This window comes from Mesorhizobium sp. M1338, assembly GCF_040318045.1.
GTDB lineage: Bacteria > Pseudomonadota > Alphaproteobacteria > Rhizobiales > Rhizobiaceae > Mesorhizobium.
In genome coordinates this window covers 1-55921 of sequence record NZ_JAMYLL010000023.1, presented here as the reverse complement: position 1 = coordinate 55921, position 55921 = coordinate 1, and the positions used below count along the sequence as shown (strand labels likewise).

Here is a 55921-nt window from a genome sequence, read left to right as displayed (position 1 = left end):
GGCGTTGCCGCCCGTCAGCGGCGGCGGCTGGTTCGTCACGTCGTCGGTCACGCCCAATCCTTCTATCGGCAGAAAGGCCCTTGTCGTCAGAAAGCCACGAATCCGAGGCCGTCGGCTAGGTATAGCCAAGCGTTGCCGCCCGCGCGATGAAAATACCGGGGAGAACGGCTCCAATCCAAAGCTGGCGCTTGCAGCCGCAAAATCTCCACCCTATAGCAGCGCCTTGAGATGACCGACGCTTCGTCCCTGCCACTCTACCCTCACCGCCATCTTTTGGGCATCCGCGATCTTTCCCCCGCCGACATCGAGCTATTGCTCGACCGGGCGGACCGCGCGGTCGCGATCTCGCGGCAGTCCGAGAAGAAAACCTCGACGCTGCGCGGCCGCACACAGATCAACCTGTTCTATGAGGCGTCGACACGTACGCAGTCGTCGTTCGAGTTGGCTGGAAAGCGGCTCGGCGCCGATGTCATGAACATGTCGGTGGCGAGTTCCTCGGTGAAGAAGGGCGAAACGCTCATCGACACCGCGATGACGCTGAACGCCATGCGGCCCGACATCCTGATCATCCGCCACCAGTCGGCCGGCGCCGCCGCCCTTCTGGCGCAGAAGGTCGGCTGTTCCGTCGTCAATGCCGGCGACGGCGCGCATGAACACCCGACACAGGCGCTGCTCGACGCGCTGACCATCCGCCGCGCCAAAGGCCCGCTGTCGAAGCTGATCGTGGCGATCTGCGGCGATATCCTGCACTCGCGTGTGGCGCGCTCGAACATCATGCTGCTCAATGCGCTTGGCGCCCAGGTGCGCGTCGTCGCACCGTCGACGCTGCTGCCCACCGGCATCGAGAAGATGGGCGTCATCGTCACCCGCTCGATGGCCGAGGGTCTCAAGGGCGCCGACGTGGTGATGATGCTGCGCTTGCAGCGCGAGCGCATGGAAGGTGCCTTCGTGCCTTCGGTGCGCGAATACTTCCGCTATTTCGGCCTCGACGCCGAGAAATTGAAGGCCGCCAAGGACGACGCGCTGGTGATGCACCCCGGTCCGATGAACCGCGGCGTCGAGATCGCCTCGGAAATCGCCGACGGTCCGCAGAGCGTCATCCAGGAACAGGTCGAGATGGGCGTTGCTTTGCGCATGGCCGTGATGGAAGCCCTGCTCGACCCCCGTCGCAATCAAGAGGGCCGCAATCAAGAGGGCCGCGGCGCATGATCACAACGGTCTTCGAGCGCGCCCGCATCGTCGACCCGTCGCGCGGTCTCGACGAAGTAGGCACCGTCATCGTCGAGGGCCGCAAGATCGTTGCCGCCGGCAAGGCGGCACTCAACCAGGGGGCGCCCGAGGGCGCTATCGTCATCGACTGCGCCGGCAAGGCGATCATTCCGGGCCTGATCGATGGCCGCGTGTTCATCGGCGAGCCGGGCGGCGAGCATCGCGAAACCATTGCGTCGGCAAGTGTCGCGGCGGCAGCCGGCGGCGTCACATCGATCGTCATGATGCCCGACACCGATCCCGTGATCGACAATGTGGCGCTGGTCGAGTTCGTGCTGCGCACCGCCAAGGACACGGCAAGCGTCAACGTCTTTCCGGCGGCGGCAATCACCAAGGGCCTCGACGGGCGCGAAATGACGGAATTCGGCCTGCTGCGCGAAGCCGGCGCCGTCGCCTTCACCGATGGCCGTCACACCATATCGAGCGCGCTGGTGATGCGCCGTGCGCTGACCTATGCACGCGACTTCGGCGCCACCATCGTGCATGAAACCCAGGACGCCGACCTCGGTTCGTCCGGCGTGATGAACGAAGGCCTCTACGCCAGTTGGCTCGGCCTCTCCGGCATTCCGCGCGAAGCCGAATCCATCCCGCTGGAGCGTGATCTTGCCCTTGCGCGGCTGACGCACGGCTCCTATCACGCGGCGAAGATCTCGACGGCGATGGCGGCAAACGCCGTGACACGCGCGAAAGCCGATGGTGCGGCCGTGACGTCAGGCATCGCGATCCACAATCTGTCGTTGAATGAAAACGATGTCGGCGAATACCGCACCTTCTTTCGCCTGACACCGCCTTTGCGCGCCGAGGAAGACCGGCTGGCGGTGATCGAGGCGGTCAGGAATGGCACGATCGACATCATCGTCTCCTCGCACGACCCGCAGGACGTCGACACCAAGCGCTTGCCTTTCGCCGATGCGGCGGCCGGCGCCATCGGGTTGGAGACGCTTCTCGGTGCGGCATTGCGGCTCTACCACAATGGCGACGTGCCGTTGCTCCGGCTGATCGAAACGCTCTCCACCGCTCCCGCAAAACTGTTCGGGCTGCCCGGCGGCACGCTGAAGCCGGGCGCAGTCGCCGATCTTGCGCTTGTCGATCTCGACGAACCCTGGATCGTCAGCGAGAGCGGCATTCGTTCGCGCTCGAAGAACACCTGTTTCGAAGGCGCGCGCATGCAAGGCAGGGTCTTGCAAACGTTGGTGGCGGGCCGCACAGTGTTCTCGATCTGAGCTGGCCACCGCGCACCGCGCCTGATCCAGACAAACTGGAGGAAATGCGGGGGAAACAATGACTTACAGCCTGATCTTGGCGTTGGTTTTCGGCTATTTGCTTGGTTCGATTCCTTTCGGACTGCTGCTTACCCGCGCGGCCGGCCTCGGCGATGTGCGCAAGATCGGCTCGGGCAACATCGGCGCCACCAATGTTCTGCGCACCGGCAACAAGGGCCTTGCCGCCGCAACGCTGCTGCTCGATGCGCTGAAGGGCACGGCCGCCGTGCTGATATCGGGCCATTTTTCGCCTGAACTGGCGATCTGGGCAGGCCTTGGCGCCTTTCTCGGCCATCTCTTCCCGGTATGGCTGGGCTTCAAGGGCGGCAAGGGCGTCGCCACCTATCTCGGCGTGCTGATCGGCCTTGCCTGGCAGGTGGCGCTGATCTTCGCCGTCGTCTGGCTGATGATGGCATTCCTGTTCCGTTATTCCTCGCTGGCGGCGTTGACGGCGGCGGTCATCGTGCCGATCGCCCTCTATCTCTTGAGCACCCCGCCGATTGCCGGGCTGTTCGTTGTGATGAGCATCATCGTTTTCATCAAGCACCGCGAAAACATTTCACGCCTGCTTGCAGGCACCGAGGGCAAGATCGGAGCCAAGGAGTGAGCGATCGCGCCACCGCGGTGAGCGAGCCGGCTGCCGGGCCGCGCCTCAGCGACCGGCAGCGGCTGAGCTGGCTGCGGCTGATCCGCACCCAGAATGTAGGCCCCGCCTCTTTTCGCGACCTGATCAACCGCTTCGGTTCGGCCGAAGTGGCGCTCGAAATACTGCCGGAGCTTATGATTTCAGGCGGCGCCCGCCGGATCGCCCGCATCCCTACCATTGCCGAAGCCGAGGCCGAATTGGAGACGGCCCGTAAAGCGGGCGCGCGCTTTGTCGGTATCGGTGAAACAGACTATCCGCCGCTTTTGCGCAACATGGACCATCCGCCGCCGCTGCTGGCGGTCAAGGGCAATGCCGCCGTGTTCCGGCTGCCGGGGGTCGCCATCGTGGGCGCTCGCAACGCATCGCTGGCCGGCATCAAGATGGCGCGCATGCTGGCGGCGGAACTCGGCCGCGACGGTTACGCAATCGTCTCCGGCCTGGCGCGTGGCATCGACACGGCGGCGCATCAGGGCAGTCTTGCGACCGGCACGATCGGCGTGCTGGCCGGAGGCCTCGACCTGCCCTACCCGCCCGAAAATGCCGGCCTGTGCGACGAGATTATCGAGCGCGGCGCCGTCATATCGGAAATGCCGTTCGGCTGGCAGCCGCGCGCCCAGGATTTCCCGCGCCGCAACCGCCTTGTCGCGGGCGCGGCCCTTGGACTGGTGGTTGTCGAGGCGGCGCAACGTTCGGGATCATTGATCAGCGCCAGGCTCGCCGGCGAAATGGGCCGGCTGGTTTTCGCCGTACCCGGCTCCCCGCTCGATCCACGTGCCGCCGGCACCAATGGCCTGCTCAAGGACGGCGCCACGCTGGTCACCGAGGCATCGGACATTTCCAGGGCGATCGCCCCGCTGACCGGCATGCGGGCGCCCGACGTGCCGCCGTTCGAAGAGCCGCCCGACTTCTCGGTCACACCGCCGCCCGGCGAAAGCGACCGCGCGCGCGTCATCGAGGCGCTCGGCCCGGCGCCCGTGCCGATCGACGAGATCATCCGCCACACCGGCCTGCATCCGGCCCAGGTGTTCATGGTGCTGCTGGAGCTCGACCTCGCCGGCCGGCTCGAACGCCACGCCGGCGGACATGTCTCGCTGGTGTTCGGGGATTCTTCAGCCTGACCTGAGAACACCTGATCTGAGATATATGAACTGAGAATGGGTGACGTCTTGCTCCGGAGCGACGTTGCTCGCATTCTGGAAGCGACGGATGTCGATGTCGCGGAAAGAGAACTCGCTGTGTTCTGCGATAGATTTTAAAAAATGCATCACCACGATTTACAACTGACATGTTAGCGAGATATCACTGCCGGCGAACTTCCTTTCGGAGACTTCCCGGTGACCTCACGCTTTGGCCTTTCAGCCGCTCTCGCCACGCCGTTTGATGCCTCCGGGCAGATCGCCATCGCGCCGATGATCGCCCAGGCCAGGCGTTGCCTGGCCGAGGGCTGCGGCAGCGTCACGCTTTTCGGCACCACCGGCGAAGGCGCATCGGTGGGCGCCTCGGAGCGGCGGTCGGTGACCGAAGCCATGCTGGCTGCCGGCATCCTGCCGCATCAGCTTGTTGCCGGCGTGCTGGTCGATGCGGCCGAAGACGCCGCCGAACAGGCACTGCATGCCTTGCAGCGCGGCGCCCGCAACATTTTGCTTGCGCCGCCGAGCTACTTCAAGAATGTCGGCGAGGATGGTCTTTTCGGCTGGTTTTCCACTGTTTTTACCACGCTTGGTCCCCTCGCCCGTGACGTACTTGTCTACAACATCCCGTCGGTCACGATGGTGCAGCTCTCGCTTGGCCTGATCGGCCGGTTGCGCACCGCTTTTCCGGATGTCGTTGCCGGGGTCAAGGATTCCGGTGGGGACTGGAGCTACAGCGAGGCCCTGCTCGGCGCCCATGGCGATCTGGTGATACTGATCGGCGACGAGCGGCATTTGGCGCGAGCGGTGCGAATTGGTGCTCAAGGCGCCATTTCCGGCATGGCCAATTTCGTCACCGGCGAGATCCGCGCCATGGCCGAGGACGGGCGCGATGATACCCGCGTAGAACGTTTTGTGCTCGAATTGCTCAAATACCCGGTCACGCCGGCGGTGAAGGTCATGGTGGCGCGCAAGACCGGCGACGATCGCTGGCTGGCGGTCCGCCCACCGCTGGAGCCGATCGCTTCGCAGGGGCGCCAACAGCTTGCCGCTGCCTATGACAGTCTGTTTGCCAAGGAATCAGCCTGACCGGCAAAGGAAACGCGCTGAAATGGAAGACGGCAGCGAACCGACCACCCTTAGGGAAAAAGCCTATGCCAGCTTCACGCGGCATTTGCTGGCCCGCGATCTGCTGCCGGGTCAGTTCGTGTCGCAGCGCGAACTGGTTGCCTTCACCGGCCTGCCACTCGGCGCCATTCGCGAAATCGTGCCGCGTCTCGAGGCCGAAGGGCTTTTGATGACGATCCCGCAGCGCGGCATGCAGATCGCCCATATCGACATCAGCCTGATCCGCGAGGCTTTTCAGTTCCGTCTGTTCATGGAGCGCGAAGCGGTGGCGCTGTTCACCGCCAGCGCCTCCGATGAGGAACTTGCCCGCCTGCGGCGCGAACATGAGGAGATGCTGGCGCAAGCCCTTTCGCAGGCGCCGACGCCGGAAATGGAAGCCAAGGCCCAAAGCATCGACTGGGCGATGCACGACACTTTCATCGACGCGCTGGGCAACGAGATCATCGCCAAGGCCTACCTGGTCAATTCGGTGAAGATCCGGCTGATCCATCAGGAGCGCTTTCGCATCGACGGGCGCGTCGTGCCGGTCATGCGCGAGCACCTCGCGGTCATCGAAGCCCTGGAGAGCCGCGATCCGCAGAAGGCGGTCGAGGCGATCAGCCTGCACATCGACAAGGCGCGCCGGCTGGCGCTGCAAATCTGAGGAAGCATGAGCCGCGCCGCGGTCGCGGCGCAATCGACAACGACAGCAACCGGGAGGAAGAAATGTCGTCCAATCTGTTCAACCCAACCAGGAGGCAACTCCTTCAAGGAACCGCGGCACTTGCCGCCGCCGGCATTGCTGGCGTCCGCCCGGGCTTTGCCGCCGGCGTCGACTGGAAGCGCTTTGCCGGCACGACGCTCGACGTCAATCTGGTCAAAAGCCCGCGCAGCGACACCCTCATAAAATATCTCGCCGAGTTCGAGGAATTGACCGGCATCAAGGTCAATGCCGAGGCGACGCCTGAGCAGCAGCAGCGCCAGAAGACGGTGATCGAGCTGAGCTCCGGCAAGCCGAGCTTCGACGTCGTGCATCTGAGCTACCATGTGCAGAAGCGGCAGTTCGAAAAGGGCGGCTGGCTGGCCGACATATCAGGCTATCTCACCGACCCCGCCCTGACCGACCCCGGGCTGGTCGAAAGCGATTTCGCCGATGCCGGCATGCTGTTCGCCAAGGACGGCCAGGGCGTGCTGCGCTCGCTGCCCTTCTCGGTCGACTACTGGATCGTCTACTGGAACAAGGAGCTGTTCGAGGCCAAGGGCCTCAAATATCCTGAAACCTTCGAGCAACTGGTGGCCGCCGCCGAGGCGCTGACCGACCCGTCGACCAACACCTATGGTTTCGTCGCCCGCGGCATCAAGAACGCCAACACGCCGGTGTGGACGTCACTGATGCTCGGCTACGACATGACGCCACTCGATGGTCAGGGGAAGCTGCGCACGACGTCGCCCGAGGCGATCGAGGCCGCCGGCCTCTACCAGAGGCTGATGACCAAGTCGGCGCCTCCAGGCGTCACCGGCTTCAATTGGGCCGAAGCGCAGTCCGCCTTCCTGCAAGGCAAGATCGGCATGTGGTTCGACGGTGTGGGCTTTGCCCCGCCAATGGAAAATCCGGAAAAATCGCGGGTGGTCGGCAAGGTCGGCTATGGCGTCATGCCCAAGGGCCCCAAGGCTCACGCCTCGGGCACCTTCGGCGACGGCATCGGCGTGACGGCCGTCAGCGAGAAGAAGGAGGCCGCCTATCTGTTCTGCCAGTGGGCAGTGTCGCCGGTCATGGGCGCGCGCCGGCGGCAGGCAGGCGCCGGCGTCCCGTTCCGCAAATCGGTGCTTGAAGATGCGAAAGTGCGCGAAGGCGTCACCATGCCGGCGAGCTGGCTCGACGCGGTGGTCGGCTCCGGCAATGTCAGCCGCCTGTCGCTGCCGGTCATCATCCCGGTCACCGAGTTCCGCGACATCTATGGCGTGGCGCTGACCAATTTGATCGCCGGCGCCGATCCGGCGGAGGAGCTGAAGAAGGCCACCGAACAATTCCAGCCGGTCCTTGACAGGAGCGAGCAAGGCTGATGTCCGCCACCACCCCAGAACGCACCGGGGTGACGACGCAAGCCATCGAAGGGGGCCAGACGATCCGGCTGGCTCCCAACTACTGGCCTTTCGTCGTTCCGGCGCTCGTCGTCGTCGGCGCAGTGATCGTCTTTCCCTGGGCTTTCACGCTGTGGATGAGCGTCAACCGCTGGACGCTCGGCCAGTCGCGAAGCTTTGCCGGGATGGAGAATTATCTACGGCTGGCGGTCGACCAACGCTTCTGGGAATCGCTGCTCCATACCTTGAGCTACACCTTCCTTTCGGTTGCCGCGCCGATGCTGCTTGGCACCATCGCCGCCCTGATCTTCGACGCCAGGTTTCCGCTGCGCGGCCTGTTGCGTGGCGTTTTCGTGATGCCGATGATGGCAACGCCCGTCGCCGTGGCGCTGGTCTGGACGATGATGTTTCATCCCCAGCTCGGCGTCCTCAACTACCTTCTGTCGCTGGTCGGCATCCCGGCGCAGGAATGGATCTTCAACGTCAACGCGGTCATCCCGTCGCTGGTCGCGGTCGAGACCTGGCAGTGGACGCCGCTGGTGATGCTGATCGTGCTGGGCGGCCTGGCGTCCGTGCCGCGCGAGCCGTTCGAGAGCGCCGAGATCGATGGCGCCAATGCCTGGCAGCAGTTCCGCTACCTCACTCTGCCGATGATCGCGCCGTTCCTGATGATCGCGGTGATCATCCGCACCATCGATGCGCTGAAGAGTTTCGACATCATCTACGCCATGACCCAGGGTGGACCGGGCACGGCTTCGGAGACCATCAACATCTATCTCTACAACACCGCCTTCTCCTATTACGACATCGGCTATGGCTCGGCCATGGCCGTGGTCTTCTTCATCGTCATCGTCGCCCTGTCCTTCATCCTCTTGATGTTGCGCCAGCGCTCCCAATGGATCGGCGTGGAGGGCAAATAGATGAGTTCACGGCTGCTCAACCAGATCGGGCTGTTTTTCGCGGCCCTGGTCTTCGTCTCGCCGGCGATCCTGTTCTTCCTCTGGATGATCTCGCTGTCGCTGAAATTCGAGATCGACAACGGCGCCTACCCGCCGATCCTGATCCCCGAACATCTCGCCTGGTCGAACTATGCAAAAGTGTTCGAGGAGAACAACTTCCTGCTTTATCTCTGGAATTCCGTTCTGGTGACCGGCACGGCGACGCTGCTGGCACTGCTGATCGGCGTGCCGGCCGGATATGGCATCGCACGGCTCAAGGCCGAGCGATCGGCGGTCGTCATCATGATCGCCCGCATGACGCCGGGGCTCTCCTATCTCATCCCGCTGTTTCTGTTGTTCCAATGGGTCGGCATTCTCGGCACGCTATGGCCGCAGATCATCATCCATCTGGTGGTGACCGTGCCGATCGTGGTCTGGGTGATGATCGGCTATTTCGAGACCACGCCGATGGAGCTGGAGGAAGCGGCCAACATCGACGGCGCCAGCTCCTGGCAGGTGTTCCGGCTGGTCGCTTTGCCCATCGCCAGGCCGGGCATCGTGGTTGCCTTCATCCTGTCCGTCATCTTCTCATGGAACAATTTCGTCTTCGGCGTGGTGCTCGCCAGCCGCGAAACGCGCACGCTGCCGGTCGCCGTCTACAACATGCTTTCCTACGAGCAGGTGAGCTGGGGTCCGCTCGCCGCCGCGGCACTTGTGGTGACGTTGCCGGTGCTGGTTCTGACCATGTTCGCACAAAGGCAGATCGTCGCGGGACTGACCGCCGGCGCCGTCAAGGGCGGCTGAATGCCGCCCGACATCAAACTTTTTTCGAGGAAACCCAATGGCTTCGGTAACAATCAACAACGTCCAGAAAGCTTTCGGAACGGCCAAGATCATTCACGACGTCAGCGTCGACATCGCCGATGGCGAATTCGTCATCCTGGTCGGCCCGTCAGGCTGCGGAAAGTCGACGCTGCTGCGCATGATCGCCGGACTTGAAACGATCTCGGGCGGCAGGATCGCCATTGGCGACCGCACCGTCAACAATCTGCGGGCGCGCGACCGCAACATCGCCATGGTGTTCCAGAACTACGCGCTCTATCCGCATATGACGGTGGCCGACAATATGGGCTTTGCCCTGAAGATCAAGAAAGCCGATCCGGCCGACACCGCCAGCCGCGTCGGCAGGGCCGCCAGCATTCTTGGCTTGGACAAGCTGCTCGACCGCTACCCGCGTCAGCTTTCCGGCGGCCAGCGCCAACGCGTAGCCATGGGCCGCGCGATCGTGCGCGACCCGCAAGTCTTCCTGTTCGACGAGCCGCTCTCCAATCTCGACGCCAAATTGCGCGTCCAGATGCGCGGCGAGATCAAGGCACTGCACCAGCGGCTGGGCACCACCACCATCTATGTCACGCATGACCAGATCGAGGCCATGACCATGGCCGACAAGATCGTCGTGCTGCACGACGGGCTTGTCGAGCAGATCGGCGCGCCGCTCGATCTCTATGACCGTCCGGCCAATCTCTTCGTTGCCGGCTTCATCGGCTCGCCCGCCATGAACTTCATTGCCGGCCGTATCGAGGAAGGCATTTTCCGCAGCACCGGCGGGCTGACCCTGCCGCTGCCTGAAGACATCAACCTGGCAAAAATTCCCGAGGGTGAACTCATCTACGGCATCCGTCCCGAACATATCCGAGCAACGACTTCCCAGGGTATTGCCGGCACCATCGTGCTCCTGGAAGCCACGGGTTCGGAAATCTTCGCACGGGTCGACTGCGCCGGCGAAGAAATCTCCTGCCTTTTCCGGGAACGGCTTGCGCTGAAACAGGGCGAGCAGATGCGGATCGAGATCGACCGCGCCTGTGCTCATCTGTTCGACGCCAAGACCGGCCGGCGGCTGTAGCGCCAAGGGTCTGATATCCCGACGCAAAGGTCTCAAGCGTCGGGTTAGCTCTTGCCAGTCGCGTCGCTTGGCAGCAATCTCGGCTCAAAGAGCCGCTCATCGGGTGGTGGATGCCGGTGCGACAGGATTTTGCCATGACCCGCGATCAGATGCTCGCCCACCTCCGCGCCGCCGGTGAAGTCGCGCGCGAGGCGGCGGCGCATGGGCACCATCCCTTCGGCGCCGTCCTGGTCGGGCCCGACGACCGCATCCTCATGCGCCAGGGCAATCTCGACACGGTGCGTCACGCCGAGACCGAGCTCGCCCGGCGCGCCGCGGCGGCCTACGAGCCGGAGTTCCTATGGCAATGCACGCTGGTCTCGACCTTTGAGCCGTGCGCGATGTGCGCTGGCACGATATATTGGGCGAATATCGGGCGGCTGGTCTACGGGTGCGATGAGACCAAGATCCTTGTGCTGACCGGGGATCACCCTGAGAACCCGACGATGAGCCTCTCCTCGCGCACCGTGTTCGGCTCCGGCCAGAAAAAGATCGAGGTCTTTGGCCCCTTCCCCGAAATCGAGGATGAGTTGCACGAGCCGCATCGCGATTTCTGGAAGCGCTGACGCTTCGTGCCAGTCGGCAACCCCGGTCAATGGCAACAGCCGTCGGCTCGATCGGAGCCGTAATGCTGCTACCGTGCGCTTGGGAAAGATCTCCCCCCTGGCTATGGTGGATTTCCTTGAGTTTGGTGAGCGCGATGGGATTCGAACCCATGACCTACTGATTAAAAGTCAGTTGCTCTACCGGCTGAGCTACGCGCTCCCGCGGGCTCAAAAGCCGCCCTCGAAATTGCGCGGAACATAGGGAGAGTGCTTCGACCGGTCAACCGGAAAAAGAGGGTTCGTATACATGGTGGCTTCGCCCCATCGCGGCACTTGCTCGCCACGGCGACGCTGAGAGAGCAGCCAAGGAACTCAGCCATTTTTTGCCCGCCGCGGCATTCAGTCCGGGGAACAATTGCATATGCCACTCGTTTTCTCAGCACAGGGACGTCCGCTAAACCCTTGAGGAGAAGAGCAATGAACAGAATCACAGCGGGTATGCTGGCAGCCACGCTCTCGGCCACATTCGTCGCGGCGGAGACGGTGCCCGTTAACGCCCAACCGAACTATGTGCCGCAATCCCAGGTCGCGGTGCCGGATGTGCAGACAGTCCAGTACCAGGAGTGGCGCAAGAACCGCTACAATCGCAGTTTTTCGCGTGACCGCAATTTTTCCCGCGATCGCGGCGCGTATTGGAACGGCCATCGCGGCTATCGCGAATATCGCCCCGGCTACCGCCGTCACGGCGATTACTGGTTCCCGCTGGCTGCCTTCGCGACGGGGGCGCTGATCACCGGAGCCATTATCAACAATGAGAAGAATCGTGTCTATGAAGGCAACGCGCATGTGCAGTGGTGCTACGACCACTATCGCAGCTACCGCGCTTCGGACAACACGTTCCAGCCGAATTACGGCCCCCGCAAGGAGTGCCGTTCGCCCTATTGATCCAAGGGTGAGAGGAAATAGCTGATAGTGTCGCGTTGAAAGGTCCGCACCAGCAATGGCGCGGACCTTTTTCATTCAATGTATCGATGTAGCGTCAGCCCGCCCAGCTGATGCTCTTGACGATGTAGTAACGCGCATCGCCTTCCGCGCTCGGTGACCGATATGCTCCAAGGGCATCGCAAATTCGAACCGCTACTGCGCTCAGTTCCCACCCAAGCACTTCCAGGTCATCATCCGCGTCCGTAGCGTAAGTCTGGGTCAGTTCGTCGATGCTGTTCGTCTCGCCGAAGGATCGAACCCGCTTTGCATCGATCATGACATTGTCGGGCCAATTTGAATTTGCCCAAGCCCAGAGCCAACTCTGTGACTTAGCGCTCGTGGAACCGGCAATCTGGACCTCTGCGGTCAATTTGACGTCCGCGTCCTTGGAAAACAGAAGTCTTCTGGTCGCTATGTCATAGTCGTAGCGAGACCAGTGGCCGATGCGGAAGTCTTTCTCCAAGCGGTCATTCTTGACCGTCAGCTGTTCGATAGCCTCATCGCGCCACGCAGGATACCAGTCTGGCTTCATCCCCTCGCCCCATCACTCACCACCTCATGGCTGTTTATTGCACGCTCAGCGTTCTGCGAACAGCATCGCGCCAGCCAGCTAGCTTAGATGCGCGAATGCCGGCATCCATGTCGGGCTGGAATCTTCGTTCGAGTGCCCAGCTTTTCGCGAACTTCTTGGCATCCGGCCACACACCTGCCTTCGAGCCGGCCAGCCACGCGGCACCCAACGCCGTCGTCTCCAAAATGGTCGGGCGGTCGACCGGTGCATCGAGGATGTCGGCGAGGCGCTGCATGGTCCAGTCGGACGCCACCATGCCGCCGTCGACCCGAAGCACGGTCTTGGCCGAAGCGCCCTTCCAGTCCTTGCGCATGGCGTCGAGCAGGTCGCGCGTCTGGTAGGCCACGGCTTCCAGCGCGGCGCGAGCGAACTCCGCCGGACCGGAATTGCGCGTCAGGCCGAAAATGGCGCCGCGTGCCTCGGCGTCCCAGTGCGGTGCGCCCAGTCCGACGAAGGCGGGCACCAGATAGACGTTTTGCGTCGCATCAGCCTCGGCCGCCAATTTGCCGCTCTGCTCGGCCTTGCCGATCACCTTGATGCCATCGCGCAGCCACTGCACGGCAGCACCGGCAATGAAGATCGAGCCTTCCAGCGCATAGGTCGTCGTTCCGTTCAGCCGGTAGGCAATGGTGGTCAAAAGCCGGTTCTTCGAGCGCACCAGGTCACTGCCGGTGTTGAGCAGCGCAAAACAGCCGGTGCCATAGGTGGACTTCATCATGCCCGGCTCGAAACAGGCCTGGCCGATTGTCGCGGCATGCTGGTCGCCGGCCACGCCGAGGATTTTTATCTCGGCGCCGAAGAGATTTTTCTCCGTGATTCCATAATCATCGGCGCAGTCCTTTACCTCGGGAAGCATTTTTGCCGGGATGTTGAGAATGGCCAGCAGCTCCTCGTCCCAGGCATTCTCAGCGATGTTGTAGAGCAGCGTGCGCGAGGCGTTGGTGGCGTCGGTGGCATGAACCTTGCCCCCGGTCAGCCGCCAGATCAAAAAGCTGTCGATGGTGCCGGCCAGCAATTCGCCTTTCTCTGCGCGCTTTCTCGCGCCCTTCACTTTGTCGAGCATCCAGGCGATCTTGGTGCCGGAAAAATAGGGATCGAGCAGCAGGCCGGTCTTGCGGGTGAATTTCTTCTCCAGTCCCTGCTTCTTGAGTTTCTGGCACAGCGGCGCGGTGCGCCGGTCTTGCCAGACGATGGCGTTGTGGATCGGCTTGCCGGTCGCCCTGTCCCAGATGACGACGGTCTCGCGCTGGTTGGTGATGCCGATTGCTGCCACTTCGGAAGCATTTCGGCCGGCCTTCTTCAGTGCCGTCTTCACTGTAGACACGACACTCGCCCAGATATCCTCGGGATCGTGCTCGACCCAGCCGGAGGCCGGATAATGCTGGGTGAATTCCTTCTGCCCGCTGCCCGCGACCTTCAACTCGCCGTCGAACAGGATCGCCCTGGTCGATGTCGTCCCCTGGTCGATTGCCAGCACAAAACCGCTCATTCCAGCGCCCTCCGCCTCGATGCAAAGAGGGGAGACGGCAACGAGCCGCCTCCCCCAATTTCACGGGCGCGCGAACGCCCGCATAGACAATGCTACTTCTGCCAGCTCTTCACCAGTTCGTCGTAGTTGATGGTGATCGGCTTTTCCTTCTCGTTCTCGATCTTCAGCTGAGGAGCGAGATTGCCCTTCTTGACCGCGTCGGCGTTCCAGTAGGCGAGGTCATGCTCTTCGGCCATCTTCGGGCCGATATCGCCCTGGACGCCCGACTTCTCGATACGGCTCATCACCTTTTCCTGCTCGCCGCAGAGCGAGTCCATCGCCTCCTGCGCCGTCTTGGCACCCGACGATGCATCGCCGATCGCTTGCCACCAGAGCTGTGCCAGCTTCGGATAGTCAGGCACGTTGGTGCCGGTCGGCGACCACTGGACGCGAGCCGGCGAACGGTAGAACTCGATCAGACCGCCGAGCTTGGGCGCACGTTCGGTAAAGCTCTTGTCGTGGATCGTGCTCTCGCGGATGAAGGTCAAGCCGACATGGCTCTTCTTCACGTCGACGGTCTTCGAGGTGACGAACTGCGCGTAAAGCCAGGCGGCCTTGGCGCGGTCGGTTGGGGTCGACTTCATCAGCGTCCAGGAACCCACGTCCTGATAGCCGAGCTTCATGCCGTCCTTCCAGTAGACGCCGTGCGGCGACGGTGCCATGCGCCACTTCGGCGTGCCATCGTCGTTCAGCACTGCCTTTGCGCCGGCATCGACCATCGAGGCGGTGAAGGCAGTGTACCAGAAGATCTGCTGCGCGACCGCGCCCTGAGCCGGCACCGGGCCGGATTCGGAGAAGGTCATGCCTTGTGCTTCGGCTGGAGCATAAGCCTTCAGCCAGTCGAGATACTTCTGGATCGAATAGACGGCGGCCGGGCCATTGGTGTCGCCGCCGCGCGCCGTGCAGGAGCCGACCGGTCGCGAGTTCTCGTCGACCTTGATGCCCCACTCGTCGACTGGCAAGCCGTTCGGCAAACCCTTGTCGCCATTGCCGGCCATGGACAGCCAGGCGTCGGTGAACCGCCAGCCGAGCGACGGATCCTTCTTGCCGTAGTCCATGTGGCCATAGACCTTCTTGCCGTCGATCTCACGGCCGGTGAAGAACTCGGCGATATCCTCATAGGCCGACCAGTTGACCGGAACGCCGAGGTCGTAGCCGTACTTGGCCTTGAAGTCGGCCTTGTTCTTCTCGTCGTTGAACCAGTCGTAACGGAACCAGTAGAGGTTGGCGAACTGCTGGTCGGGCAACTGGTAGAGCTTCTTGTCGGGCGCCGTCGTGAACGAGGTGCCGATGAAGTCCTTCAGGTCGAGGTTCGGATTGGTGACATCCTTGCCGTCGCCCGCCATCCAGTCGGTCAGGTTGCGCACCTGCTGGTAACGCCAGTGGGTGCCGATCAGGTCGGAATCGTTGACCCAGCCGTCATAAAGGTTCTGGCCGGTCTGCATCTGGGTCTGGATCTTCTCGACGACGTCGCCTTCCTGGATGACGTCATGCGTGATCTTGATGCCGGTGATGGCGGTAAAGGCCGGCGCCAGCACCTGCGATTCATACTGGTGCGTGGCGATGGTTTCCGAAACGACCTTGATGTCCATGCCGGCGAAAGGCTTCGCGGCATCGATGAACCATTGCATTTCGGCTTCCTGGCCGGCGCGGTCGAGCGTCGAAAGCGGTCCGATTTCCTTGTCCAGGAATGCCTTTGCCTCGTCCATTCCGGCATAGGCGTTGCCAACCCCGAGCAATAGGACAAGCGCAGTCGTTGATGTTAAAAATTGCCGTCGCATTAGTTTCCTCCACTGTTTTAAGGTTTCAAGCGCGATCTGGAGCGGCCGCCGGCACGCGGTCGCTCCAACAGTTTCCCCCTCTATACGTAGCGGAACACGCCAACGGCGTAGACCACGGAGAGAGCGAGAGCCCACCACAGGTTGGATCCAACAAAACCCAACCAAGCGAGATGGATAAAGGCGCTGCCGAGCAGCGACAGGAAGAGACGGTCGCCACGCGTCGTCTCGAAGCGAAGGACGCCGACGCGCGGATTGCCGCCCGGCGAGGCATATTCCCACGCCGCCATGCCGCACAGCAGCAAAAGAATGGTTCCGAAGAAGGCCGCGGTCGGCCAGGTCCATGCCATCCAGGTGAGGTCGAAATTCATGACCAGACCCTCCCCGGGGCGAAACTCTTGGCGATGGTGTTGCGCGCGAACTCTTGCGTTCGTTTCATCAAACCCTCCCCAGGGCGAAACCCTTGGCGATGTAGTTGCGCACAAACCAGATGACCAGCGCGCCGGGGATCAGCGTCAGCACACCAGCGGCGGCGAGCAAGCCCCAGTCCATGCCGGCGGCCGAAACCGTACGGGTCATGGTGGCGGCGATCGGCTTGGCGTCGGTTGTGGTCAGCGTGCGGGCGATCAGCAGTTCCACCCATGAGAACATGAAGCAGAAGAAGCAGGCGACGCCGATGCCGCTCGCGATCAGCGGCATGAAGATCCTGACGAAGAAGCGCGGGAACGAATAGCCGTCAATATAGGCGGTCTCGTCGATTTCCTTCGGCACGCCTGACATGAAGCCTTCGAGGATCCACACCGCCAATGGCACGTTGAACAGGCAATGCGCCAGCGCGACGGCGATGTGGGTGTCGATCAGGCCGAAGGCCGAGTAGAGTTGGAAGAACGGCAGCGCAAACACCGCCGGCGGCGCCATGCGATTGGTCAGCAGCCAGAAAAACAGGTGCTTGTCACCGAGGAAGCGGTAGCGCGAGAACGCATAGGCCGCAGGCAGCGCCGCGGCCACCGAGATCACCATGTTCATCACCACATAGGTGATGGAGTTGACGTAGCCCGAGTACCAGGATGCATCGGTGAAGATGGTGACGTAATTGGCGATCGTCGGTGCATGCGGATAGAGCGTCAGTGAAGAGACGATCTCGGCATTGGTCTTGAAGCTCATATTGATGAGCCAGTAGATCGGCAGCAAAAGCACGATGATGTAGACCGTCGGCACGATCCACCACCAGCGCGATTCCTCGCCGCGGCGGCGCATCAGCCGCGCGATCTGGTCCTGCGACATCGCACTGGCGAGCCCTTCCGAAGCCGTCGTTTCGCTCACTCTGTCCTGCCTCGTCGTTCTTTCGTTGGCGCCGCTCATCTCAGCGCTCCGCGTCGTAGTTGGTCATCACGGTGTAAAACACCCATGACAGCAGAAGGACGATGAGGAAGTAGACCAGCGACATGGCCGCGGCCGGCCCGAGGTCGAACTGGCCGAGCGCCGTCTTGACGAGGTCGATCGACAGGAACGTCGTCGAGTTGCCGGGACCGCCGCCCGTCACCACGAAGGGTTCGGTGTAGATCATGAAGCTGTCCATGAAGCGCAGCAGCACGGCGATCAGCAGCACCCGGTTCATCTTCGGCAGCTGGATGTAGCGGAACACCGCCCAGCGCGAGGCACCGTCGATCTTGGCCGCCTGATAGAAGGCATCCGGAATGGAGACCAGGCCGGCATAGCAGAGCAGCACGACGAGGCTGGTCCAATGCCAAACATCCATGATGATGACGGTGACCCAGGCGTCGAACGAATCCTGCACGTAGTTGTAGTCGATGCCGAGCGCATTGACGTAATAGCCGAGCAGGCCGATGTCGTTGCGCCCAAAAACCTGCCAGATGGTGCCGACGACGTTCCACGGGATCAGCAGCGGCAGCGCCATCAGCACCAGGCAGACTGGCACACCCCAGCCCTTTTTCGGCATGTTGAGCGCGATGAAGATGCCGAGCGGCACTTCGATGGCAAGGATAATAAAGGAGAAGATCAGGTTGCGGACCATCGCCTCCCAGAAGCGGCTGGAAGAGAGCAGCTCCTCGAACCACTCGGTGCCGGCCCAGAAGAAGACGTTGTTGCCGAAAGTGTCCTGCACCGAATAGTTGACGACCGTCATCAGCGGGATGACCGCCGAGAACGCCACCAGCACCAGCACCGGCAGCACCAGGAACCAGGCTTTGTTGTTCCAGGTCTTTTCCATCTATGCCCCCATCTCGACGCGCGCCATCTCAACCAGCCAGGAATCGGCATAGATGTTGATGCCGGCCGGGTCGAACCGCACTTTTGGTTCAGCGGGGACGGTTTCGTCCTCGCCAATCACGGCAGCGATCTCGCGGCCTTCAAGCTTCGCGCGCACCACCTTGTGGCGGCCGAGATCCTCGATCTTGCTGACTTGTACGGCCATGCCGTCGCGGCCGAGCCGGACATATTCGGGACGTATGCCAAGCTCTATGGCGCCACTGGCTGCCTTGGGTGCGCCCGGCAGTTCGATCCGCTGCGCCCCAAGCTTCGCCGTCTTGCCGTCGATCGCCACCGGCATGACGTTCATGCCGGGCGAGCCGATGAAATAACCGACAAACGTATGGCGCGGTCGTTCGAATAGTTCCGCCGGCGTGCCGATCTGCACGATGCCGCCATCATACATCACCACGACCTGGTCGGCGAAGGTCAGCGCCTCGGTCTGGTCGTGCGTGACGTAGACCATGGTGTAGCCAAAGCGGCGGTGCAGCTGCTTCAATTGCGAGCGCAGCACCCACTTCATATGCGGATCGATGACGGTCAGCGGCTCGTCGAACAGAATGGCGTTGACATCCGAGCGCACCAGTCCGCGGCCGAGCGAGATCTTCTGCTTCTGGTCGGCGGTCAGTCCCCTCGCCTTCTTCTTCGCCCACGACGCCAGGTCGATCATCTCCAGCGTTTCGCGCACCTTGCGGTCGACATCGGCTTCCGGCACGCCACGATTGCGCAGCGGGAAGGCCAGATTGTCGTAGACGGTCATGGTGTCGTAGATGACCGGGAACTGGAACACCTGCGCGATGTTGCGCTCCTGCGTCGACAGTTTGGTCACGTCCTTGCCGTTGAACAGCAACTGGCCATGCGAGGGATGAAGCAATCCCGAAATGATGTTGAGCAGCGTGGTCTTGCCGCAACCCGAGGGCCCGAGCAGCGCATAGGCGCCGCCATCCTCGAAGATGTGATGCACTTCCTTGAGCGCAAAATCGGCATCCGTCCGCGGGTTCGGCAGGTAGGAGTGGCGGATGTGATTGACGTCGATGCGCGCCATATCGCTCTCCTATGCCGCCAGCTTCGGTGCGCTTACGGCGCGGCCTTGCCCGTCGAAGACCATAATGTGACGCGGGTCGATAAACACGTCGATCGCGGCGTCAGTCTCGAAATCGAGGATACCGTGGGTCAGCATGACCCAGCGCGCATCGGCGAAGTCGAGATGGATGAAGCTCTCCGACCCGGTGATCTCGGTGATGGTGACCTTCGCCCGTACCGGCACGGCCAAGGCATTGGGCCGTTCGAGCGAAAGATGGTGCGGCTGGAAGCCGACCGTATAGTTCGCATCGGCAATGCCGACGAGTTCGGCCGGCACCGGCAGCTTGACGCCGCCTTCGAGTAAAAAGTCCGGACCCTTCTTGGCCAGCACGATGGTGTTGAGCGGCGGGTCGGCGAAAGTCCTGGCCGTCACCAGATCGACCGGCTTGCGGAACACGTCGATTGTCGGGCCGAACTGGGTGATGCGTCCTTCGGAAAGTGTCGCCGTATTGCCGCCGAGCAGCAGCGCTTCGTGCGGCTCGGTCGTGGCATAGACGAAGATGGTGCCGGTGGCGGCAAAAATCCTCGGCAGTTCGGCGCGCAGTTCCTCGCGCAATTTGTAGTCGAGATTGGCAAGCGGCTCGTCGAGCAGCACCAGGCTGGCGTTCTTGACGATGGCACGCGCCAGTGCGGTGCGCTGCTGCTGGCCGCCGGACAGGCTCAGCGGCGTGCGGTCGAGATAGGGTGTCAGCTTGAGAAGTGCGGCGGCATTGCGCACTTCCTTGTCGATCTTCGCCTGATCGGTGCCGGCCACCCTGAGCGGCGAGGCGATGTTCTCGTAGACGGTCATCGCCGGATAGTTGATGAACTGCTGGTAGACCATGGCGATCTTGCGCTTCTGCACCGGCACGCCGGTGACATTCTGGCCGTCGAACCAGATCGAACCGGAGGTCGGCACATCGAGGCCGGCCATCAGCCGCATCAGGCTGGTCTTGCCGGAGAGCGTGGGTCCAAGCAGGACGTTGAGCGAGCCATGCTTGAGCGTCAGCGACACGTCGCGGATATGCTCGACCGCACCAATCGTCTTGGTGACGTTTCTCAGTTCCAGCATGACGCCTCCTCCCAGGCCTTCCACATCAGTTCAAAACCCTCTTCATTCGGCGGCCGCGACATGTCGCCGGCTTATGCCGTGCATGAATTCATCGAGCGCCGCCACCTGCTCGCGGCTGAGATGCAGACCGCGCTTGGTCCGCCGCCACAATACATCTTCGGCGGTGACAGCCCATTCGTTTTGAACGAGATAGCGCACCTCGGCCTCAAAAAGATCGGCGCCGAAGTTGCGGCCCAGATCAGCATTCGATTTGGCCAGCCCCAGCAGCATCCTTGCGCGGGTGCCGTAGAGCCTTGTCAGCCGGCGAGCCAGGCGCGCGTCAAGAAACGGATAGGCGGTTTTTAGTTTCGCCACTTCGGCATCGAAACCGGTGGCCGGGAAATCGCCGCCCGGCAGCGGCGCGTTTGCCGTCCATGGCTTGCCGCGCTTGCCGAGAAAACCCTCGATCTTTTCCAGCATCGATTCCGACAGCCGGCGATAGGTGGTGATCTTGCCGCCGAAAGCATTGACGATCGGAGCTGCGCCCTCGCCGCCATCGGCCTTGAGCACATAGTCGCGTGTCGCTTCCTGCGCCTTGGAAGCACCGTCATCATAGAGCGGACGAACGGCCGAATAGGTCCAGACGATGTCCGAGCGCTTGACTGGTTGCGCGAAATATTCGCTTGCCGCGGCGCAGAGGTAATCGATCTCGGTGTCGCTGATCTTCACGTCATGCGGATCGCCGGGGTAATCCTGGTCCGTGGTGCCGATCAGGGTGAACTCTTCCTCGTAGGGAATGGCGAAGATGATGCGGCCATCCCGGTTCTGGAAGAAATAGGCGCGCGGATCGTCGAACTTCTTGGCAATGACGATGTGGCTGCCCTGCACGAGGCGGACATTGTGCACATCGTTGAGGCCGACGACGCCGGAAAGCACATGATCGACCCAGGGCCCGGCGGCATTGACCAGCAGTCGCGCCTTGATCTCTTCGGTCTTGCCGGTCTGCAGGTCCTCGATCCGGATCGTCCACAACCCGTTTTCGCGTCGCGCGCCGATCACTTTCGTTCGGGTGCGGACCGTCGCGCCGCGATCGGCGGCATCACGCGCGTTCAGCGCCACCAGCCGCGCATCGTTGACCCAGCCGTCCGAATATTCGAAAGCCTTCTTGAACAATGGCTTCAAAGGCTTGCCGGCCGGGTCCTTGGCCATGTCCAGCGTCCTGGTTGCCGGCAGCAATTTGCGCCCGCCAATATGGTCGTAGAGAAAAAGACCGAGCCTGATCAGCCAGGCCGGGCGCAGGCCCTTGGCATAGGGCAGCACGAAGCGCATCGGCCAGATGATATGCGGCGCGTTCTTCCACAGAACCTCGCGTTCCATCAGCGCCTCGCGCACCAGGCGGAATTCGTAGAATTCGAGGTAGCGCAGGCCGCCATGGATCAATTTGGTCGAGCCCGAGGAGGTTCCGCTGGCGAGGTCGTTCATCTCGGCGAGGAAGACGGAAAAGCCACGCCCGACAGCATCGCGGGCAATGCCGCAGCCATTGATGCCGCCGCCTATGACGAAAATGTCATGGATCGGAGATGCTTCCACAAATTCCTCCAGCGATTTCGCATTGCACCATTTTTGGCCTTTACGAAACCGTGTCGGAATTATTTCGAAATCATAACGAATGTCAAACGAAATATCACGAGCGTGTGGTGCCAAGCTGAAACCGCCTAGGAGAGCGACGTCTCGATCAGTTGAACCTCGGCCTCCTGGCAGATTTTGCGCACCGACGGGATGTCGCAACGGTCGGTGATGAAGGTGTTGACCTGCGACAGGTGGCCGATGCGCACCGGTGCGGTTCGCTCGAATTTGGTCTGATCGGAAACCAGGATGACATGCCTTGCATTGGCGATGATCGCCTGCGCCACTTTGACCTCGCGGAAATCGAAGTCCAGCAAGGCGCCGTCATGGTCGATCGCCGAGGCGCCGATCACCGCATAGTCGACCTTGAATTGCCTGATGAAGTCGACCGCCGCTTCACCGACGACGCCGCCATCGGAGCCGCGCACAACGCCACCCGCAATCACAACCTCGATCGACGGATATATCCGCATCCTATTGGCAACATTGATGTTATTGGTGATGACCATGAGGCCGCTGTGATCGAGCAGCGCCTTGCTGACCGACTCTGTCGTGGTGCCGATGTTGATGAACAGCGAGGCGTTGTCGGGGATCAGCCTGGCGGCCGCCCGGCCGATCGCCTCCTTCTCGTCGGCGGCGATCTTGCGCCTGGCCTCGTACTCCATGTTCTCGATGCCGGACGGGAACAACGCGCCGCCATGGATGCGCGAAAGCAGCCTCTGGTCGCACAGGTCGTTGAGATCCTTGCGTATGGTCTGCGGCGTCACGTTGAAATGTGTGGCCAGATCCTCGACCAGCACCCGACCATGATCCTTGGCCATCTGGATAATTTCGGCATGGCGTGGCGACAGATACATAGGACAACCTCCCGTTTTCGTTTTTCTTGTCTATAGTCGAAAACGAAACCAATGAAAAGGCGTAAGCCGGCTAATGAAATGCATATGATTGCAAAGGCAAACGCCAACGCAATCCCGACTGGACCTGATCAGGCCACACCGCGCGCTATTTCCATGATGACGGTGAAAGCCATATCGATATCGGCGGCGGTCGCTTCGAACTGGCCGACCTGGAAACGGATTGCGACCTGCCCATCGACCCTCGTCTGCGTCAGGTAGATGCGGCCATCATCGTTGATCGCATTGACCAGCCGCAGATTGTGCTCGTCCGCCTCCGCGTCGGTTATTGCCTTGTGCCGGAACGAGAACAGGGACAGCATCGGTTCGCTGACGATCTCGAAATCCGGCTCCCTTGCCAGCCGCGCGGCAAGCCTTTCGCTCCAGGCGACATGATTGCGGATCATTGCGCGCAGGTTTTCCAGCCCATGCGCGCGCAGCAGGAACCACAATTTCAGCGCGCGAAAGCGGCGGCCGAGCGGCACCGACCATTCGGAATAGTTGATGATGCCGTCGCGGCCATGCGTCTTCAGGAATTCAGGCTTGATCGCCAGGGTGCGAACAAGATCCTCCGGCCGGCGGATGAACTGCATCGAGCAGTCGAACTGCGCGCCCAGCCATTTGTGCGGGTTGAAGACGATGGAATCCGCCCGCTCGACACCAGCCCAGAAACGCCGGTACTCCGGGCAGATCATCGCCGAGCCGGCCCAGGCAGCATCGACATGCAGATAAAGCCCGTGCCGCTGCGCCACCGCGGCGACGCCAAGGATATCATCCGTGCCGCCAGTGCTGGTGCCGCCGACGCAAGCGATGATGCCGGCCGGCTGCATACCGGCCTCGCGGTCGGCGACGATTGCCGCCTCGAGCGCTGCCGTGTCCATGGCGCGAAAACGGCCGCCGACAGGAATGCGCACGAGATTGTCCTCGCCGATGCCGGAAATCCAGATCGCCCGATCGATGGAGGTGTGCACCTGGTCGGAGGAATAGATGCGCAGCCGCGCCTGCCCGGCCAACCCTTGTTTGTTGCCTTGCCAGTCCAACGCCCGTTCACGCATGGTCAGCACCGCGGCCAGCGTCGCCGACGAGGCTGAATCCTGGATCACCCCGGAAAACCCTTCCGGCAGGCCGAGCGCCTGGCGCATCCAATCGACGGTGCGTGTTTCGAGCTCGGTTGCCGCAGGCGACGTCTGCCAAAGCATGCATTGCGCGGCCATCGCCGAAACCAGATATTCCGCCACCACCGAGACCGGCGCCGCATTGGCCGGGAAATAGGCGAAGAAGCGCGGATGCTGCCAATGCGTCATCCCCGGCAAAATCTTCTCTTCGAAGTCGGCGAAGATCTGGTCCATCGGTTCGGCGTCTTCGGGTGGTGACGCCCCTATGCTTCTAAAGATGTCGCCGGGCTCGACCAGTGGCCGCACTGGCTGCTCGCGCAGCGTGCTGCGGTAGTCGGCGCCCCAGTCGGCGGCGCGCCGCGACCATTGCCGGAACTCATCGTTGTTCATCCTGTCCTCCCGACATGATCCCTCGCCGCCATCCGTCGCGGCTGGCCTCTTATTATTTAACGCGTGAAATATATGCAACCGCCAGCGTATGCGGCACGCCTCAGCCAGGGAAATCCGGCAGGCTGGCAAAAGCCGTCTTCAGCGCATTCGACCAGCCGTCCGAGATCGTGCGGTAATACTGGTCGTCATGCGCGATCCGCTTCTTCAACCCGACCTTGAAAGCGTCCTTCTCCAGGAAGAGCAGGTCGAGCGGCAGGCCGACGGACAGGTTCGACTTCAACGTCGAATCGAACGATACCAGCAGCAGTTTCACCGTCTCGGCGAAGCTCATCGTCTTTTCATAGGCGCGGATGATGATCGGCTTGCCGTATTTGGTCTCGCCGATCTGGAAGAACGGCGTGTCATCGGTCGATTCGATGAAATTGCCTTCGGGATAGATCATGAACAGGCGCGGCTCGCTGCCCTTGATCTGGCCGCCGAGGATGAAGGAGGCATTGAAGTAGGAATCCGCCTTCTCGCCCGCGGGCGACGAACTGGCGATGACTTCCTTGACCGTGTCGCCGACCATCCGCACCGTCTGATACATCGACGGCGTTTCCAGAAGCGTGGCATGACGGTCGGCAATTGCCTTGGTGCGTTCGTCAAGCAGGCTGACCACGGCCTGCGTCGTCGCCAGGTTGCCGGCCGACATCAAAACGACGACGCGCTCGCCCGGCTGCTCCCAGACATGCATCTTGCGGAAGGTGGAAATCGAATCCATGCCGGCATTGGTGCGCGTGTCGGACATGAACACGAGCCCGCGATCGATCTTCAGGCCAACGCAATAAGTCATGGAATCTCTTCTGGCGGCAATCTTGCGAAGGATTACTGCTCCACCGTGACGGTGACCGCAAGCTCTTCTTCCGCCTGTCCCAGCCGAATTCCCGACACCGGCGTGGCGTCGCGGTAATCGCGGCCGGTTGCCACCTTCACATAGCGCTCGTCAGGCGAAATGCCATTGGCGGCATCGAAGGCAACCCAGCCGAGACCCGAAACATGCGCTTCGGCCCAGGCATGGCTTGGGGCCTGCTCGACCGTCGCGTCCAGCATCAGATAGCCGCTGACATAGCGGGCCGGAAAGCCCATGGCGCGCGCCGCGGCGGCAAAGATATGGGTGTGATCCTGGCAGACACCGGTCTTGAGCGCCAAGGCTTCCTCCGCAGGCGTCGTTGCATTGGTGGTGCCGGGCGTGTAGGCGACGCGCTCGCCGATGACGGCCATCAGCCGGTGCAGCCTTTCGATGTCGGTGCCCTTGCCGACAGATGAGGCGAGTTCGCGAACACCGCCGCCGATCGCCGTCAATGGCGTTTCATGGCTGTACAGCCAGAGCGGCGTAAAACCCTGGTGTGGCCCGGAAACGCCCGCGGTGTCGCGCGTCACCACTTCGCCCGATGCTTCCACCGTGATGAAGTCGCGCTCGCCCTCGACGCTCAACAGTCTGGTGTCGTTGCCGAAATGGTCGACAAAGCGAACCTCTTCGCGCGCGCCTTCGATGGTCAGAGCCCAGGACAGAACGGTCTGCGTCGATCCGCTGACCGGAAGCAGCCGCAGCCGCTGCAACAGATAGTGCACCGGCGCATCGTAGCGGTATTCCGTCCGGTGGGTGATCTTCAGCCGCATGCGCTATGTCCCGCTTGTGAGCATGATCTTGTCCCACTTTTCGGAGCCATGCTCAATTGAACCGGTAGTCCTGCGCGATCTCGTCACCGAGCTTGGTGTTGTCGCGAATGAAATTGGCCAGGAATTCATGCAGGCCGGCATCGAAAATATCCTTGATCGACCCGGCTCTCAGCATTGTCTGCGTCTTCTCGGCCGTTGCGTGGCAGGCATGGCGTTCGCCGTAATCGTCGCCGAGGAACTTCAGATGCTCCGACAGGAAGCGATAGCAGAAGGTCAGCGAACGCGGCATGCGGACATTGAGGATCAGATAGTCGGCAATGTTGGTCGGCTTGTAGTCGGCGTCGTAGACCCAGCGATAGGAGCGATGCGCCGACACCGAGCGCAGGATCGATTCCCACTGGTAGTTGTCGAGCGTCGAGCCGACCCAGGAGATCGACGGCAAGAGCACATAGTATTTCACGTCGAGGATGCGCGCCGTGTTGTCGGCGCGCTCGACATAGGTGCCGAGCTGCGAGAAATCGAAGATCTCGTTGCGCAGCATGGTGCCATAGAACGAGCCGCGGATCAGCGCCGTCTCGCGCTTGATAGCGTCGAGCACGCTGGGCAGGTCGCGCTCGTCGATCGGCCTTGCCAGCATCCGCTTCAGCGACATCCAGGCTTCGTTGATGCTCTCCCATGTCTCGCGCGTCAGCGCCGTGCGCACCATGCGGGCATTGTTGCGGGCCGTCTCGATCGCCGCCATCGTGCTCGACGGGTTCGACGTGTCGCGCAGCAGGAAGTCGGCAACATTCGCGGCGGTATAGTCAGAGTATTTCTGGCTGAAGGTGACGTCGGAGCCGGCGCTGAGCAGCACCGAATTCCACTCTTCCGACGCGCTCTGGGTGCGGGTCAGCGCCATGCGCAGACCGGCATCGACCAGCCGAGCCATATTCTCGGCCCGCTCTATGTAGCGGTTCATCCAGTAAAGCCCGTTGGCGGTGCGGCCTAGAAGCATGTCAGGCGAGCCGGTGAATGGTGAATGGTGAATGGTGAATAGTGGATCGACACAGGTAGAACCTCATATACGCCGTCCCCTTGCATCCAGGCATCTGACCATTGACCATTCTACCATTCACTATTCACTATTCACTATTCACTATTCACTATTCACTGCACTAATCATCCAGCACCCACGTATCCTTCGTCCCGCCGCCTTGCGAGGAATTGACGACCAGCGAGCCTTCCTTCAGCGCGACACGGGTCAGCCCGCCGGGGACGATCTGGATGCGGTCGGAGACCAGCACATAGGGTCTGAGGTCGACGTGGCGCGGCGCCAGCCCCTTTTCCGTCAGGATCGGACATGTCGACAGCGCCAACGTCGGCTGGGCGATATAATTCGAGGGCTTGGCCGCCAATTTCTTGGCGAAGGTCTCGCATTCCTTCTTGGTCGCCGCCGGCCCGACCAGCATGCCGTAGCCGCCGGAACCATGCACTTCCTTGATCACCAGCTCGTCGATGTGCTCGAGCACATATTTCAGGCTATCCGGCTCCGAGCAGCGCCAGGTCGGGATGTTGCCGAGGATTGCCTTGCGGCCGGTGTAGAACTCGATGATCTCGGGCATGTAGGAATAGATCGCCTTGTCGTCGGCGATGCCGGTGCCCGGCGCATTGGCGATGGTGATGTTGCCGGCACGGTACACATCCATGATGCCGGGTATGCCAAGTGTAGAGTCAGGCCGGAAGGTCAGCGGGTCGAGGAACGAATCGTCGACGCGGCGGTACAGCACATCGATCTGCTTGTAGCCTTCGGTCGTGCGCATCGCGACATGACCGTCGACGACCCGCAGATCCTGGCCTTCGACCAGCTGCACGCCCATCTGGTCGGCCAGGAAGGCGTGTTCGAAATAGGCGGAGTTGAAGCTGCCTGGCGTCAACACCGCAATCGTCGGCGCGCCCTTGGTGCTCTGCGGCCGCACTGCCGCCAGCGACTGGCGCAGAAGCTGCGGGTAGTTTTCCACCGGCCGCACCTTGATTTTCTGGAACAGCTCGGGGAACAGCTGCATCATCGTCTCGCGGTTCTCCAGCATGTAGGAGACGCCCGACGGCGTGCGCGCATTGTCCTCCAGCACGTAGAATTCGTCCTCTGAGATGCGGACGATGTCGACGCCGATAATGTGGGTGTAGACGCCGGCCGGCGGCCTGACCCCGATCATTTCCGGCAGGAATGCCTCGTTTTTGGCGATCAATTCCCTTGGAACGCGCCCGGCGCGCAGGATTTCCTGGCGGTGGTAGATGTCATCGAGGAAGGCGTTCAGCGCCTGCACGCGCTGCTCGATGCCTTGCGTGAGGCGCCGCCACTCATTGCCCGAAATGATGCGGGGAACGATATCGAACGGGATCAGCCGCTCGGAGGCTTCCTGCTCGCCATAGACGGCGAAAGTGATGCCGGTCTTGCGGAAGACGCGTTCGGCGTCCTGCATCTTCTCGGTAAGCCTGGCCGGATCCTGCTCTTTCAGCCAGCGATCATAAGCCGAATACGGTCTTCTCAATCCGGAGACTTCCGGAAGCATTTCATCGAACGCTGCCAATCGCATACTCCCCTGTGACGCCATTTCACTGGCGTCGCCGGAGAAAATCAAGCGCAATCGGTGATTTGCGAGATACGGGCGATCAGTATGTTGCACCTGCCTAAAATTGAGGCAGCCGAAATATAACAGTAATCAGGCTTTGCCTCGTGTCCGGGCAAGCGGGTTTCCAGCTAGAAAGCGCGGAACGTGACCACTGTGAACGTGTCCTTGATGCCGGGGAGAATCTGCACCTTCTCGTTGACGAAATGGCCGACATCTTCCTCGTCGTCGACATAGAATTTGGCGAGCAGATCGTAGTTGCCGGCGGTGGAGTAGATTTCCGAGGCGATCTCGGCATCGGCAAGCGCACTGGCAACCTCATAGGATTTGCCGAGTTCGCATTTGATCTGCACGAAAAACGCCTTCATGGCTTCGTCCCGCTAAACGTCCAAGTCCAAGCGGCCCTTCTGGCAGACTGGAGGCGGGCTTTCAAGCGCTGGAATTTGTGCTCAACCGGCCCGGCCTCGATCTACGCCGCATCATTGGCATGCAGCGCTGGAGGAGCTTGCCACGGAGCACCAACAGGCGCTCACCGTTGAAAGAGGCTTGAGCACCGCGGGGATGAATATTCCTCATTGCTGAAACCGTGAAGCACCGTCGCACGTATGTTAGGATATCTCCTGAACGGCTTTCTGGAGAGGCAGCTTTTCGAGGGCAACGGAGACAGGCCATGCGCCGCATGTTTCTCGCATTCGCGTTCGGTCCATTCATCCTGGTCTCGTCGGCGTTCGCCGGCGACGCCGAAATCAAGGCAGGGCAGTCTGTCATCGACGGCCAGTTAAAGGCCCTCATCGCCAATGACGGCGCCACCGCCTACAGCTTCGCCGCCCCGAATGTGAAACGGATTTTCCCGACCGTCGACGCATTCATGAACATGGTAACCAACGGTTACCCGCCGGTGCGCAAGCCGCGGACCTATTCCTTCGGCAAGGTCGAGGAGACGGCTCCGGGTTCGATCGTCCAGCAGGTGCTGATCGTCGGGCCAGATGGCAAGGACTACGAAGCTGTTTACACGTTGCAGCAACAGCCCGACGGCACGTTCCAGATCACCGGCTGCAGCCTGCGCGCCTCGAATTCGCTGAGCACCTGAGATCCAGATTCAGTTCTTTTTCATATTCTTAAAAATGACCCAAGAAGCAAACGCTCTTCTGTCCACAATAGGAGACAATCCAAAGGCAGCTATAACAATCTCGACACTTTGTATATCCGCAAGAACATCCGATCTGTAAAATTTCGTTAAAGGATTATAGTCAGCCTCGTGCCTCTTCCTCTGCATTTCCACAAATTTGTTTGCAAAATCCTCGATCGAGGCTGGAAATTTCGACATGGTTCTATTGTCTTCGCAGGCGCTTTTTGCTGTGCCATGCGCCAACGAGCGATAAACCTCTACCCAAGCATGCTTGCTTCGCGCTGAACCACTGCCACCTATCAAAAGATCCGCACATGTGCGAGCCAGGCAGTGAAACATTGCATAATACGTGCTACTGGCCGAACGTCGCAGATTAACCTGAGACGGCTTGCCTTTCCCGGCCGTAGCCAAGAGCTTCGCAGTGCTAAGGAGATCACTTGGCTTCAGCTATATTTCCCGCTTCTGATTTTGCGACATAGTAAAAAACTGGAAAGCTATCCTCACCAAGCTTGGACAAGCTATCACGGACGTGACGCGTTATCCCAATCGTCTCTTTCGCATCGATCTGATTCTTCTCATTATCAAATATGACGTAGACATAAATCACACGTTCCCCATCCGTGTTTGTTTCGGGGTTTACCACGACGTCGAGGATTTTGCCGCTGTGAATTCTATCTCTGACCACTTTTGAGATTGCAGTTTTTATTTTTTGATTGGCTGACATGGCGTAAACTTTCATTTGGATTCCTTAGAAGGTCATCCGTCGCCAAACTTAGATCGGCAAGGAGCTTACACGATTCAAGGGAGTTGTCGCCACCTCCATAGCTTTGGAGGCCGCTGGATGACCAGAGGACTGCCTTCCATAGCCAATGGAGTTTCAAAGGGCCGGAATATCGCCCCTCGCCCAGCCCTCGGTCATTTCCGCGCCGCGCGTCTCGAAGGAGCCGGCCCCAATAGCGGCACGGATGTCCTGCATAAGCCTTTGATAATACGATAGATTGTTCCAGGTCAGAAGCATGGCGCCGAGCGCCTCCTGCGAGCGCACGAGATGGTGCAGATAGGCGCGTGAATAGTCCCGCGCGGCCGGGCAGTCGCTTTCCTCGTCGAGCGGGCGCGGATCGTCGGCATGGCGGGCGTTGCGCAGATTGACCTTGCCGCGCCTGGTATAGGCAAGGCCATGCCGGCCGGCTCGCGTCGGCATCACGCAATCGAACATGTCGATGCCGCGCGCCACCGATTTCAGGATATCGTCGGGCGTGCCGACGCCCATGAGGTAGCGCGGCTTGTCATCAGGCAGTTCCGGACAGGTGATGTCGAGCATCTCGAGCATCACCGCTTGCGGCTCGCCGACGGCCAGGCCGCCGACGGCGTAGCCTTTCAGCTCCAGCGCGCTCAACGCCTGCGCCGACCGCACCCGCAGTGCCGCGTTGTCGCCACCTTGCACGATGCCGAACATCGCCTTGCCCGGCTGATCGCCGAACGCAGTCTTGCAGCGCTCGGCCCAGCGAAGCGACAGTTCCATGGCCCGCTCGATCTCCTTCATCCCGGCCGGCAGCGCCGTGCATTCGTCGAGCTGCATCTGGATGTCGGAATCGAGCAAGCCCTGGATCTCGATCGAGCGCTCCGGTGACATCTCATAGGCGGCGCCGTCGATATGCGAGCGGAAGGTGACGCCTTTTTCGGTCAGCTTTCTCAGCTTCGACAGCGACATCACCTGAAAACCGCCGCTGTCGGTCAAGATCGGATAAGGCCAGCGGGCGAACTCGTGCAAGCCGCCGAGCCGCGCCACGCGCTCGGCGCCGGGCCGCAGCATCAGATGGTAGGTGTTGCCCAGGATGATGTCGGCGCCGACGCCGCGCACCTGGTCCATGTACATGGTCTTGACGGTGCCGCCGGTGCCGACCGGCATGAAGGCCGGCGTGCGGATTGCACCGCGCGGCATGTCGATCACGCCGTGCCGCGCCTTGCCGTCAGTCGCCAGAACCTTGAAGCTGAACGGCTTAGCCATTGAATTCCTTGTCATGGACCGGGGCGTCCGGAGCCTGCTTGTCGAGCGACTGGCGGTAGTGGATGCAGCCACGCATGAATTTTGGCCAAGGCGGCACGGCGATCGCCGGTTCGGTCTTCTCCGGCAAGAGATCCCACAGATCGGGGTGATGCCAGCACAGATCGTGGCCGGTGGCATCGCGATGCGCACGAATACCGGCGCGAAGCTTTTTCACCTCGGCGATCAGCGCATCGCGGTCCAGGTTCTTGAGATCATCATCCATCGCTCGTCTCCGCTCGATAAAGCAGGCTTGAGTCGCCATAGGAATAGAATCTGTAGCGGTTCTCGATCGCATGCGCATAGGCCGCGCGCATCGTGTCGAGGCCGCTGAAGGCTGAAACCAGCATGAACAGCGTCGAGCGCGGCAGATGGAAATTGGTTATCAGCATGTCGGCGGTGCGAAAGCGATAGCCGGGCGTGATGAAGATGTCGGTTGGGCCGGACCAGGCAACCAGGGTGCCGTCCTCGCGCGCGGCACTTTCCAGCAGGCGCAGCGAGGTCGTGCCGACGGTGACGATGCGTCCGCCCCTCGCCTTCACCGCGTTCAACGCGTCCGCGGTTTCCGCGCTGACCGAACCGGTCTCGGCATGCATCTTGTGGTCGGTGGTGTCATCCGCCTTCACTGGCAGGAACGTACCGGCGCCGACATGCAAGGTGACGAAGCGGCGTTCGATGCCCTTGGCGTCAAGCGCTGCAAAAAGCTCCGGCGTGAAATGCAGGCCCGCTGTCGGTGCCGCGACGGCGCCTTCCTCGCGGGCATAGATGGTCTGGTAGTCGGCCCGGTCGCGTTCGTCGTCGTCGCGCTTCGAGGCGATATAGGGCGGCAGCGGAATGTGGCCGACCGCGTGCAGTGCCTCGTCGAGGAAAGGCCCTGACAGGTCGAAGCCAAGCAGCGCCTCACCGCCCTCGCCTTTCTCGATCACGGTTGCGTCAAGCTGGCCGAGGAAACACGAATTGCCGTCATGGCCGAAATGGATGCGATCGCCGGCGGCAATGCGCTTGCCCGGCCGCATGAAGGCCAGCCAGCGGCCCGGTGCCATGCGCATATGCAGCGTGGCCTCGACCTGCGCCTGTGCTTCGCCGCGCCGCCTGATGCCTTTGAGCTGCGCCGGAATGACCTTGGTGTCGTTGAACACCAGCACGTCGCCGGCCCTGAGCAAGGATGGCAGGTCGCCAACCGTGCGATCGTCGAGCCCCTCACCGGGCTTCACGACCAGCATCTTGGCGCTGTCGCGCGGCTCCGCCGGACGAAGCGCGATGCACTCCTCCGGCAAATCGAAATCAAAGAGGTCGACGCGCATCAGTAGAGCCGGACGAGCAGCGCTCCGGCCAGCAGCAGCACCGCGCCGGCAACGCGGCCGAGCGAGATTTCACGCACCGCGACGCCGAGGAAGCCGACGCGGTCGATGAGCATGCCGGCCAGCAACTGGCCGGCCACCAGAAACGCCATCAGCGCGGCGGCGCCGATGCGCGGCGTCAGGATCGTCGACAGCGTCACATAGAAGCCGCCGAGCATTCCGCCCGCGACGAACAGCCAGGGCGCCGGCGCTTTCCAGTCGAGCGAGATGCCCTGCAGCTTCACCACCGCGACGGAGATGACGCCGAGCACGATCGCGCCCGACAGGAACGAAAATGCCGCCGCCGCGACCGGAAGACCGAGATCGCGCGCCAATTGCGAATTGATTGGTGCCTGAATGGCAATGAAAGCGCCGGACAGGATGCCGAGAAGCGACCAGACGACGCCCATCATTGTCGTTTACCCTTACTTGACGTCGGCCGCGACCTTCAGCGACACGATCTTGTCGGGATCCTGCACCGGCTCGCCGCGCTTGATCTTGTCGACATTGTCCATGCCTTCGATGACCTGGCCCCAGACCGTGTACTGGCGGTTGAGGAAGGCGGCATCGTCGAAGCAGATGAAGAACTGTGAATTGGCCGAGTTCGGATTCTGCGAACGGGCCATCGAGCAGGTGCCGCGGCCATGGTTGGCGTTGGAGAATTCGGCCTTCAGGTCCGGCTTTTCCGAGCCACCCATGCCAGCCCGGGACGGCGCAAATGTGGGCTTGCTGGAATTGCCGAACTTGACGTCACCGGTCTGCGCCATGAAGCCCTCGATGACGCGGTGGAAAACCACGCCGTCATAGGCGCCTTCGCGGGCCAGTTCCTTGATGCGGGCGACATGGCCGGGCGCCAGGTCGGGGAAAAGTTCTATGACCACCTTGCCCTTGGTCGTTTCCATGATGAGCGCGTTCTCGCGGTCCTTGATTTCGGCCATGTCAGATATCCTTTTGAGAAAACAGAGTTATTTGACAACTTTACTTGTCTGCGGCGATGCGCACCTTGATCATCCGATCAGGATCGGTGACCGTGCCGTTGTCCGCCTGGTCGCCCTTCTTGATGTGATCCACCAACTCCATGCCGCTGACGACATTGCCGACGATGGTGTACTGGCCATCGAGCGGCGGCGCTGGCGCGAACATGATGAAGAACTGCGAATTGGCGGAGTTGGGGTCCTGCGAGCGGGCCATGCCGACCACGCCGCGCTTATAGCGTTCGGTCTGCGAGAATTCGGCCGGCAGGTCGGGCAGATCGGAACCGCCGGTGCCGACGGCCTCGGCGCTGAAACCCTTCTTCATGTTGCCGAACTTGACGTCGCCGGTCTGCGCCATGAAGCCGTCGATGACGCGGTGGAAGGCGACATTGTCATAGGCGCCCTGGCGCACCAGAGTCTTGATCTGGGCGACATGCTTGGGCGCGAGGTCGGGCCTCAGCGCAATGGTGACGTCGCCGTCCTTCAGCGTGATGATCATGGTGTTTTCCGGCTCGGCGGCAAAAGCCGAGACCGATGCGGTCACAAGACCGGCAAGCACGACGAGGAACGAGGCGAGCTTTTTCAGCTGCATGGTTTTCTCCGAGAACTTATTTTGCGAATTTGGCGGTGAGCGCACCGGCAACCGCCGCCGGCACGAAGGGGCGGATGTCGCCTCCCATCGAGGCAATCTGGCGGACAAGTGTGGCGGTAATGGTGCGCACGGAGGGGCTGGCGGGCAGAAAAACCGTCTGCAGTTCAGGCGCCATGGTCTCGTTCATGCCGGCCATCTGCATCTCGTAGTCGAGGTCGGTGCCGTCGCGCAGGCCGCGGATCATGATCGAGGCGCCTTGCTTCCTGGCCGCGTCGATGACCAGACCGTCGAAGGCGACGACCTTGATGCGGGCACCTTCACGCCCGAATTCCGCTTTCGTAGCGATCTCGATCAATTGCACCCGCTCCTCGAAGGAAAACAGCGGCTGTTTGCCTGGGTGGATGCCGATCGCCGCATAAACGATGTCGGCCACGGCCAGCGACGCCTTCAGCACGTCGAGATGGCCGTTGGTCAGCGGGTCGAAGGAGCCGGCATAGAGGGCGATGCGTTCAGTCATGGCAGGTGCTTCTAATGCATGATCCCAAAAAGTGGAAACCGGTTTTTGGAAAAGATCATGCTCAAATGAAAGCTAGAGCCTGTTCCATCTTCCGTCCATCAAGATGGAACAGGCTCTAGCGAGCCTCTCTCGCAAAGGCAAATCCGATCGGCGTGCCGGCCGTGAACCTTTTCCGGCGCATGAACGACAGATGAACACGCTAATCACGAAGCCTTCACGCAGCGTTCACTAGGTTGCAGCTTAATAAGATGAAACCAAAATCCCATCTATCCGTTGTTAGGCGCAGGAGAACACGCACATGCTGATCTACATGCTCGCCACCGCAATGACCGTCGCCATGCTGATCGCCACCGTATTTGGGCTGCATCAGGAGGCACAACGCATTCGCGCCAAGGCCAACACCAAGCGCTTCGAAGGCTTCGGCCCCCGCAAGCCCTATAGTCACTACTAAGTCAGTCTGAACTTGCCGCCGCGCCGGCTGATGGCCGGCGTTGCCATGTCAAAACCTGGATGCCGTGCTTACTCCGCACCCTCCGGACCGGCGTCAGCCGCCGGAGCGGCTTCAGCACCGCCCTCGATGGTCTCTTCGCTTTCTTCGTCCGATTGCGGTTCCGAGATCCGCTCGACCGAAACCACCTTTTCACCTTCAGCCGTGTTGAAGATGGTCACGCCCTTGGTGGCGCGGCTGGCGAAACGGATGCCGTTGACCGGCACCCGGATGACAGTGCCGCCATCCGACACCAGCATGATCTGGTCGTCATTGCCGACCGGGAACGTCGCCACCAGCCGGCCGATCTCGGCCACCTTCGACACGTCGGTGGCGCGGATGCCCTTGCCGCCGCGCCCGGTCAGGCGAAAATCGTAGGACGACGAGCGCTTGCCGTAGCCATATTCGGTCACCGTCAGCACGTACTGCTCATGTGCCTTGAGGAACTCGTAGCGTTCGTCGGAAAGCTCCGTCTCCTCGCCGACCTCTTCATTGGTCAGCGCGATCTCTTCCTCTTCGCCGGCAGCGATCCCGGCGGCAAGCCGCCGTTCGGCCGCCGCCCGCTTGAGATAGGCCGCGCGCTCGGCTGGCGGCGCATCGACATTCTCGATCACCGACATCGAGATGATGCGGTCGGTCTCGGCCATGGTTATGCCGCGCACGCCGACAGAATTGCGGCTCTGGAAGACGCGTACGTCGCCGACCGAGAAGCGGATGCACTGACCTGAACTGGCGGTCAGGAGCACGTCGTCATTGTCGGTGCAGGTCTCGACGCCGAGGATCTCGTCGCCCTCCTCCTCCAGCTTCATGGCGATCTTGCCGTTGCGGTTGACCTGGACGAAGTCGGACAGCTTGTTGCGGCGCACGGTGCCGCGCGTGGTGGCGAACATCACGTCGAGCTCGCCCCAGCTGGTCTCGTCCTCGGGCAGCGGCATGATGGTGGTGATGCGCTCGCCCTGCTCCAGCGGCAGCATGTTGATCAGCGCCTTGCCGCGCGACTGCGGATTGCCGATCGGCAGCCGCCAGACCTTTTCCTTGTAGACGATGCCGCGCGAGGAGAAGAACAGCACCGGCGTATGCGTGTTGGCCACGAACAGCCGGGTGACGAAATCCTCTTCCTTGGTCGACATGCCGGAGCGGCCCTTGCCGCCGCGGCGCTGCGCCCGGTAGAGCGACAGCGGCACGCGCTTGATGTAGCCGGAATGGCTCACCGTCACGACCATGTCCTCGCGCTGGATCAGGTCCTCGTCTTCCATGTCCGCCCCACCATCGGTGAGTTCGGTGCGGCGCGGCGTGCCGAACTCGTCGCGCACGGCGGCAAGCTCGTCCTTGACGATCTGCTGGACACGCGCACGGGAAGACAAAATGTCCAGATAATCAATGATTTCGGCGCCGATCGTGTTCAACTCTTCGGCGATTTCGTCGCGGCCGAGCGCGGTCAGGCGCTGCAGGCGCAGTTCGAGGATGGCGCGCGCCTGTTCCTCTGAAAGGTTGTAGGTGCCGTCCTCGTTGATGCGATGGCGTGGATCGTCGATCAACAGGATCAGCGATTCGACATCGCCGGATGGCCAGCGCCGCTCCATCAACTGCTCACGCGCCGTCTGCGGATCCGGCGCGGTGCGGATCAGCTTGATGATTTCGTCGATATTGGCGACGGCGATGGCGAGACCGACCAGCACATGGGCACGGTCGCGCGCCTTGCGCAGCAGGAATTTCGTCCGCCGGGTGATCACCTCCTCGCGGAAGGCGACGAACGCCTTCAGCATGTCGGTCAGGTTCATCACCTCCGGCTTGCCGCCGTTCAGCGCCACCATATTGGCGCCAAAGGAGGTCTGCAGCGGCGTGAAGCGGTAGAGCTGGTTGAGGATGACGTCGGCGACTGCGTCGCGCTTCAGCTCGATGACGACGCGGTAGCCCTGGCGGTCGCTCTCGTCGCGGATGTCGGAAATGCCCTCGATGCGCTTGTCGCGCACCAGTTCGGCCATCTTCTCGATCATCGAGGATTTGTTCACCTGGTAGGGAACTTCGGTGATGATGATCGACTCGCGGTCATTGCCGCGCTGTTCGATGTTGACCTTGCCGCGCATGACGATGGAGCCGCGGCCGGTCGAATAGGCGCTGTAGATGCCGGAACGGCCAAGCACGATGCCGCCGGTCGGGAAATCCGGCCCCGGAATGATCTCCATCAGCGCAGGCAGGTCGATCGCCGGATTGTCGATGATGGCGATCGCGCCATTGCAGATTTCGCCGAGATTGTGCGGCGGGATGTTGGTCGCCATGCCGACGGCGATGCCGCCCGAGCCATTGACCAGAAGATTGGGAAACCGTGCCGGGAGAACCTTCGGTTCGCTGCCCGAGGCATCATAAGTGTCCTGGAAGTCGACGGTATCCTTGTCGATATCCTCCAAAAGCTCGTGCGCGACCTTGGTCAGCCGCGCTTCCGTGTAGCGCATCGCCGCCGGCGGATCGCCGTCGATGGAGCCGAAATTGCCCTGTCCGTCGATCAGCGGCACGCGCAGCGACCAGTCCTGCGCCATGCGCACCAAGGCGTCGTAGATGGAAGCGTCGCCATGCGGATGGTATTTACCCATCACATCGGCGACCGGACGCGCCGATTTCACATATTTGCGGTTCCAGTGGTAGCCGCTCTCATGGGCGGCGAAGAGAATGCGGCGATGCACCGGCTTCAGGCCGTCGCGCACGTCGGGCAGCGCACGGCTGACGATCACGCTCATGGCGTAATCGAGATAGGAGCGCTGCATCTCCTCGACGATGGATATCGGCTCGATGCCGGTGGGGCCGCCGTCGGCGCCGCGCGGTGTCTTCTGGTCGGTCAAATCGGATCACAATCTAATCAGGAATCACTCGGTGCTTATATAGGAAGCAAGGCTGAAACTCCAACATGTCAGGCACTTTTCCAGTGTCATTTTTGATGGTAATTTCAAAAGGATACCACTGATTGCGACGATATGGCCAAGGCGGTTTCGCCGCCATCGACGCAAAGACCCGTAATGGACGTTTTTCCCTGAACGAAAGCCGCGAGCGCGATGGATCGGACCCTGTTGCCGCCCTTGTGAGCACCTGAACCGCTTCACGAGACGCGAACGCCCATCGCGCCACGGCGGGCGCGATATTGGCCCGGCGTTTCGCCCATGATACGCAGAAACCGGCGGTTGAATGTCGACAGATCGTTGAAGCCGGCCTCGAAGGCGATCGCCGAGACCGCCTCATCCGACATGTGCAGTCGCACCGCTGCCCTGTGCAGCCGCGTCTTGAGCAGGAATTGATAGGGGGTCATGCCCGCGACCTGCCGGAAGATGCGCAGGAAATGATACGGACTGATCGCAGTTTCATCCGCAAGAGCTGAAAGCGGGACTGGCCCGTCGGCATCCAGCTCTATCCGCCGCACGGCCTCGGCAACCCGCTTCTGGTCGCGACGGCTCGGCGCGCGCCTGACATGCGTCGGGCTGGAGACCGTTGCCACGGCGGCACCCGCAATGCGCAGCCCGAGTTCCTCGAAGGCGTCGATGTCGGCCGTCTCGCGAGCGGTTTCCGCCTCGGCGAGCAAGGACGCCAAGGCCGGCAAAGGTGGCAGGCGTGGCGCCTCAAAGGCCAGCTTCCTGGCGGCCGGCACGCCAGCCACGATCCGTTCCATGTAGGACGGCCCGAAATGAAATGACAGGCAACGGTCGCCGCTGCCATGTTCATGCCCGCATTCGTAACATGTGCCGGGATTGCCGAGCAGGAGGGCGCCGGGCGCCAGCATCGCCGTGCCTTGTTGCGCGCGGTAGCGGAACGTGCCGTTGGTGACGGCGGCGACGCAGAAATCCTGATGTGCTTCCTCGAACGGCCGGTCGCCGGCGCCGGCCGTGCAGATCACATCCGTCACGTGCCAGCCGGGGCCGGATGCAAGCGTATGCATTGTCGCTGTCATGGCCGAAATATAGCAATTTTTCCCAAGCCCAGAACCCTGTCACCGCCTACCCTTCCCGGTCTCCTGACAAGAAGAGAGCTGAACCATGTTCGACCAATCCTCCTTTGCCGAAGCCTTGCACAGTTCCGGACCAACAGAAGGGCTTGCCGAAAAACTGAGCCTTTACGGCCGATTCGTCGGCGCCTGGATGTTCGATGCCTCGCGCCATCTCGAGGACGGCACGGTGCTGACCGGGCGTGGCGAGGTGCATTTCGGCTGGGTGCTGGAAGGCCGGGCGATCCAGGACGTCTGGATCCTGCCCGCGCGTGATGCCGGCCCCTCGCCCTCGCTCGGCACCTGGACCTTCTACGGCACCACACTGCGTGTCTATGATCCCGGCGCGGATGCCTGGCACATCTTCTGGAGTGATCCGCGCAACCAGTATTTCAGCCGCCAGCTCGGCCACGCCGAGGGCGACGCGATCGTGCAAGTGGACGCCGACGGCACCGGATCCTCGGTTCGCTGGAGTTTTTCTCGCATTACCGAAAATTCCTTCCGCTGGCTCGGCGAGCGCTCGCACGACAATGGCGCGACATGGCGGCTCGAAGTCGAGTTCCTGGCACGGCGGGTGGTTCGATGATCGAGGAATGCAGCCGCTCGAAAGCCTCGCGAACCTTCGCGCCCATGCTTTCAAAAGTTGAATGCCCGAAACTGTTCCCACCGACCGGGCTTTGCTCTACCAATGCCATGGTACGGGCCCTGCCCGGCGGGAGGGGTCAGAGATGCCGAGCTTCGACAGCCTGTTCAACGCCTTCGTCACCATTCTCGTGACCATCGATCCGCCCGGGCTGGCGCCGCTGTTCCTCGCCGTGACACGAGGCATGAACCGCGACGAGCGCCAGCAGGTGTCGGTCCGCGCCTCGATCATCGGCTTCCTGGTGATGGCGCTGTTTGCGGTTGCCGGCGCCTCGATCCTGTCGGTGTTCGGCATCACGCTGCCTGCCTTCCGCGTCGCCGGCGGCTTCCTGCTGTTCTTCATCGCCTTCGAAATGGTGTTCGAACGCCGGCAGGACCGCAAGGAGAAGATCGGCGACGTCGCCATCACCAAGGACATGATCCACAACATCGCTGCCTTCCCGCTGGCGATCCCGCTGATCGCCGGGCCCGGCGCGATTTCGGCGACGGTGCTGCTCTCCGGTTCCTTTCAGGGATTTGCCGCGCAGGCGGCCCTGGTCGGCATCATCTTCGTCTGCCTCGCCATCACCTATCTGGTGTTCGTGCTGTCGGAACGCATCGACCGCATCCTCGGCCAGACCGGGCGCTCGATCCTGACCCGGCTGCTCGGCGTTATCCTGGCGGCACTGGCCGTGCAGTTCGTCGCCGACGGCATCAAGGCGCTGATGGCGGGGTGAACGGCAGTTCCTACTGCCTACTGCCTACTGCCTACTGCCTACTGCCTACTGCCTACTTCACCGCCGTATCGATCACTTCGAAGTCGTGAGTGATCGCAGCGGTCTTGGCCAGCATCGCCGAAGCCGAGCAATATTTTTCGATCGAAAGGTCGATCGCCCGCCTGACCTTGTCGCTGGACAGCGCCCGGCCCTTGACCACGAAATGCATGTGAATGCGCGTGAACACCCTGGGCTCTGTTTCGGCCCGGTCGGCGTCGAGCTCGACCACGCAATCCTCGACCGCTTCGCGGCCCTTTTCTAGAATATGGACGACATCATAGGCCGAACAGCCGCCGGTCCCGATCAGCACCAGTTCCATCGGGCTCGGGCCTGGCGTCTTGCCTGCCGGTCCGGGCGCGGTTCCGAACACGACCTTGTGGCCACTGCCGGACTCACCGACGAAGGTGCGCTCCTCGACCCACTTTACGCGTGCTTTCACCTGACATTTCCTTCCAATTTTTCGGTCATCCGCCTCTAAAACCGAAGAGGATCACGGCCCGGCTCGCGCGACGCCAAAGACGACGTCGTGCACGACCCTGCCCGGCAACAGCGTGAAGATGCCGGCGCCGGCCAATGCAAAGACATACAGCGCGATCATCGCCTTGCGATCCTGGCGATGCAGTGATTGTGAGCATGCCACAGCGGCACGGTGACCAGCACCAGGATCGACAGGAAATGGATCGGACTGAGGGGCCGATGAGCCGGATCTGATGAATCCAGAAACTCGAGTCGGCGATGACCAGCATCAGCGCGGCCCACACATAGCCCGCGATGCGATGGCTCGGCGTTCCCTTCGGCAATGCCAACTGCGTTGGCCCTATCGCCAGTGCGGCGAAGGCCGCAAAGGCATGCCAGGGTATAGGAGAGGGTGCGGCAAGCAGCGGGTCCTGCGACATTGTCCCCTCTCCAGTGACTGCCCCTCAATACGATCGATTGTCCTCAGAACGGGATTTCGTCGTCCAGTTCGCGCGACGAACCGCCACCGCCGCCACTCTTGGCACCACCGCCGCCGCCGCGATTGAAGCCTTCGCTCGGGCTGGACTGGCCGAAATCGGAACCACGGCTGTTGCCACCGGCATTGCCTCCGATCTGGCCGCCCTCACCCTGTCCGCGTGCGTCGAGCATCTGCAGCTCGCCCCGGAATTTCTGCAGCACGACTTCCGTCGTGTACTTGTCGGCGCCGGTCTGGTCCTGCCATTTGCGCGTCTGCAGCTGGCCCTCGACATAGACCTTCATGCCCTTCTTCAGATACTGCTCCGCCACCTTGGCGATGCCCTCATTGAAGATGACGACGTTGTGCCACTCGGTTTTTTCCTTGCGCTCGCCGGAATTCTTGTCGCGCCAGCTTTCCGACGTCGCGATGCGGATGTTGACGACCGGCTCGCCCGAGTTCAGGCGGCGGATTTCAGGGTCCGCACCGAGATTACCGACCAGAATGACCTTGTTGACGCTACCCGCCATGATATTTCTCCGCTCATCCAAAACCAATTTTTGTCGCAGCACCTTACAGGCTGCGGGCGTCGGCCGCCTGCTAAGGCTGGCTTTTCCCACAAGGTTTTTGTTCCCTTTTCGTTCTTATCCGCACTGCCGCTTATTGTCAAGGAATGGCAGCATCGCCGGAAGCCCACATATGGGTTTGAAAAGAACGCTTGCCAAATCGATAAGTATCCACTTATGCTTTTGTCATGATCGAAGCAGAGATTTTCCGGGCCCTGGCCGACCCGACGCGCCGCGCCGTCTTTGAGCGGCTCGCCGCTGGTGAAATGACGGTATCGGAATTGCGCACCGGCATGACGGTGTCGCAACCGGCGGTGTCACAGCATCTGGCGGTGCTGCGCGGCGCCGGCCTGGTGGTCGAACGACGTGCCGGCCGCAATGCTTTTTACCGCGCCGATCCGCAGGGGCTCGCCCCCTTGCTCTCCTGGATCGAACGCTACCGGACCTTCTGGCCGGAACGCATCGAAAGATTGAAGGCGGTTTTGAAGGACATGGACCAATGACGAACGTTCGATCGATGAAAGCCGACCAAAACCATCGCGAGATCTCTCCCGATGCGATCGAGTTCGAGTACGACCTTGCCGAGCCGCCGGAAAAGGTGTGGCGGGCCCTGACCGTGCCGGAGCTGCTCGCCGCATGGATGATGCCGAACGACATCAGGCCGGAGACCGGCAATCGTTTTGCCTTCGCCGGGCCGGATGCGGCGATCGAATGCGAAATCCTCGACGCCGAGCCGGAGAAGCTGCTGCGCTATTCCTGGCGGGAGCAGCCAGGCGACGCCGCGCGGCAGGATCGCCTCGACGGCCCGTTGGACAGCATTGTCACCTTCACACTTGCCCGAACCGTTTCCGGCGGCACCCATCTGCGCATCGTCCATGACGGCTTCGCCCGCAAGGCAATGCCCGCTGTCGCCATGGCGTGCGCTAGCTGCCGGCTTTCGCTCGACGCCAACGGTACACGCAAGCCGATCGCCGCAAACACGCTTCGCCGCTTGCTGCGCGCAGCCTGAACAAGGACAATGGAGAGAAGATCATGAGCGGTGTTGCCAGTCTGGTGCCGATGGTAATCGAGCAATCGAGCCGCGGCGAACGCGCCTTCGACATTTTCTCGCGGCTGCTGCGCGAGCGCATCGTCTTCATCAATGGCGAGATCAACGACGACATCTCGGCGCTGGTCTGCGCGCAGTTGCTGTCGCTGGAATCGGACAATCCCGACAAGGAGATCTCGCTCTATATCAACTCGCCGGGCGGCGTGGTGACCAGCGGCTTCGCCATCTACGACACGATGCAATACATCAGCTGCCCGGTGTCGACCGTGTGCATGGGCTTTGCCGCCTCGATGGGTTCTTTCCTGCTGATGGCGGGCACACCGGGGCGTCGTATCTCGCTGCCGAACGCCACCATCCTGCTGCATCAGCCGCTGGGCGGGTTCCAGGGCCAAGCCTCCGACATCCAGCGCCATGCCGAGCGCATCGTCCAGACGAAACGGCACATGGCCGGGCTCTATGCGCAGCATTGCGGACGCACCTATGAGGAGGTCGAACGCACGCTGGACCGCGACCACTTCATGACCGCCCGCGAGGCCCAGACCTGGGGCATCGTCGACCACGTTTTCGACACGCGAAAAAAGGCGGCATAAAGCCAGGCCCGGCTTCCTGCCGGCTTTCGAAGATTTGATGATGCCGGTCTGGTCCCGTCGCCGGCACGCCACTATAGTCCTGGGATGATCGACACTCATCCACCCAGAACATTGCACCGTGTCATCGCCGTTGTAGCGCTCGTGTGCCTTTCGAGCGGCACGGCCTTCGCCGGCGACAGCTCGGCGCAGGCGCAAAAAGGCGCCCTGCCCGGCGTGGCCGGCGACTATCGCATCGCCAAGCCGGCTCCCGAACCCGACGATGCATATCCCGGCAACGGCAACGGCCAGTTCAAGATCGGCGATACGGATGTCAGGATTTCCGGCAGCATTACCGTCGATCTCGGAGCCGGCTCAATCGGGCAGCCCCGCCACCGATAGTGGTGCCGGCGTGCTGCGCTGGCATATCGCCAACAAGACATCCGCACATAAAACGGCCCCGCCGTGCTTTGCGCAAACGGACGGGGCCTTTTTGGATCTAAAATCCAACTTCTACCGGGGGCGTACTGCCGGCACAAGATTTCGGATGCAACGCGGCGTCAGCCGACGATCCGACTGCAGTCTCTGATTTTTACGGGGTATGGCAGGTCACGGTTTGTCGGGTGGCGCAAACGCTAAACCCTGGCACTTATGCCTGCCGCCGCTCCAGTAACGACTGGAACCCTGTGGGACGATCCGGTGGCGTCATAGCTCCGCTCCTTTTTGTCCATTGCGACGTTGTCGTCCGAAGCACAAATCGCTAATGCCTGCGGCATCTCGCAGGCCGCCTCTGGGCGGCGAGACCATCGAAAGACGGCCGGCTTCGTTGACTGCCGAAGCTTGCCTCCAGGAGCCGGCGCCCGTCAAGCTTCAATAGCCGGTTACCGAAAAATGTGATCGTCGGGAGGTTACGTGCAAGTCAGTTTTTGCACAGCTTTGTCAGGAGCGTGTTCGGTCTTTGTTCTTTCTACTTGCCCGTTCACGCGAAAGACGCTTAAACGGCTTTTGTCGGGAATTGTGGCGTCTCTCGACGTGGCGGCAAAACTACCTACATAGGGGATGGCTGGGAAAACCCGCCATTCCAGGAAATTCCAGATTCTGAGGCGGCGACCGGCGATGGCCGACCATAAATATCTTTCCATTCGCGGGGCGCGCGAACACAATCTGAAGAATGTCGATCTCGACCTGCCGCGTGACAGCCTGATTGTCATGACCGGCCTGTCGGGTTCCGGCAAGTCGTCGCTTGCCTTCGACACCATCTATGCCGAAGGCCAGCGCCGCTATGTCGAAAGCCTTTCGGCCTACGCCCGGCAATTCCTCGAAATGATGCAGAAGCCTGACGTCGACCAGATCGACGGCCTGTCGCCTGCCATCTCGATCGAGCAGAAGACCACCTCGAAGAACCCGCGTTCGACGGTCGGCACCGTCACCGAGATCTACGACTATATGCGCCTGTTGTTCGCGCGCGTCGGCATCCCCTATTCGCCGGCCACCGGCCTGCCGATCGAGAGTCAGACGGTTTCGCAGATGGTCGACCGCGTGCTGGCGGTCGAGGAAGGCACGCGCCTGTTCATCCTGGCGCCGATGGTGCGCGGCCGCAAAGGCGAGTACCGCAAGGAACTGCTGGAACTGCAGAAGAAGGGCTTTCAACGCGTCAAGGTCGACGGCGTCTTCTACGAGATCGCCGACGTGCCGGCGCTGGACAAGAAGTACAAGCACGACCTCGACGTCGTCGTCGACCGCATCGTCGTGCGCGGCGATCTGGCGACGCGGCTCGCCGACTCCATCGAAACGGCGCTGAAGCTGGCCGATGGGTTGGCGGTAGCCGAATTCGCCGACAAGCCGCTCGACTCCAGCCAGACCGGCGAGGATTCGGTCAACAAGTCGAAGAACGAGACGCATGAGCGCATCCTGTTCTCGGAAAAATTTGCTTGCCCGGTCTCCGGCTTCACCATTCCGGAAATCGAACCGCGCCTGTTCTCGTTCAACAACCCGTTCGGTGCCTGCCCGACCTGCGACGGTCTCGGCAGCCAGCGCGCCATCGATGGCAATCTGATCGTGCCGGACGAAAACATCTCGCTGCGCGACGGCGCCGTCAGCCCGTGGGCTAAGTCGACCTCGCCCTATTATGCACAGACGCTGGAGGCGCTGGGCAAGGCTTATGGCTTCAAGCTCGGCGACAAGTTCAGGGATCTGACCGAAGAGGCAAAGGAAGCCATCCTGCGCGGCACCGGAGAGCGCGAGATCACCTTCCAGTATGATGACGGCCTGCGCTCCTACAAGACAACCAAGACGTTCGAAGGCGTCATCCCCAATCTCGAGCGCCGCTGGAAGGAGACCGAATCCGCCTGGATGCGCGAGGAGATCGAGCGCTTCATGTCGGCCACGCCCTGCCCGGTCTGCAAGGGCTACCGCCTGAAGCCCGAGTCGCTTGCGGTGAAGATCGCCGGCAGGCACATCGGCGAAGTCACCGAACTTTCGATCCGCAAGGCCGACCAGTGGTTCACCGACCTGCCCGCGTCGCTCAACGACAAGCAGAACGAGATCGCGGTGCGCGTGCTCAAGGAGATCCGCGAGCGGCTGCGCTTCCTCAACGATGTCGGGCTCGATTATCTGACGCTGTCGCGCAATTCGGGCACGCTGTCCGGCGGTGAGAGCCAGCGCATCCGGCTGGCGTCGCAGATCGGCTCCGGCCTCACCGGCGTGCTCTATGTGCTGGACGAGCCGTCGATCGGTCTGCATCAGCGCGACAATGCGCGCCTGCTCGATACGCTCAAGCACCTGCGCGACATCGGCAACACGGTGATCGTCGTCGAGCATGACGAGGACGCCATCCTGCATGCAGACTATGTCGTCGACATGGGCCCGGCCGCCGGCATCCACGGCGGCGAGATCATTGCCCAGGGCACGCCGCAGCAAGTCATGGCCAACCCCAATTCGATCACCGGCAAATATTTGTCGGGCGCGCTCGAAGTGGCGACGCCCGGCGTGCGCCGCGAGGCGAAGAAGAACCGGCGCCTGAAGATCGTCGGCGCGCGCGGCAACAATCTGAAGAACGTCACCGCCGAAATCCCCCTCGGCACCTTCACCGCCGTCACCGGCGTGTCGGGCGGAGGCAAGTCGACCTTCCTGATCGAGACGCTGTTCAAGGCCGCCTCGCGCCGCATCATGGGCTCGCGCGAGCACCCGGCCGATCATGATCGCATCGAGGGCCTCGAATTCCTCGACAAGGTCATCGACATCGACCAGTCGCCGATCGGCAGGACCCCGCGCTCCAATCCGGCCACCTATACCGGCGCCTTCACGCCGATCCGCGACTGGTTCGCGGGCCTTCCCGAGGCCAAGGCGCGTGGCTATCAGCCCGGCCGCTTCTCGTTCAACGTCAAGGGCGGGCGCTGCGAAGCCTGTCAGGGCGACGGTGTCATCAAGATCGAGATGCACTTCCTGCCCGACGTCTACGTCACCTGCGACGTCTGTCACGGCAAGCGCTACAACAGAGAGACGCTCGATGTCCTGTTCAAGGGCAAGTCGATCGCCGACGTGCTCGACATGACCGTCGAGGAAGGCGTCGACTTCTTCGCCGCAGTGCCCGGTGTGCGCGACAAGCTCGATACGCTGAAACAGGTCGGCCTCGGCTACATCCATATCGGCCAGCAGGCGACGACGCTGTCGGGCGGCGAGGCGCAGCGCATCAAGCTCGCCAAGGAACTGTCGCGCAAGGCGACCGGCAAGACGCTCTACATCCTGGACGAGCCGACCACCGGCCTGCACTTCCACGACGTCGCCAAGCTGTTGGAAGTGCTGCACGAACTGGTCGACCAGGGCAACACGGTGGTGGTCATCGAGCACAATCTCGAGGTCATCAAGACCGCCGACTGGGTGCTCGACCTCGGCCCAGAAGGTGGCGACGGCGGCGGCGAGCTGGTGGCCTCCGGCACGCCGGAAGCGATCGTGCGCGAAAAGCGCAGCTACACCGGTCAGTTTCTCAAGGAGTTGTTGGAGCGACGCCCCGGAGGCAAGCGCGAAGCGGCGGAGTGATGATCCGACCGGTTGGCGCCTGGAGAGCTTTTTGAATGACAATCCGAAGAGCGCTTGCCGGTGATCTCCAAACTGTCGTGTCGCTAACCGAAGCCGCCTATACACCCTACAGCGCCCTGTTCGGTGCATCGCCGATCCCGGTCACCGAGGACTATGCGCCGCGCATCGCGCGTGGCGAGGTCTGGCTTCTGGAGAGCGGCGGCGAGATGGCCGGAGCGCTCACCGTGGAGCGGCATGACGATCATGCGATGATCTTTTCCGTCGCGGTTGCCCCGGCCTTTCAAGGCAAAGGCCTCGGCATCGCCCTGCTCAAACACGCCGACGAGCAGACGGGCCTCTGGCGCCTGCCCGAGGTGCGGCTCTACACCAACGCCAGGATGGAGCGGAACATCGCGCTCTATCTGGCCTATGGTTTCCATGAAACGGGGCCCGATCTTCTGAACTCGGCCAGATTTCTTCACTTGGGAGGATGACAATGAGCACATCGGGAACAATCCGCGCCGGCATGGGCGGCTGGACCTTCGAGCCCTGGGACACGTCCTTCTATCCCGACAAGCTGTCGAAGGCCAAACAGTTGCAATACGCCACCCGGCAGGTGCCGACCATCGAGGTCAATGGCACCTATTATTCCAGCTTCAAGGAGCCGACCTTCGTCAAATGGGCAAGCGAGGCGCCGGACGGTTTCGTCTATGCGCTGAAGGGCAACCGCTTCGTCACCAACCGCCGCGTGCTTGGCGAGGCCGGCGAATCGATGATGCGCTTCCTCGGCTCGGGTGTGGCGGCACTCGGCGAAAAGCTCGGGCCGATCCTGTGGCAGTTCGCGCCGACGAAAAAGTTCGATCCGGACGATTTCGAAGCTTTTTTGAAACTGCTGCCGGAAAAGCAGGACGGCGTCGCGCTGCGCCACGCGGTCGAGGTGCGCAACGACAGTTTTGTCGTGCCGGAATTCGCGGCGCTGGCGCGCAAGTACAAGGTGGCGATCGTCTATGCCGACCATGCCAAATATCCTGATATCGCCGACGTTACCGGTGATTTCGTCTATGCACGGCTGCAGACCGGCAGTGACGACAATCCCGACTGCTACACGCCAAAGGGTCTCGATGAATGGGCCGCGCGGGCAAAGGTCTGGGCGGCGGGCAAGCAGCCGGCCGACCTGCGGCGTGCCGATCCCGCTACCGATGCACCGGTCCAGCCGCGCGACGTGTTCGTCTACTTCATCACCGAGGGCAAGGTGCGCGCGCCGTTCGGCGCCATGGCGCTGATGAAGCGAGTGACTTAGAGCGGCGGGCCTCGGCCGGGCGCTTACTTTGTTGTTGGAACCTGCCCGGCATCTTGGCCGTTCTATCCTGCGGCGACGCGTGCGACCATCGCCAACGCTTAGCCACCGATCCCGCAAGTCCCTGCAAAGAAGGGAAAGGACAAATGGCTATCATCCTCCTCGGTGCATTGCTTACCGTCGCTGGCGTTGTGTACATGGCAGGCGCTGCCCTTCGGCGCGGACGGCTTAGCGATCCCGCGCCTGTGGTTCCGGATCGCCCGATACCAAACCTCGCAACATCAGGCCCGACGCTCGAGCCACGCCGGCGGGGGCTCGGTTTCCTCGGCCTGTCGCAGAATTGGCCAGGCCTGTTGATGATGGGCGTCGGCCTAGCCCTGCTGTTGTTGTCGGCGCTCTTCTGACACGCGAAATCTCGACATCTTCACTGATATCGTAACCTTATCGATACTTCCTTGCTGCATGAATCCATCTGGGCGCGGAGTTGCCCAGAGCGGGCAAGGAAGAGGGCATGTCACTCGACTACAACTCACTGCTGCTCGCGGTCGGCTTTTCCGCCGCCTGCCTCAGCCTGACGTTGTTCGGCATCTGGCTTACCGCGCGTTCCGAGAAATTCTTGCTGACCTGGGCGGCTAGCGTGCTGCTGGTTGTCGGCGACGTCTTTGCCTACAAAGCCTATATCGACCAGCCCGGACCGATGCTTGGCGTCGCCACGCTCACCCTGCTTCTGTTCGGTTTCTCGACCATGCTCGGCGCCGCCCACCAGTTCACGACAGGCCGCTCTCCGCTGCCGCGTATCGCGCTCGGCGCCAACATCTCGCTGGCCGTGGCCCTGCCGCCGATGGCGCTCGGCTATGACGGACTGGGCTTCATGCTGGAGAATTCCTTTGCCGCGCTGCTGCTCTTCGCCACCGCTCTCGAATACTGGAAGGGCCGCGTCGAATCCCCTGCCCCGATCATCGGGCTCGCCGCGCTCTATTCGATCACCGCCGTATCCTTCGTGCTGTGCGCCATGGTTCTGGCATCGGACGGCAAGCTTGTGCTCGGCCATGCGCCGAGCAACTGGGCCGAGGACCTCAGCCTCGTCATCGTCATCGCCTGCATGACCGGTATCGGTGCTCTTTCGCTGGCGCTCAACCAGGGGCGCCTGGCACACTATCACCGCCGCAATGCGCTGACCGATCCGCTGACCGGCCTTCTCAATCGCCGTGCCCTGTTCGACCTGCATGGCGATGCGCCGGTTGGCGCCTTCACGGCGGTGGTGGTGTTCGACCTCGACGGCTTCAAGGCCATCAACGACGAATTCGGCCATGCCGCCGGCGATGAAGTGCTGAGGGTGTTCGCCAGGGACCTCGCCGGCAATCTTCGCCCGGCCGACGTCGCCGCGCGCATGGGCGGCGAGGAATTCGCGCTCGTGCTGAAGCGGACCTTGCCCGAAACGGTGGAGGCCACCGCCGAAGCCATACGGGCAGTTTTCGCCGCGCGTCGCATCGAAACCGAGACCGGCTCGCTGATATGCACGGTTAGTGCCGGTTTCGCCTTCGGCACCAAGGAGGGCCTCAGCTTCGACAAGGTACTCAGCGCCGCGGACAAGGCGCTCTATGCCGCCAAGCGCGGCGGCCGCAACCGCGTCACCGCCTCGGCATTCCGGCGCGCGGGTTAGACCACGCGCATCGACGCGATGGCTACCGACCGGGACGGGCGAATGCGGTTCTTATGCCGCCATGACGATTTCATTGAAGGCATCCAGGTCGACATAGAAGACCTTGGTGATTTCCTCGATCAGGTCGTCGTGGCCGTAGCCTTGGGACTTCAAGATGTTGATGGCGGTGATGATATCGACGCGCTCGGTAAGCCGCCGCTTCTGGTAGTCCTCGACATAACGTTCCATGGCTGTCCCTTGGCCTGTGTGCCCAAACTCGTTTGAACGACAGAGATCGCAGGAGGGAAGCTAGGAAGCCTTGCTTGCGTGAACCTTGCCCGGTGCTAGCCGCGCCCTCGATCTGCGATGAACCAGACTGATACGGAAGCGGCCGACTCACAAAAGCCTTGGGAAAGACTAGCACGCAGCTTGTGGCGCACCAGTGACGCAGAGGGCTCGATCGGAGAAATATTGGCTTGCCAAGGACTTCTGATCGTCAACTGAAGTCCAGCGCCGATTCTACACCGTCAGGAACTTGCGAACGTCCGCCCTGTCGAGATCTTCCGCCGGGCCGGTATGGACGATCAGGCCACGGTCCATGATGTTGACCTCGTCGGCGAGTTCGCGGCAGAAGTCGAGATATTGTTCGACCAAAAGCACGGCGATGCCGGCCTGGTCGCGCAGATAGCGGATGGCACGGCCGATATCCTTGATGATCGACGGCTGAATGCCTTCGGTCGGCTCGTCGAGCACCAGCAACTTCGGCCGCATCACCAGCGCCCTGCCGATGGCGAGCTGCTGCTGCTGGCCGCCGGAAAGGTCGCCGCCACGGCGGCCGAGCATCTGCTTGAGCACCGGGAACAATTCGAAGACATGCGCCGGAATGTTGCGGTCGGCCCGCTTCAGCGGCGCGAAGCCCGATTCGAGATTTTCCCGTACGGTGAGCAGCGGAAAGATCTCCCTGCCCTGCGGCACGAATGCGATGCCCGACCGGGCGCGGTCATACGCCGCGCTCCGGTCGAGCGCCTTCCCCTCGAAGGCAACGCTTCCGCTCGTCAGCCGGTGGTGGCCGACGATCGATCTCATCAAACTGGTCTTGCCGACGCCGTTGCGGCCGAGCACGCAGGTGATCTTGCCCGCGCCTGCCTTCAGCGACACGCCGCGCAGCGCCTGGGCGGCGCCGTAGTGCAACGTGGCATTGGAAACTTCGAGCATGTCAGCGCCCTCTCCAGAACCTGAGAAACGACAGATCGAAGCGATGGAATTGAACCCGCCAGACCATGCTCATCTCCCCAGATAGACTTCGACGACGCGCTCGTCGGCCGACACGAAATCGAGTGTGCCTTCCGACAGCACCGAGCCCTCGTGCAGGCAGGTGACCTTGACGCCCAGTTCGCGCACGAAATGCATGTCGTGCTCGACGACGATGACTGAATGATCGCGCGCAATATCCTTGAGCAGCCGCGCGGTTTCCTCGGTCTCGGCATCGGTCATGCCGGCGACCGGCTCGTCGACCAGAAGCAGCTTCGGATCCTGCGCCAGCAGCATGCCGATCTCGAGCCACTGCTTTTGTCCATGGCTGAGATTGGCTGCCAGTTCGTTACGCTTGTCGCCAAGCCGGATGATGCCGAGGATGTGGTCGATCTGCCGCGTCTCGGCGGCCGAGCGGCGATGGAACAGCGCCGGAAAGATCGAGCGCGGACCCTTCAGCGCCAGCATCAGGTTTTCCTTGATCGTGTGGCTTTCGAACACGGTCGGTTTCTGGAATTTGCGGCCGATGCCCATCATGGCGATCTCGGCTTCGTCATGTTTGGTGAGATCCACCTCTCCGTCGAAGAAAACCTCGCCCTCGTCGGGTCGCGTCTTGCCGGTGACGATGTCCATCATCGTCGTCTTGCCGGCCCCGTTGGGGCCGATGATGGCCCGCATCTCGCCCTTGTCGAGCACCAGCGACAGCTTGTTGATGGCACGAAAGCCATCGAAGGAAACCGAGACGCCGTCGAGATAGAGGATCGTGTTCGACTTCGACATGGTCGCTCACTCCGCCGGCTGCGGTTCGGGACTGGTCGAGGACCAGTCGCCGGGCGTTCTCGCCGCGCTGCGAACGATTTTCGCTGGCGGCGGAACGACGGCATCGGTGCCCGCTTCCTCGGCAATCGAGGCTGCCCGCAACGCTTTGGCGTTGCCACGCCAGGAATCCCACATGCCGATGATGCCCTGGGGCAGCAAAAGCGTGACGGCGACGAACAGCCCACCCAATGCAAACAGCCAGAATTCCGGCAGCACGCCGGTGAACCAGGATTTGCCGGCATTGACCAGCAGCGCGCCGATGATCGGTCCGACAATGGTGCCGCGTCCGCCGACTGCCGCCCACACCACGACCTCGATCGAATTGGCCGGCTCGAACTCGCCCGGATTGATGATGCCGACCTGCGGCACGTAGAGCGCGCCGGCGATGCCGGCCATGATAGCCGAGACGGTGAAGGCGAACAGTTTTACATTCTCCGCCCGCCAGCCGAGGAAGCGCGTGCGGCTCTCGGCATCGCGCACCGCCATCAGCAGCTTGCCGTATTTGGAACCGACGATTGCCCAGGTGACGAAGACGGCGAGTGCGAGCATCACAGCACTGGCCGCGAACAGCGCCGAACGCGTCGCGTCGGCCTGCACGTTGAAGCCGAGAATATCCTTGAAATCGGTCAAGCCGTTGTTGCCGCCGAAACCCATGTCGTTGCGGAAAAACGCAAGCAGCAGCGCGTACGTCATCGCCTGGGTGATGATGGAGAGATAAACGCCGGTGACACGGCTGCGGAAGGCAAACCAGCCGAAGACGAAGGCGAGCAGGCCAGGCACCGCGAGCACCATGATCGCGGCGAACCAGAAATGGTCGAAGCCATACCAGAACCACGGCAATTCCTTGTAGTTCAGGAACACCATGAAATCGGGCAGGATCGGGTTGCCATAGACGCCGCGCGAGCCGATCTGGCGCATCAGATACATGCCCATCGCATAGCCGCCGAGCGCGAAGAAGGCGCCGTGGCCGAGCGAAAGGATGCCGCAATAGCCCCAGACAAGATCGAGCGCCAAGGCGAGCAGCGCGTAGCAGAGATATTTACCGGTCAGCGCCACGATGTAGGATGGGACGTAAAAGGCGCTGGTGGGAGACACCGCGAGATTGAGCACCGGCACGATGACCGCCACCGCCAGCAGGATGAGAATCGTGACGGCGATGCGGCGATCCGCGCCCGCGGCGAAAAAGCGTCCTGACATCATGCTTCCACCGCCCTACCCTTGAGCGCGAACAGGCCGCGCGGGCGCTTCTGGATGAACAGGATGATGAGGACCAGCACGACGATCTTGCCGAGCACGGCGCCGGCATACGGCTCAAGTAACTTGTTGACGATGCCGAGCGAGAACGCGCCGACCAGCGTGCCCCACAGATTGCCGACGCCGCCGAAGACGACGACCATGAAGCTGTCGATAATGTAGCCGCGGCCAAGATTGGGCGAGACATTGTCGATCTGGCTGAGCGCGACACCGGCGATGCCGGCAATGCCGGACCCTAGCGCGAAAGTCAGCGCGTCGACCCAGGGCGTCCTGATGCCCATCGAGGCGGCCATGCGCCGGTTGGCGGTGACGGCGCGCATCTGCAGGCCCCAGGGCGTGCGCTTCATCACGTAAAACAGCATGGCGAAGACGGTGAGCGCGAAAACCAGGATCCACAGCCGATTCCAGGTGATCGCAAGCTGTCCGACATTGAACGAGCCCGACATCCATGAGGGATTGCCGACCTCCTGGTTTGTCGGCCCGAAGATCGAGCGCACCGTCTGCTGCAGGATCAGCGAACCCCCCCATGTCGCCAGCAGCGTTTCCAGCGGCCGGCCGTAGAGGAACCGGATGACACCACGCTCGATGATCAGGCCAACCAGTGCCGCGACGAGGAAGGCGAGCGGCAGCGCGATGACCAGCGACCAGTCGAACAGGTCCGGAAAAGACGTACGGATCACCTGCTGGACGACGAAGGTCGTGTAGGCGCCGAGCATGACCATCTCACCATGCGCCATGTTGATGACGCCCATGACGCCGAAGGTGATGGCAAGCCCGATCGCCGCCAGCAGCAGCACCGAGCCGAGCGAGATCCCGTACCAGATGTTCTGGCCGGCTTCCCAGAAGGCCAGGGTCGAATTGATGGTGGCGATCGCGGCTGTCGCCGCTTGCTTGACCGCATCCGGAGAATTCGCCTCGACCGAAGTCAGCAACGAAACCGCATCACGGTCGCCCCGTGCACCGATGAGCGCAATTGCGGCGAGCTTGTCCGCGTCTGGTCGGTCGGAGACCAGGATGGAGGCCGCACGAGCCTGTTCGAGCAGAGCCTCGACGCTGGCCACGGTCTCGCTGGCGATCGCGGTGTCGAGCGGTTCGATGTTTGCGGCGTCGGGCGTCTTGAACATGGTATCGGCCGCCGCAATACGTACAGCCGGATCCTTGGCGCCAAGCGTCAGCATGCCCAGCGCATCGCGGATGGCGCGGCGCAGCGTGTTGTTGACCTTGATCTTGGTGATGTCGTCCTTGGCCGCCTCGCCCGATGCCTCGCCGCTCAGCGGATCGAAAAGTTGGACGCTCTCGCCCGCTTCCTTGCCGGCGAACACCAGGGAATCGGCCTTGCGGATGTAGAGGTTGCCGTCGGCGAGCGCCGCAAGCGGCCGCTCCACCGCCGGGTCGCCGGTGGCAGCCAGTTCGTGGACGACGGCTCCGATCTCAGAAAAACCCTTGGCCGTCGCGAATTTGGCGATGATGCCGCGCAGATCGGCTTCGCCAGCGCCCGATGACGACAGCGTCGCCAGCAGGAACAACAGCGTCAGGCCGGCGCGGATCAAGGTCATCGGCTTATGTTAACCCCTTGAAAGGTTTGAATTGGACGTCCCGACCGGGGGGGGAGCCCTCCGGACGCCCGCGGG

The 55921-nt window shown here is 62.0% G+C and carries 59 protein-coding genes, 1 tRNA gene and 1 pseudogene (1 of these 61 cut by a window edge); 25 read left to right on the top strand and 36 right to left on the bottom strand.

Going from position 1 to position 55921, the window contains the following annotated elements:
- On the bottom strand, positions 1–51 hold the 5' portion of the coding sequence (locus NKH19_RS20090; RefSeq protein ID WP_352871805.1) for a DNA alkylation response protein. Its footprint begins 1578 nt before the window's first position; the window shows 51 of its 1629 coding nt (coding positions 1–51); it begins with the start codon at positions 49–51; its stop codon lies off the left edge, out of view.
- 177 nt (positions 52–228) lie between these two features.
- Here NKH19_RS20090 and NKH19_RS20085 point away from each other — a divergent pair, with 177 nt between their 5' ends.
- From NKH19_RS20085 to NKH19_RS20035, 11 genes are all read left to right on the top strand, one after another.
- Entirely contained in the window at positions 229–1209 is a 981-nt protein-coding gene (locus tag NKH19_RS20085) for an aspartate carbamoyltransferase catalytic subunit (protein ID WP_352871803.1), read from the top strand.
- Positions 1206–2492, top strand: a complete 1287-nt coding sequence (locus NKH19_RS20080) for a dihydroorotase (protein WP_352871801.1) — start codon at positions 1206–1208, stop codon at positions 2490–2492. Before NKH19_RS20085 ends, NKH19_RS20080 begins: the two co-directional genes overlap by 4 nt.
- Positions 2493–2550: 58 nt before the next feature.
- On the top strand, positions 2551–3138 hold the full coding sequence (gene plsY, locus NKH19_RS20075; protein WP_352871799.1) for a glycerol-3-phosphate 1-O-acyltransferase PlsY: 588 nt from the start codon (positions 2551–2553) through the stop codon (positions 3136–3138).
- A gap of 17 nt (positions 3139–3155) precedes the next feature.
- Positions 3156–4295, top strand: a complete 1140-nt coding sequence (gene dprA, locus NKH19_RS20070) for a DNA-processing protein DprA (protein ID WP_352871838.1) — start codon at positions 3156–3158, stop codon at positions 4293–4295.
- A 216-nt stretch (positions 4296–4511) separates the two neighbouring features.
- Positions 4512–5396: a dihydrodipicolinate synthase family protein gene (locus NKH19_RS20065; RefSeq protein WP_352871797.1), complete on the top strand. Its 885-nt coding sequence runs from the start codon at positions 4512–4514 to the stop codon at positions 5394–5396.
- Between the two features lie 22 nt (positions 5397–5418).
- The gene (locus NKH19_RS20060) at positions 5419–6078 is read left to right on the top strand and encodes a GntR family transcriptional regulator (protein WP_352871795.1); all 660 of its coding nucleotides are present in this window, start codon (positions 5419–5421) and stop codon (positions 6076–6078) included.
- 62 nt (positions 6079–6140) lie between these two features.
- Positions 6141–7478: an ABC transporter substrate-binding protein gene (locus NKH19_RS20055; RefSeq protein WP_352871793.1), complete on the top strand. Its 1338-nt coding sequence runs from the start codon at positions 6141–6143 to the stop codon at positions 7476–7478.
- Entirely contained in the window at positions 7478–8416 is a 939-nt protein-coding gene (locus NKH19_RS20050; protein ID WP_352871791.1) for a carbohydrate ABC transporter permease, read from the top strand. Before NKH19_RS20055 ends, NKH19_RS20050 begins: the two co-directional genes overlap by 1 nt.
- A complete protein-coding gene (locus NKH19_RS20045; RefSeq protein WP_352871789.1) occupies positions 8417–9238 on the top strand; it encodes a carbohydrate ABC transporter permease in 822 nt (273 codons plus the stop codon).
- 37 nt (positions 9239–9275) lie between these two features.
- Entirely contained in the window at positions 9276–10337 is a 1062-nt protein-coding gene (locus NKH19_RS20040) for an ABC transporter ATP-binding protein (protein ID WP_352871787.1), read from the top strand.
- A 134-nt stretch (positions 10338–10471) separates the two neighbouring features.
- Positions 10472–10942 (top strand): nucleoside deaminase, encoded by a 471-nt coding sequence (locus NKH19_RS20035; RefSeq protein WP_352871785.1) that lies wholly within the window; start codon positions 10472–10474, stop codon positions 10940–10942.
- 123 nt (positions 10943–11065) lie between these two features.
- On the opposite strand, the gene NKH19_RS20030 is transcribed toward NKH19_RS20035, so the two are convergent.
- Positions 11066–11141: transfer RNA gene (locus NKH19_RS20030), tRNA-Lys, on the bottom strand.
- Between the two features lie 257 nt (positions 11142–11398).
- Here NKH19_RS20030 and NKH19_RS20025 point away from each other — a divergent pair.
- Positions 11399–11866: a BA14K family protein gene (locus NKH19_RS20025; protein WP_352871783.1), complete on the top strand. Its 468-nt coding sequence runs from the start codon at positions 11399–11401 to the stop codon at positions 11864–11866.
- A gap of 94 nt (positions 11867–11960) precedes the next feature.
- On the opposite strand, the gene NKH19_RS20020 is transcribed toward NKH19_RS20025, so the two are convergent.
- The 16 genes from NKH19_RS20020 to NKH19_RS19945 all read right to left on the bottom strand — a co-directional run bounded on the left by NKH19_RS20020 (position 11961) and on the right by NKH19_RS19945 (position 28820).
- Positions 11961–12437, bottom strand: a complete 477-nt coding sequence (locus NKH19_RS20020; protein ID WP_352982684.1) for a DUF6882 domain-containing protein — start codon at positions 12435–12437, stop codon at positions 11961–11963.
- 34 nt (positions 12438–12471) lie between these two features.
- Positions 12472–13965, bottom strand: a complete 1494-nt coding sequence (glpK, locus tag NKH19_RS20015) for a glycerol kinase GlpK (protein WP_352871779.1) — start codon at positions 13963–13965, stop codon at positions 12472–12474.
- A gap of 92 nt (positions 13966–14057) precedes the next feature.
- A complete protein-coding gene (locus NKH19_RS20010) occupies positions 14058–15785 on the bottom strand; it encodes an ABC transporter substrate-binding protein (protein ID WP_352627831.1) in 1728 nt (575 codons plus the stop codon).
- Positions 15786–15865: 80 nt separating this feature from the next.
- Positions 15866–16153, bottom strand: a complete 288-nt coding sequence (locus NKH19_RS20005) for a DUF2160 domain-containing protein (RefSeq protein WP_352871777.1) — start codon at positions 16151–16153, stop codon at positions 15866–15868.
- Between the two features lie 67 nt (positions 16154–16220).
- Positions 16221–17144, bottom strand: a complete 924-nt coding sequence (locus tag NKH19_RS20000) for a carbohydrate ABC transporter permease (RefSeq protein ID WP_352871775.1) — start codon at positions 17142–17144, stop codon at positions 16221–16223.
- A gap of 1 nt (position 17145) precedes the next feature.
- Complete coding sequence (locus NKH19_RS19995) at positions 17146–18012, bottom strand: carbohydrate ABC transporter permease (protein WP_023759298.1); 867 nt, start codon at positions 18010–18012, stop codon at positions 17146–17148.
- Positions 18013–19095 (bottom strand): ABC transporter ATP-binding protein, encoded by a 1083-nt coding sequence (locus tag NKH19_RS19990; RefSeq protein ID WP_352871772.1) that lies wholly within the window; start codon positions 19093–19095, stop codon positions 18013–18015.
- A 9-nt stretch (positions 19096–19104) separates the two neighbouring features.
- Positions 19105–20184 (bottom strand): ABC transporter ATP-binding protein, encoded by a 1080-nt coding sequence (locus tag NKH19_RS19985; RefSeq protein WP_352871770.1) that lies wholly within the window; start codon positions 20182–20184, stop codon positions 19105–19107.
- Positions 20185–20226: 42 nt separating this feature from the next.
- On the bottom strand, positions 20227–21753 hold the full coding sequence (gene glpD, locus NKH19_RS19980; protein ID WP_352871768.1) for a glycerol-3-phosphate dehydrogenase: 1527 nt from the start codon (positions 21751–21753) through the stop codon (positions 20227–20229).
- 125 nt (positions 21754–21878) lie between these two features.
- Complete coding sequence (locus NKH19_RS19975) at positions 21879–22646, bottom strand: DeoR/GlpR family DNA-binding transcription regulator (protein WP_352871767.1); 768 nt, start codon at positions 22644–22646, stop codon at positions 21879–21881.
- A 128-nt stretch (positions 22647–22774) separates the two neighbouring features.
- The gene (locus tag NKH19_RS19970; protein ID WP_352871766.1) at positions 22775–24187 is read right to left on the bottom strand and encodes a pyridoxal phosphate-dependent decarboxylase family protein; all 1413 of its coding nucleotides are present in this window, start codon (positions 24185–24187) and stop codon (positions 22775–22777) included.
- A gap of 100 nt (positions 24188–24287) precedes the next feature.
- The gene (locus tag NKH19_RS19965) at positions 24288–25019 is read right to left on the bottom strand and encodes a proteasome-type protease (RefSeq protein ID WP_352871764.1); all 732 of its coding nucleotides are present in this window, start codon (positions 25017–25019) and stop codon (positions 24288–24290) included.
- A 32-nt stretch (positions 25020–25051) separates the two neighbouring features.
- Entirely contained in the window at positions 25052–25846 is a 795-nt protein-coding gene (locus NKH19_RS19960) for a transglutaminase family protein (protein ID WP_352982680.1), read from the bottom strand.
- Positions 25847–25898: 52 nt separating this feature from the next.
- On the bottom strand, positions 25899–26840 hold the full coding sequence (locus NKH19_RS19955; protein WP_352871761.1) for an alpha-E domain-containing protein: 942 nt from the start codon (positions 26838–26840) through the stop codon (positions 25899–25901).
- Positions 26841–27000: 160 nt separating this feature from the next.
- A complete protein-coding gene (locus NKH19_RS19950) occupies positions 27001–28413 on the bottom strand; it encodes a circularly permuted type 2 ATP-grasp protein (protein ID WP_352871759.1) in 1413 nt (470 codons plus the stop codon).
- 170 nt (positions 28414–28583) lie between these two features.
- Positions 28584–28820 carry an Lrp/AsnC family transcriptional regulator gene (locus NKH19_RS19945; protein WP_010909609.1) on the bottom strand — a complete coding sequence of 79 codons (237 nt, stop codon included), beginning with the start codon at positions 28818–28820 and terminating at the stop codon, positions 28584–28586.
- A 302-nt stretch (positions 28821–29122) separates the two neighbouring features.
- On the opposite strand from NKH19_RS19945, the gene NKH19_RS19940 reads away from it, so the two are divergent.
- Positions 29123–29542, top strand: coding sequence for a DUF4864 domain-containing protein (locus NKH19_RS19940; protein WP_352871756.1), 420 nt, complete (start codon positions 29123–29125; stop codon positions 29540–29542).
- Between the two features lie 472 nt (positions 29543–30014).
- Here the strand turns inward: NKH19_RS19940 and NKH19_RS19935 are convergent, their stop codons facing one another.
- The 8 genes from NKH19_RS19935 to coaD form a co-directional block, all read right to left on the bottom strand.
- Positions 30015–30320 carry a hypothetical protein gene (locus tag NKH19_RS19935; protein WP_352871755.1) on the bottom strand — a complete coding sequence of 102 codons (306 nt, stop codon included), beginning with the start codon at positions 30318–30320 and terminating at the stop codon, positions 30015–30017.
- A gap of 138 nt (positions 30321–30458) precedes the next feature.
- Positions 30459–31589 (bottom strand): tRNA guanosine(34) transglycosylase Tgt, encoded by a 1131-nt coding sequence (gene tgt, locus NKH19_RS19930; RefSeq protein WP_352871753.1) that lies wholly within the window; start codon positions 31587–31589, stop codon positions 30459–30461.
- On the bottom strand, positions 31582–31851 hold the full coding sequence (locus NKH19_RS19925) for a hypothetical protein (RefSeq protein ID WP_352871751.1): 270 nt from the start codon (positions 31849–31851) through the stop codon (positions 31582–31584). The genes tgt and NKH19_RS19925 overlap by 8 nt, the downstream gene beginning before the upstream one ends.
- Complete coding sequence (queA, locus tag NKH19_RS19920; protein ID WP_352871749.1) at positions 31844–32929, bottom strand: tRNA preQ1(34) S-adenosylmethionine ribosyltransferase-isomerase QueA; 1086 nt, start codon at positions 32927–32929, stop codon at positions 31844–31846. The genes NKH19_RS19925 and queA overlap by 8 nt, the downstream gene beginning before the upstream one ends.
- Positions 32929–33378: a DMT family transporter gene (locus tag NKH19_RS19915; RefSeq protein WP_352871748.1), complete on the bottom strand. Its 450-nt coding sequence runs from the start codon at positions 33376–33378 to the stop codon at positions 32929–32931. Before NKH19_RS19915 ends, queA begins: the two co-directional genes overlap by 1 nt.
- Before the next feature lie 12 nt (positions 33379–33390).
- The gene (locus NKH19_RS19910) at positions 33391–33903 is read right to left on the bottom strand and encodes a peptidylprolyl isomerase (RefSeq protein WP_109669164.1); all 513 of its coding nucleotides are present in this window, start codon (positions 33901–33903) and stop codon (positions 33391–33393) included.
- A 40-nt stretch (positions 33904–33943) separates the two neighbouring features.
- On the bottom strand, positions 33944–34438 hold the full coding sequence (locus NKH19_RS19905; protein ID WP_352969084.1) for a peptidylprolyl isomerase: 495 nt from the start codon (positions 34436–34438) through the stop codon (positions 33944–33946).
- Positions 34439–34547: 109 nt separating this feature from the next.
- The gene (gene coaD / locus NKH19_RS19900; protein WP_352871745.1) at positions 34548–35048 is read right to left on the bottom strand and encodes a pantetheine-phosphate adenylyltransferase; all 501 of its coding nucleotides are present in this window, start codon (positions 35046–35048) and stop codon (positions 34548–34550) included.
- A gap of 298 nt (positions 35049–35346) precedes the next feature.
- On the opposite strand from coaD, the gene NKH19_RS19895 reads away from it, so the two are divergent.
- On the top strand, positions 35347–35499 hold the full coding sequence (locus NKH19_RS19895) for a hypothetical protein (protein ID WP_352871743.1): 153 nt from the start codon (positions 35347–35349) through the stop codon (positions 35497–35499).
- Positions 35500–35567: 68 nt separating this feature from the next.
- Here NKH19_RS19895 and gyrA read toward each other — a convergent pair whose 3' ends face one another.
- Entirely contained in the window at positions 35568–38372 is a 2805-nt protein-coding gene (gyrA, locus tag NKH19_RS19890; protein ID WP_352871741.1) for a DNA gyrase subunit A, read from the bottom strand.
- Between the two features lie 254 nt (positions 38373–38626).
- The gene (locus NKH19_RS19885) at positions 38627–39469 is read right to left on the bottom strand and encodes a helix-turn-helix transcriptional regulator (RefSeq protein WP_352871740.1); all 843 of its coding nucleotides are present in this window, start codon (positions 39467–39469) and stop codon (positions 38627–38629) included.
- Between the two features lie 85 nt (positions 39470–39554).
- Here NKH19_RS19885 and NKH19_RS19880 point away from each other — a divergent pair, with 85 nt between their 5' ends.
- Both NKH19_RS19880 and NKH19_RS19875 read left to right on the top strand, forming a co-directional pair.
- A complete protein-coding gene (locus NKH19_RS19880; RefSeq protein WP_352871737.1) occupies positions 39555–40088 on the top strand; it encodes a hypothetical protein in 534 nt (177 codons plus the stop codon).
- Positions 40089–40230: 142 nt separating this feature from the next.
- Positions 40231–40860, top strand: a complete 630-nt coding sequence (locus NKH19_RS19875; protein ID WP_352871735.1) for a MarC family protein — start codon at positions 40231–40233, stop codon at positions 40858–40860.
- A 52-nt stretch (positions 40861–40912) separates the two neighbouring features.
- Here NKH19_RS19875 and NKH19_RS19870 read toward each other — a convergent pair whose 3' ends face one another.
- The 3 genes and pseudogenes from NKH19_RS19870 to NKH19_RS19865 all read right to left on the bottom strand — a co-directional run bounded on the left by NKH19_RS19870 (position 40913) and on the right by NKH19_RS19865 (position 42360).
- A complete protein-coding gene (locus tag NKH19_RS19870) occupies positions 40913–41338 on the bottom strand; it encodes an OsmC family protein (RefSeq protein ID WP_352871734.1) in 426 nt (141 codons plus the stop codon).
- A gap of 310 nt (positions 41339–41648) precedes the next feature.
- Positions 41649–41795: pseudogene (locus tag NKH19_RS33575) on the bottom strand (DUF2306 domain-containing protein); the annotation flags it as partial.
- Between the two features lie 43 nt (positions 41796–41838).
- A complete protein-coding gene (locus NKH19_RS19865) occupies positions 41839–42360 on the bottom strand; it encodes a single-stranded DNA-binding protein (RefSeq protein WP_352871733.1) in 522 nt (173 codons plus the stop codon).
- 224 nt (positions 42361–42584) lie between these two features.
- Between NKH19_RS19865 and NKH19_RS19860 the strand changes: the two genes are divergently transcribed.
- The 9 genes from NKH19_RS19860 to NKH19_RS19820 all read left to right on the top strand — a co-directional run bounded on the left by NKH19_RS19860 (position 42585) and on the right by NKH19_RS19820 (position 50987).
- Positions 42585–42899: an ArsR/SmtB family transcription factor gene (locus NKH19_RS19860; RefSeq protein ID WP_352627857.1), complete on the top strand. Its 315-nt coding sequence runs from the start codon at positions 42585–42587 to the stop codon at positions 42897–42899.
- On the top strand, positions 42896–43405 hold the full coding sequence (locus NKH19_RS19855) for an SRPBCC family protein (RefSeq protein ID WP_352871731.1): 510 nt from the start codon (positions 42896–42898) through the stop codon (positions 43403–43405). The genes NKH19_RS19860 and NKH19_RS19855 overlap by 4 nt, the downstream gene beginning before the upstream one ends.
- A gap of 23 nt (positions 43406–43428) precedes the next feature.
- On the top strand, positions 43429–44034 hold the full coding sequence (locus tag NKH19_RS19850; RefSeq protein ID WP_352871729.1) for an ATP-dependent Clp protease proteolytic subunit: 606 nt from the start codon (positions 43429–43431) through the stop codon (positions 44032–44034).
- Positions 44035–44118: 84 nt separating this feature from the next.
- On the top strand, positions 44119–44412 hold the full coding sequence (locus tag NKH19_RS19845) for a hypothetical protein (protein ID WP_352871727.1): 294 nt from the start codon (positions 44119–44121) through the stop codon (positions 44410–44412).
- Positions 44413–45126: 714 nt separating this feature from the next.
- Positions 45127–48048: an excinuclease ABC subunit UvrA gene (uvrA, locus tag NKH19_RS19840; protein ID WP_352871725.1), complete on the top strand. Its 2922-nt coding sequence runs from the start codon at positions 45127–45129 to the stop codon at positions 48046–48048.
- 35 nt (positions 48049–48083) lie between these two features.
- Entirely contained in the window at positions 48084–48521 is a 438-nt protein-coding gene (locus NKH19_RS19835) for a GNAT family N-acetyltransferase (protein ID WP_352871723.1), read from the top strand.
- A 2-nt stretch (positions 48522–48523) separates the two neighbouring features.
- Complete coding sequence (locus tag NKH19_RS19830) at positions 48524–49327, top strand: DUF72 domain-containing protein (RefSeq protein ID WP_352871721.1); 804 nt, start codon at positions 48524–48526, stop codon at positions 49325–49327.
- Positions 49328–49470: 143 nt separating this feature from the next.
- On the top strand, positions 49471–49728 hold the full coding sequence (locus NKH19_RS19825) for a hypothetical protein (protein WP_352982673.1): 258 nt from the start codon (positions 49471–49473) through the stop codon (positions 49726–49728).
- A gap of 107 nt (positions 49729–49835) precedes the next feature.
- Entirely contained in the window at positions 49836–50987 is a 1152-nt protein-coding gene (locus NKH19_RS19820; RefSeq protein ID WP_352871717.1) for a GGDEF domain-containing protein, read from the top strand.
- Between the two features lie 51 nt (positions 50988–51038).
- Here NKH19_RS19820 and NKH19_RS19815 read toward each other — a convergent pair whose 3' ends face one another.
- From NKH19_RS19815 to urtB, 5 genes are all read right to left on the bottom strand, one after another.
- Entirely contained in the window at positions 51039–51215 is a 177-nt protein-coding gene (locus NKH19_RS19815; protein WP_023759335.1) for a hypothetical protein, read from the bottom strand.
- Positions 51216–51485: 270 nt separating this feature from the next.
- A complete protein-coding gene (urtE, locus tag NKH19_RS19810; protein ID WP_109669216.1) occupies positions 51486–52181 on the bottom strand; it encodes an urea ABC transporter ATP-binding subunit UrtE in 696 nt (231 codons plus the stop codon).
- A 69-nt stretch (positions 52182–52250) separates the two neighbouring features.
- Complete coding sequence (urtD, locus tag NKH19_RS19805) at positions 52251–52997, bottom strand: urea ABC transporter ATP-binding protein UrtD (protein ID WP_352871715.1); 747 nt, start codon at positions 52995–52997, stop codon at positions 52251–52253.
- 6 nt (positions 52998–53003) lie between these two features.
- The gene (gene urtC, locus NKH19_RS19800) at positions 53004–54236 is read right to left on the bottom strand and encodes an urea ABC transporter permease subunit UrtC (protein WP_352871713.1); all 1233 of its coding nucleotides are present in this window, start codon (positions 54234–54236) and stop codon (positions 53004–53006) included.
- Entirely contained in the window at positions 54233–55846 is a 1614-nt protein-coding gene (gene urtB, locus NKH19_RS19795; RefSeq protein WP_352871711.1) for an urea ABC transporter permease subunit UrtB, read from the bottom strand. The genes urtC and urtB overlap by 4 nt, the downstream gene beginning before the upstream one ends.
- Positions 55847–55921 lie beyond the last annotated feature (75 nt).

Coding starts and splice junctions, on each gene's coding strand:
- NKH19_RS20085 (WP_352871803.1), top strand. CDS start 229: ATGACCGACGCTTCGTCCCTGCCACTCTACCCTCACCGCCATCTTTTG.
- NKH19_RS20080 (WP_352871801.1), top strand. CDS start 1,206: ATGATCACAACGGTCTTCGAGCGCGCCCGCATCGTCGACCCGTCGCGC.
- plsY (WP_352871799.1), top strand. CDS start 2,551: ATGACTTACAGCCTGATCTTGGCGTTGGTTTTCGGCTATTTGCTTGGT.
- NKH19_RS20060 (WP_352871795.1), top strand. CDS start 5,419: ATGGAAGACGGCAGCGAACCGACCACCCTTAGGGAAAAAGCCTATGCC.
- NKH19_RS20055 (WP_352871793.1), top strand. CDS start 6,141: ATGTCGTCCAATCTGTTCAACCCAACCAGGAGGCAACTCCTTCAAGGA.
- NKH19_RS20050 (WP_352871791.1), top strand. CDS start 7,478: ATGTCCGCCACCACCCCAGAACGCACCGGGGTGACGACGCAAGCCATC.
- NKH19_RS20045 (WP_352871789.1), top strand. CDS start 8,417: ATGAGTTCACGGCTGCTCAACCAGATCGGGCTGTTTTTCGCGGCCCTG.
- NKH19_RS20040 (WP_352871787.1), top strand. CDS start 9,276: ATGGCTTCGGTAACAATCAACAACGTCCAGAAAGCTTTCGGAACGGCC.
- NKH19_RS20035 (WP_352871785.1), top strand. CDS start 10,472: ATGACCCGCGATCAGATGCTCGCCCACCTCCGCGCCGCCGGTGAAGTC.
- NKH19_RS20025 (WP_352871783.1), top strand. CDS start 11,399: ATGAACAGAATCACAGCGGGTATGCTGGCAGCCACGCTCTCGGCCACA.
- NKH19_RS20020 (WP_352982684.1), bottom strand. CDS start 12,437: ATGAAGCCAGACTGGTATCCTGCGTGGCGCGATGAGGCTATCGAACAG.
- glpK (WP_352871779.1), bottom strand. CDS start 13,965: ATGAGCGGTTTTGTGCTGGCAATCGACCAGGGGACGACATCGACCAGG.
- NKH19_RS20010 (WP_352627831.1), bottom strand. CDS start 15,785: ATGCGACGGCAATTTTTAACATCAACGACTGCGCTTGTCCTATTGCTC.
- NKH19_RS20005 (WP_352871777.1), bottom strand. CDS start 16,153: ATGAATTTCGACCTCACCTGGATGGCATGGACCTGGCCGACCGCGGCC.
- NKH19_RS20000 (WP_352871775.1), bottom strand. CDS start 17,144: ATGAGCGGCGCCAACGAAAGAACGACGAGGCAGGACAGAGTGAGCGAA.
- NKH19_RS19995 (WP_023759298.1), bottom strand. CDS start 18,012: ATGGAAAAGACCTGGAACAACAAAGCCTGGTTCCTGGTGCTGCCGGTG.
- NKH19_RS19990 (WP_352871772.1), bottom strand. CDS start 19,095: ATGGCGCGCATCGACGTCAATCACATCCGCCACTCCTACCTGCCGAAC.
- NKH19_RS19985 (WP_352871770.1), bottom strand. CDS start 20,184: ATGCTGGAACTGAGAAACGTCACCAAGACGATTGGTGCGGTCGAGCAT.
- NKH19_RS19975 (WP_352871767.1), bottom strand. CDS start 22,646: ATGTATCTGTCGCCACGCCATGCCGAAATTATCCAGATGGCCAAGGAT.
- NKH19_RS19970 (WP_352871766.1), bottom strand. CDS start 24,187: ATGAACAACGATGAGTTCCGGCAATGGTCGCGGCGCGCCGCCGACTGG.
- NKH19_RS19965 (WP_352871764.1), bottom strand. CDS start 25,019: ATGACTTATTGCGTTGGCCTGAAGATCGATCGCGGGCTCGTGTTCATG.
- NKH19_RS19960 (WP_352982680.1), bottom strand. CDS start 25,846: ATGCGGCTGAAGATCACCCACCGGACGGAATACCGCTACGATGCGCCG.
- NKH19_RS19955 (WP_352871761.1), bottom strand. CDS start 26,840: ATGCTTCTAGGCCGCACCGCCAACGGGCTTTACTGGATGAACCGCTAC.
- NKH19_RS19945 (WP_010909609.1), bottom strand. CDS start 28,820: ATGAAGGCGTTTTTCGTGCAGATCAAATGCGAACTCGGCAAATCCTAT.
- NKH19_RS19940 (WP_352871756.1), top strand. CDS start 29,123: ATGCGCCGCATGTTTCTCGCATTCGCGTTCGGTCCATTCATCCTGGTC.
- NKH19_RS19935 (WP_352871755.1), bottom strand. CDS start 30,320: ATGAAAGTTTACGCCATGTCAGCCAATCAAAAAATAAAAACTGCAATC.
- tgt (WP_352871753.1), bottom strand. CDS start 31,589: ATGGCTAAGCCGTTCAGCTTCAAGGTTCTGGCGACTGACGGCAAGGCG.
- NKH19_RS19925 (WP_352871751.1), bottom strand. CDS start 31,851: ATGGATGATGATCTCAAGAACCTGGACCGCGATGCGCTGATCGCCGAG.
- queA (WP_352871749.1), bottom strand. CDS start 32,929: ATGCGCGTCGACCTCTTTGATTTCGATTTGCCGGAGGAGTGCATCGCG.
- NKH19_RS19915 (WP_352871748.1), bottom strand. CDS start 33,378: ATGATGGGCGTCGTCTGGTCGCTTCTCGGCATCCTGTCCGGCGCTTTC.
- NKH19_RS19910 (WP_109669164.1), bottom strand. CDS start 33,903: ATGGCCGAAATCAAGGACCGCGAGAACGCGCTCATCATGGAAACGACC.
- NKH19_RS19905 (WP_352969084.1), bottom strand. CDS start 34,438: ATGATCATCACGCTGAAGGACGGCGACGTCACCATTGCGCTGAGGCCC.
- coaD (WP_352871745.1), bottom strand. CDS start 35,048: ATGACTGAACGCATCGCCCTCTATGCCGGCTCCTTCGACCCGCTGACC.
- NKH19_RS19895 (WP_352871743.1), top strand. CDS start 35,347: ATGCTGATCTACATGCTCGCCACCGCAATGACCGTCGCCATGCTGATC.
- NKH19_RS19885 (WP_352871740.1), bottom strand. CDS start 39,469: ATGACAGCGACAATGCATACGCTTGCATCCGGCCCCGGCTGGCACGTG.
- NKH19_RS19880 (WP_352871737.1), top strand. CDS start 39,555: ATGTTCGACCAATCCTCCTTTGCCGAAGCCTTGCACAGTTCCGGACCA.
- NKH19_RS19875 (WP_352871735.1), top strand. CDS start 40,231: ATGCCGAGCTTCGACAGCCTGTTCAACGCCTTCGTCACCATTCTCGTG.
- NKH19_RS19865 (WP_352871733.1), bottom strand. CDS start 42,360: ATGGCGGGTAGCGTCAACAAGGTCATTCTGGTCGGTAATCTCGGTGCG.
- NKH19_RS19860 (WP_352627857.1), top strand. CDS start 42,585: ATGATCGAAGCAGAGATTTTCCGGGCCCTGGCCGACCCGACGCGCCGC.
- NKH19_RS19855 (WP_352871731.1), top strand. CDS start 42,896: ATGACGAACGTTCGATCGATGAAAGCCGACCAAAACCATCGCGAGATC.
- NKH19_RS19850 (WP_352871729.1), top strand. CDS start 43,429: ATGAGCGGTGTTGCCAGTCTGGTGCCGATGGTAATCGAGCAATCGAGC.
- NKH19_RS19845 (WP_352871727.1), top strand. CDS start 44,119: ATGATCGACACTCATCCACCCAGAACATTGCACCGTGTCATCGCCGTT.
- uvrA (WP_352871725.1), top strand. CDS start 45,127: ATGGCCGACCATAAATATCTTTCCATTCGCGGGGCGCGCGAACACAAT.
- NKH19_RS19835 (WP_352871723.1), top strand. CDS start 48,084: ATGACAATCCGAAGAGCGCTTGCCGGTGATCTCCAAACTGTCGTGTCG.
- NKH19_RS19830 (WP_352871721.1), top strand. CDS start 48,524: ATGAGCACATCGGGAACAATCCGCGCCGGCATGGGCGGCTGGACCTTC.
- NKH19_RS19825 (WP_352982673.1), top strand. CDS start 49,471: ATGGCTATCATCCTCCTCGGTGCATTGCTTACCGTCGCTGGCGTTGTG.
- NKH19_RS19820 (WP_352871717.1), top strand. CDS start 49,836: ATGTCACTCGACTACAACTCACTGCTGCTCGCGGTCGGCTTTTCCGCC.
- NKH19_RS19815 (WP_023759335.1), bottom strand. CDS start 51,215: ATGGAACGTTATGTCGAGGACTACCAGAAGCGGCGGCTTACCGAGCGC.
- urtE (WP_109669216.1), bottom strand. CDS start 52,181: ATGCTCGAAGTTTCCAATGCCACGTTGCACTACGGCGCCGCCCAGGCG.
- urtD (WP_352871715.1), bottom strand. CDS start 52,997: ATGTCGAAGTCGAACACGATCCTCTATCTCGACGGCGTCTCGGTTTCC.
- urtC (WP_352871713.1), bottom strand. CDS start 54,236: ATGATGTCAGGACGCTTTTTCGCCGCGGGCGCGGATCGCCGCATCGCC.
- urtB (WP_352871711.1), bottom strand. CDS start 55,846: ATGACCTTGATCCGCGCCGGCCTGACGCTGTTGTTCCTGCTGGCGACG.